The sequence below is a fragment of the Synechococcus sp. O70.1 genome (assembly GCF_047462215.1).
Classification (GTDB): Bacteria; Cyanobacteriota; Cyanobacteriia; order Thermostichales; family Thermostichaceae; genus Thermostichus.
The window spans coordinates 112510-168474 of record NZ_JANSIT010000001.1; the positions used below are offsets into that span (position 1 = coordinate 112510).

The 55965-nt window shown below is 59.9% G+C and carries 50 protein-coding genes, 1 tRNA gene, 1 other RNA gene and 1 pseudogene (2 of these 53 cut by a window edge); 24 read left to right on the top strand and 29 right to left on the bottom strand.

Annotated elements, in window-relative coordinates:
• From NW833_RS00535 to NW833_RS00545, 3 genes are all read left to right on the top strand, one after another.
• Nucleotides 1–901, top strand: the 3' portion of a protein-coding gene (locus NW833_RS00535) for an RluA family pseudouridine synthase (RefSeq protein WP_414411195.1). Its footprint begins 53 nt before the window's first position; the window shows 901 of its 954 coding nt (coding positions 54–954); the start codon falls outside the window, past its left edge; its stop codon occupies nucleotides 899–901.
• Between the two features lie 178 nt (nucleotides 902–1079).
• Nucleotides 1080–2807 (top strand): alkaline phosphatase D family protein, encoded by a 1728-nt coding sequence (locus NW833_RS00540; RefSeq protein ID WP_414411196.1) that lies wholly within the window; start codon nucleotides 1080–1082, stop codon nucleotides 2805–2807.
• 247 nt (nucleotides 2808–3054) lie between these two features.
• The gene (locus NW833_RS00545; RefSeq protein ID WP_414411197.1) at nucleotides 3055–3414 is read left to right on the top strand and encodes a hypothetical protein; all 360 of its coding nucleotides are present in this window, start codon (nucleotides 3055–3057) and stop codon (nucleotides 3412–3414) included.
• A gap of 57 nt (nucleotides 3415–3471) precedes the next feature.
• On the opposite strand, the gene NW833_RS00550 is transcribed toward NW833_RS00545, so the two are convergent.
• The 3 genes from NW833_RS00550 to NW833_RS00560 form a co-directional block, all read right to left on the bottom strand.
• Entirely contained in the window at nucleotides 3472–5766 is a 2295-nt protein-coding gene (locus NW833_RS00550) for a glycosyltransferase family 2 protein (RefSeq protein ID WP_414411198.1), read from the bottom strand.
• A 60-nt stretch (nucleotides 5767–5826) separates the two neighbouring features.
• On the bottom strand, nucleotides 5827–7761 hold the full coding sequence (locus tag NW833_RS00555; RefSeq protein WP_414411199.1) for a cellulose biosynthesis cyclic di-GMP-binding regulatory protein BcsB: 1935 nt from the start codon (nucleotides 7759–7761) through the stop codon (nucleotides 5827–5829).
• Between the two features lie 116 nt (nucleotides 7762–7877).
• Entirely contained in the window at nucleotides 7878–8279 is a 402-nt protein-coding gene (locus NW833_RS00560) for a cupin domain-containing protein (RefSeq protein ID WP_414411200.1), read from the bottom strand.
• Nucleotides 8280–8555: 276 nt separating this feature from the next.
• Here NW833_RS00560 and NW833_RS00565 point away from each other — a divergent pair, with 276 nt between their 5' ends.
• The 4 genes from NW833_RS00565 to NW833_RS00580 all read left to right on the top strand — a co-directional run bounded on the left by NW833_RS00565 (nucleotide 8556) and on the right by NW833_RS00580 (nucleotide 13147).
• Nucleotides 8556–10175 carry a hypothetical protein gene (locus NW833_RS00565; protein ID WP_414411201.1) on the top strand — a complete coding sequence of 540 codons (1620 nt, stop codon included), beginning with the start codon at nucleotides 8556–8558 and terminating at the stop codon, nucleotides 10173–10175.
• A complete protein-coding gene (locus NW833_RS00570; protein WP_414393605.1) occupies nucleotides 10172–11281 on the top strand; it encodes a hypothetical protein in 1110 nt (369 codons plus the stop codon). Before NW833_RS00565 ends, NW833_RS00570 begins: the two co-directional genes overlap by 4 nt.
• 28 nt (nucleotides 11282–11309) lie before the next feature.
• Nucleotides 11310–12209: a hypothetical protein gene (locus NW833_RS00575; RefSeq protein ID WP_414411202.1), complete on the top strand. Its 900-nt coding sequence runs from the start codon at nucleotides 11310–11312 to the stop codon at nucleotides 12207–12209.
• Between the two features lie 101 nt (nucleotides 12210–12310).
• On the top strand, nucleotides 12311–13147 hold the full coding sequence (locus NW833_RS00580; RefSeq protein WP_414393609.1) for a universal stress protein: 837 nt from the start codon (nucleotides 12311–12313) through the stop codon (nucleotides 13145–13147).
• A 1-nt stretch (nucleotide 13148) separates the two neighbouring features.
• Here NW833_RS00580 and NW833_RS00585 read toward each other — a convergent pair whose 3' ends face one another.
• The 4 genes from NW833_RS00585 to prmA form a co-directional block, all read right to left on the bottom strand.
• On the bottom strand, nucleotides 13149–14633 hold the full coding sequence (locus NW833_RS00585) for a hypothetical protein (RefSeq protein ID WP_414411203.1): 1485 nt from the start codon (nucleotides 14631–14633) through the stop codon (nucleotides 13149–13151).
• 7 nt (nucleotides 14634–14640) lie between these two features.
• Nucleotides 14641–15900 carry a histidine--tRNA ligase gene (gene hisS / locus NW833_RS00590; RefSeq protein WP_414411204.1) on the bottom strand — a complete coding sequence of 420 codons (1260 nt, stop codon included), beginning with the start codon at nucleotides 15898–15900 and terminating at the stop codon, nucleotides 14641–14643.
• Between the two features lie 97 nt (nucleotides 15901–15997).
• The gene (locus NW833_RS00595) at nucleotides 15998–16747 is read right to left on the bottom strand and encodes a 16S rRNA (uracil(1498)-N(3))-methyltransferase (protein ID WP_414393614.1); all 750 of its coding nucleotides are present in this window, start codon (nucleotides 16745–16747) and stop codon (nucleotides 15998–16000) included.
• Entirely contained in the window at nucleotides 16720–17607 is an 888-nt protein-coding gene (gene prmA, locus NW833_RS00600; protein WP_414410518.1) for a 50S ribosomal protein L11 methyltransferase, read from the bottom strand. Before prmA ends, NW833_RS00595 begins: the two co-directional genes overlap by 28 nt.
• Before the next feature lie 372 nt (nucleotides 17608–17979).
• On the opposite strand from prmA, the gene NW833_RS00605 reads away from it, so the two are divergent.
• Complete coding sequence (locus NW833_RS00605; protein WP_414411205.1) at nucleotides 17980–18726, top strand: hypothetical protein; 747 nt, start codon at nucleotides 17980–17982, stop codon at nucleotides 18724–18726.
• On the opposite strand, the gene NW833_RS00610 is transcribed toward NW833_RS00605, so the two are convergent.
• Entirely contained in the window at nucleotides 18723–19472 is a 750-nt protein-coding gene (locus NW833_RS00610; RefSeq protein ID WP_414411206.1) for a phycocyanobilin:ferredoxin oxidoreductase, read from the bottom strand. The genes NW833_RS00605 and NW833_RS00610 overlap by 4 nt on opposite strands.
• A tRNA-Ser gene (locus NW833_RS00615) sits at nucleotides 19472–19558 on the bottom strand. Before NW833_RS00615 ends, NW833_RS00610 begins: the two co-directional genes overlap by 1 nt.
• A gap of 102 nt (nucleotides 19559–19660) precedes the next feature.
• Between NW833_RS00615 and panB the strand changes: the two genes are divergently transcribed.
• Together panB and NW833_RS00625 are read left to right on the top strand one after the other, a co-directional pair.
• Nucleotides 19661–20479: a 3-methyl-2-oxobutanoate hydroxymethyltransferase gene (panB, locus tag NW833_RS00620; protein ID WP_414393617.1), complete on the top strand. Its 819-nt coding sequence runs from the start codon at nucleotides 19661–19663 to the stop codon at nucleotides 20477–20479.
• 38 nt (nucleotides 20480–20517) lie between these two features.
• A complete protein-coding gene (locus tag NW833_RS00625; RefSeq protein WP_414393619.1) occupies nucleotides 20518–20778 on the top strand; it encodes a hypothetical protein in 261 nt (86 codons plus the stop codon).
• A 91-nt stretch (nucleotides 20779–20869) separates the two neighbouring features.
• On the opposite strand, the gene NW833_RS00630 is transcribed toward NW833_RS00625, so the two are convergent.
• Nucleotides 20870–21736, bottom strand: a complete 867-nt coding sequence (locus NW833_RS00630; protein ID WP_414393620.1) for an acyl-CoA desaturase — start codon at nucleotides 21734–21736, stop codon at nucleotides 20870–20872.
• A 282-nt stretch (nucleotides 21737–22018) separates the two neighbouring features.
• Here NW833_RS00630 and NW833_RS00635 point away from each other — a divergent pair, with 282 nt between their 5' ends.
• Nucleotides 22019–22687: a TetR/AcrR family transcriptional regulator gene (locus tag NW833_RS00635; protein ID WP_414411207.1), complete on the top strand. Its 669-nt coding sequence runs from the start codon at nucleotides 22019–22021 to the stop codon at nucleotides 22685–22687.
• Between the two features lie 9 nt (nucleotides 22688–22696).
• Here the strand turns inward: NW833_RS00635 and rnpB are convergent.
• Nucleotides 22697–23145: RNase P RNA component class A (rnpB, locus tag NW833_RS00640), an RNA gene on the bottom strand.
• Between the two features lie 29 nt (nucleotides 23146–23174).
• On the bottom strand, nucleotides 23175–24092 hold the full coding sequence (gene lipA / locus NW833_RS00645) for a lipoyl synthase (protein ID WP_414393624.1): 918 nt from the start codon (nucleotides 24090–24092) through the stop codon (nucleotides 23175–23177).
• Nucleotides 24093–24391: 299 nt separating this feature from the next.
• Here lipA and tkt point away from each other — a divergent pair, with 299 nt between their 5' ends.
• The 3 genes from tkt (at nucleotide 24392) to NW833_RS00660 (ending at nucleotide 28130) form a co-directional block, all read left to right on the top strand.
• The gene (tkt, locus tag NW833_RS00650) at nucleotides 24392–26392 is read left to right on the top strand and encodes a transketolase (RefSeq protein ID WP_414393626.1); all 2001 of its coding nucleotides are present in this window, start codon (nucleotides 24392–24394) and stop codon (nucleotides 26390–26392) included.
• A gap of 39 nt (nucleotides 26393–26431) precedes the next feature.
• Nucleotides 26432–26917 carry a hypothetical protein gene (locus NW833_RS00655; protein ID WP_414411208.1) on the top strand — a complete coding sequence of 162 codons (486 nt, stop codon included), beginning with the start codon at nucleotides 26432–26434 and terminating at the stop codon, nucleotides 26915–26917.
• Between the two features lie 166 nt (nucleotides 26918–27083).
• Nucleotides 27084–28130, top strand: a complete 1047-nt coding sequence (locus NW833_RS00660; RefSeq protein ID WP_414411209.1) for a hypothetical protein — start codon at nucleotides 27084–27086, stop codon at nucleotides 28128–28130.
• Between the two features lie 37 nt (nucleotides 28131–28167).
• Here NW833_RS00660 and NW833_RS00665 read toward each other — a convergent pair whose 3' ends face one another.
• Nucleotides 28168–28422, bottom strand: a complete 255-nt coding sequence (locus NW833_RS00665) for a hypothetical protein (RefSeq protein WP_414405354.1) — start codon at nucleotides 28420–28422, stop codon at nucleotides 28168–28170.
• Between the two features lie 108 nt (nucleotides 28423–28530).
• Here NW833_RS00665 and NW833_RS00670 point away from each other — a divergent pair.
• Nucleotides 28531–30051: pseudogene (locus NW833_RS00670) on the top strand (DNA gyrase/topoisomerase IV subunit A); the annotation flags it as partial.
• Nucleotides 30052–30129: 78 nt separating this feature from the next.
• Here NW833_RS00670 and NW833_RS00675 read toward each other — a convergent pair.
• Together NW833_RS00675 and NW833_RS00680 are read right to left on the bottom strand one after the other, a co-directional pair.
• Entirely contained in the window at nucleotides 30130–30693 is a 564-nt protein-coding gene (locus NW833_RS00675) for a hypothetical protein (RefSeq protein WP_414393635.1), read from the bottom strand.
• 107 nt (nucleotides 30694–30800) lie between these two features.
• On the bottom strand, nucleotides 30801–31931 hold the full coding sequence (locus tag NW833_RS00680; RefSeq protein WP_414411210.1) for a peptidylprolyl isomerase: 1131 nt from the start codon (nucleotides 31929–31931) through the stop codon (nucleotides 30801–30803).
• Nucleotides 31932–32261: 330 nt separating this feature from the next.
• On the opposite strand from NW833_RS00680, the gene NW833_RS00685 reads away from it, so the two are divergent.
• A complete protein-coding gene (locus NW833_RS00685) occupies nucleotides 32262–32861 on the top strand; it encodes a hypothetical protein (protein ID WP_414405352.1) in 600 nt (199 codons plus the stop codon).
• A 70-nt stretch (nucleotides 32862–32931) separates the two neighbouring features.
• Here the strand turns inward: NW833_RS00685 and tyrS are convergent, their stop codons facing one another.
• Nucleotides 32932–34188 (bottom strand): tyrosine--tRNA ligase, encoded by a 1257-nt coding sequence (gene tyrS, locus NW833_RS00690; protein ID WP_414411250.1) that lies wholly within the window; start codon nucleotides 34186–34188, stop codon nucleotides 32932–32934.
• Between the two features lie 140 nt (nucleotides 34189–34328).
• Here tyrS and NW833_RS00695 point away from each other — a divergent pair, with 140 nt between their 5' ends.
• The 5 genes from NW833_RS00695 to glyS all read left to right on the top strand — a co-directional run bounded on the left by NW833_RS00695 (nucleotide 34329) and on the right by glyS (nucleotide 42015).
• Nucleotides 34329–36299, top strand: a complete 1971-nt coding sequence (locus NW833_RS00695) for a transglycosylase domain-containing protein (RefSeq protein WP_414411211.1) — start codon at nucleotides 34329–34331, stop codon at nucleotides 36297–36299.
• Entirely contained in the window at nucleotides 36296–36610 is a 315-nt protein-coding gene (locus NW833_RS00700; RefSeq protein WP_414411212.1) for a hypothetical protein, read from the top strand. The genes NW833_RS00695 and NW833_RS00700 overlap by 4 nt, the downstream gene beginning before the upstream one ends.
• Before the next feature lie 223 nt (nucleotides 36611–36833).
• On the top strand, nucleotides 36834–37433 hold the full coding sequence (locus NW833_RS00705; RefSeq protein WP_414411213.1) for a superoxide dismutase: 600 nt from the start codon (nucleotides 36834–36836) through the stop codon (nucleotides 37431–37433).
• A 200-nt stretch (nucleotides 37434–37633) separates the two neighbouring features.
• Nucleotides 37634–39712 carry a cation:proton antiporter gene (locus NW833_RS00710; protein WP_414411214.1) on the top strand — a complete coding sequence of 693 codons (2079 nt, stop codon included), beginning with the start codon at nucleotides 37634–37636 and terminating at the stop codon, nucleotides 39710–39712.
• Nucleotides 39713–39822: 110 nt separating this feature from the next.
• On the top strand, nucleotides 39823–42015 hold the full coding sequence (gene glyS, locus NW833_RS00715) for a glycine--tRNA ligase subunit beta (protein WP_414411215.1): 2193 nt from the start codon (nucleotides 39823–39825) through the stop codon (nucleotides 42013–42015).
• Between the two features lie 52 nt (nucleotides 42016–42067).
• Here glyS and NW833_RS00720 read toward each other — a convergent pair whose 3' ends face one another.
• The 11 genes from NW833_RS00720 to NW833_RS00770 form a co-directional block, all read right to left on the bottom strand.
• The gene (locus NW833_RS00720) at nucleotides 42068–42991 is read right to left on the bottom strand and encodes a fructosamine kinase family protein (RefSeq protein ID WP_414411216.1); all 924 of its coding nucleotides are present in this window, start codon (nucleotides 42989–42991) and stop codon (nucleotides 42068–42070) included.
• Nucleotides 42992–43152: 161 nt separating this feature from the next.
• Nucleotides 43153–43581: a hypothetical protein gene (locus NW833_RS00725; RefSeq protein ID WP_414411217.1), complete on the bottom strand. Its 429-nt coding sequence runs from the start codon at nucleotides 43579–43581 to the stop codon at nucleotides 43153–43155.
• A 29-nt stretch (nucleotides 43582–43610) separates the two neighbouring features.
• Nucleotides 43611–44180 (bottom strand): GTP-binding protein, encoded by a 570-nt coding sequence (locus NW833_RS00730; RefSeq protein ID WP_414411218.1) that lies wholly within the window; start codon nucleotides 44178–44180, stop codon nucleotides 43611–43613.
• A gap of 46 nt (nucleotides 44181–44226) precedes the next feature.
• Nucleotides 44227–44784, bottom strand: coding sequence for a protoglobin domain-containing protein (locus tag NW833_RS00735; RefSeq protein ID WP_414411219.1), 558 nt, complete (start codon nucleotides 44782–44784; stop codon nucleotides 44227–44229).
• A gap of 39 nt (nucleotides 44785–44823) precedes the next feature.
• Nucleotides 44824–45192, bottom strand: coding sequence for a roadblock/LC7 domain-containing protein (locus NW833_RS00740; protein WP_414405343.1), 369 nt, complete (start codon nucleotides 45190–45192; stop codon nucleotides 44824–44826).
• Between the two features lie 77 nt (nucleotides 45193–45269).
• Nucleotides 45270–46151, bottom strand: a complete 882-nt coding sequence (locus NW833_RS00745) for a DUF4388 domain-containing protein (protein WP_414411220.1) — start codon at nucleotides 46149–46151, stop codon at nucleotides 45270–45272.
• Between the two features lie 161 nt (nucleotides 46152–46312).
• Nucleotides 46313–47149 (bottom strand): DUF4388 domain-containing protein, encoded by an 837-nt coding sequence (locus tag NW833_RS00750; protein ID WP_414411221.1) that lies wholly within the window; start codon nucleotides 47147–47149, stop codon nucleotides 46313–46315.
• Between the two features lie 289 nt (nucleotides 47150–47438).
• Entirely contained in the window at nucleotides 47439–49907 is a 2469-nt protein-coding gene (locus NW833_RS00755) for a heavy metal translocating P-type ATPase (RefSeq protein WP_414411222.1), read from the bottom strand.
• 91 nt (nucleotides 49908–49998) lie between these two features.
• On the bottom strand, nucleotides 49999–50268 hold the full coding sequence (locus NW833_RS00760; protein ID WP_414411223.1) for a hypothetical protein: 270 nt from the start codon (nucleotides 50266–50268) through the stop codon (nucleotides 49999–50001).
• 12 nt (nucleotides 50269–50280) lie between these two features.
• The gene (gene fabF / locus NW833_RS00765; RefSeq protein ID WP_414411224.1) at nucleotides 50281–51546 is read right to left on the bottom strand and encodes a beta-ketoacyl-ACP synthase II; all 1266 of its coding nucleotides are present in this window, start codon (nucleotides 51544–51546) and stop codon (nucleotides 50281–50283) included.
• Nucleotides 51547–51609: 63 nt separating this feature from the next.
• Entirely contained in the window at nucleotides 51610–51858 is a 249-nt protein-coding gene (locus tag NW833_RS00770; protein ID WP_414393674.1) for an acyl carrier protein, read from the bottom strand.
• 193 nt (nucleotides 51859–52051) lie between these two features.
• Here NW833_RS00770 and rpsF point away from each other — a divergent pair, with 193 nt between their 5' ends.
• The 3 genes from rpsF (at nucleotide 52052) to NW833_RS00785 (ending at nucleotide 53453) form a co-directional block, all read left to right on the top strand.
• Nucleotides 52052–52342 (top strand): 30S ribosomal protein S6, encoded by a 291-nt coding sequence (gene rpsF / locus NW833_RS00775; protein WP_414393677.1) that lies wholly within the window; start codon nucleotides 52052–52054, stop codon nucleotides 52340–52342.
• 69 nt (nucleotides 52343–52411) lie between these two features.
• Nucleotides 52412–52807, top strand: a complete 396-nt coding sequence (locus NW833_RS00780; RefSeq protein WP_414411225.1) for a single-stranded DNA-binding protein — start codon at nucleotides 52412–52414, stop codon at nucleotides 52805–52807.
• A 112-nt stretch (nucleotides 52808–52919) separates the two neighbouring features.
• The gene (locus NW833_RS00785) at nucleotides 52920–53453 is read left to right on the top strand and encodes a universal stress protein (RefSeq protein ID WP_414411226.1); all 534 of its coding nucleotides are present in this window, start codon (nucleotides 52920–52922) and stop codon (nucleotides 53451–53453) included.
• Here NW833_RS00785 and NW833_RS00790 read toward each other — a convergent pair.
• Together NW833_RS00790 and NW833_RS00795 are read right to left on the bottom strand one after the other, a co-directional pair.
• Nucleotides 53450–54859 (bottom strand): DUF4340 domain-containing protein, encoded by a 1410-nt coding sequence (locus NW833_RS00790; RefSeq protein WP_414411227.1) that lies wholly within the window; start codon nucleotides 54857–54859, stop codon nucleotides 53450–53452. The two genes, NW833_RS00785 and NW833_RS00790, sit on opposite strands and share 4 nt — an antisense overlap.
• 18 nt (nucleotides 54860–54877) lie before the next feature.
• Nucleotides 54878–55965: the 3' portion of a GldG family protein gene (locus NW833_RS00795; protein ID WP_414411228.1), read on the bottom strand. It continues 481 nt past the right edge of the window; 1088 of the gene's 1569 nt are visible here — the last part of the coding sequence; the start codon falls outside the window, past its right edge; its stop codon occupies nucleotides 54878–54880.

Here is a 55965-nt window from a genome sequence, read left to right on the forward strand (position 1 = left end):
AAAACAGCAGGGCTTGCGGCTGGATCGAGGATTGGCAGAGCAACTGCCGGAGCTGTCGCGCTCGCGCCTGCAGCAGCTTATCCGCCAGGGCCAGGTTTGGCTCAATGGGCAGCCCTGCCGGGATAAGGATCGCCCCCTGCAAGCGGGGGATCAGATCGAGGTGCGGATCCCGCCAGCCACCCCAACCTCGTTGCAGCCGGAACCGATCCCCTTGGACATCCTCTACGAAGACGAGGATCTCCTCGTCCTCAACAAGCCGCGCGGCCTGGTGGTGCATCCCGCTCCCGGACACGCCAGCGGCACCCTGGTGCATGCGCTGCTGGCCCATTGTTCTCACCTTTCGGGGATCAACGGCGAACTGCGTCCGGGGATTGTCCATCGCCTGGACAAAGACACCACCGGCGCCCTGGTGATTGCCAAGCACGATCAGGCTCACCAGCACCTGCAGGCCCAAATTCAAGCCAAAACTGCCCGGCGCATCTACCTGGGAGTGGTGTTCGGGCGTCCTGCCCAGAGCCAAGGCACTATCTCTGCCCCCATTGGGAGGCACCCGGTGGATCGGCAGAAGATGGCCGTCCTGCCCCCCGGCCAAGGGCGAGCAGCGGTAACCCACTGGCAGGTGCTGGAGCGCCTGGGCAACTACACCCTAATGCAGTTTGAGCTGGAGACCGGTCGCACCCATCAGATTCGGGTGCATGCCGCCCACCTGCACCTGCCCATTGTTGGGGATCCCCTCTACACCCGGAGCAAAACCAGCCCCGTCAAGCTAAGCGGCCAAGCTCTCCACGCCTGGAAGCTCTCCTTTGTTCACCCACGCACTGGCCAGCCACTGCAGTTTACCGCTCCCTTGCCAGAGGAGTTTGAGCGGCTGCTGCGGCAGTTGCGCAGCCAGGTTAGCTAAGGGAGAGGCTAGCAGGATTGCAAAAAGCTAGGGCACGGAGCTCGGCGTTCTTAAACAGAAGCTAACCCAGCTTTCACCAATCCACAACCTCCGCTCGGGGGCAAAAGTGCTTGACTAAAGGCAACTAGCCATTGTTGCGGATCCCTTTACATTTGCCGGCGTCGCTGAGGTTAGCCTTATGAGTTCCCTGAGCTCCCGTCGCTTTTTCCTGCAGTTGTTGATGTTTGGGGGTGGGGCAGCTGCCCTGGCCGCCTGTGGGGGCACCTCCAGTTCTTCTATCCCGCCGCTGGGGGAGCCGGGATTTCCCCAGGGGGTGTTTGCCGGGGATCCCACCCCCGAAGGGGCAGTGCTCTCAACGCGGGTGGTGCCGGCTAGCAGCGTGGATACGGTGGCGGTGACGCTGCAGGTAGCGGAAAATGCTGGGTTCAGCCCTATTCTGCAGCAGGTTTCCCTCATTGCCCGCCGCGTGGCCGGTCGCAACTACCGCACCGAGCCAGGCGACTACATTGTCCGCACCGTCGTCACCGGCCTAAGACCGGCGCAGCGCTATTTCTACCGTTTTGTTAGCGAGGGGTTTACCAGCCCCGTGGGCCAGTTCCGCACCCTGCCAGCTCCAGGCGATGGGCGGCCCATTCGTTTCTTGCACATTAGCTGCGCCAACGAGCCTCCCTTTCCTATTGGGGCAGCCATGTTGGCAGAAGTTAGCCGCGGCGACATCGATTTCATCGCCTTCAACGGCGACACCGTTTACGCGGATCGCTTCTGGCTGGGTCTGGATCCGATACCAACGCTTGAGTTTTACCGCAGCCTCTATCGGGATCAGCGGGATCCCAAATATGCCGGGCCGGAGTTTGCCCAGTTGTTCAGCCGCACGGCTTTTGTTTACAACTGGGACGACCACGAGGTGATCGACAACTACAGCGGCCAGAAGGCCCGCGGCGGTCGCGCCGTCCAGCTCAACGACGCCACCGGGCAAACCCGCGATGTGGAAGACCTTAGAGTGTTAGGCTACCAAGCCTTTTTTGAATACAGCCCCATGAACCCGAATTTGACGGATGTGCCGGGGGTGGATAGCCGGGATCGGCTGTTTCGCAGCTTCCGCTACGGGGCCAATGCCGAAGTCTTCATCCTCGACCTGCGCCAGTACCGCGACTTGGCTGCCGTGACCCCTATCCTGCCCATCTTGCCCCCCGCCCTGACTCGTCAGCGCTTTTTGGAGCTGGCCGGCATCCGCCTCACGCCCGAGCAGGAGACCCTTTTCTTCGGCCCGCCGGGATCCGAGCAAGCCCTGTTTAACCTGCTGCGCCGCACGCCGCGCACCCTCTTGGGAGAGCCGCAGAAGCAGTGGCTGTTCAACGGCCTGCGCAACTCCACTGCTACCTACAAGTTCATCGTCAGCGAGTTCCCCATCACAGTGACCTATTTCCGCTCCAACGACGTGTGGGAGGGCTATTGGCTGGAGCGGCAGGAGGTGATCGACTTTATCGAGCAGAACAACATCCGCAACGTGGTGTTCCTAACCGGCAACAACCACGCCGGTTTCATCGGCCAGGTCAACCCCGGCAGCAGCAACCCTATTTGGGAAGTATGGACTGGCCCCACCGGACGGAGTGTTACCGCTTTAAGCATCGATGAAGAAGGGAATCGCCTAGGGATCCCCAACGCCAGCCGCCTCTACTACCGGATTGTGAATGGCTTTCTGGCCCCTGTGAACCCTGCCAATCCAGAGGTGAGCGGGATCCCTGGCGTAACAACGGGCAACCTGCGCTTCTTGGAGCTGGCAGTGCCTAACTACAACGTCATCGAAGTGTCCGGCAGCCGCTGCACCATTCAAATCAAAGGCCCCACCGGCAGTGTTCTGACCGATCCCCTGGGACGCCGCGGAGAACTGATTCTGCCCCAGTGAGGAGCTGGATAGCTCCGGCCTAGAAAAATAGAGGGCTTTAGGCAGATTTTATCCACCCTACTCTGATCGAAATCAAGGGATCCCCGCTCTGGTCGGGATCCCTTTTTTGCGATTTTCAACATGGGATCCTTAACGTGATCTGGATCATTCGGGAGAAACAGAGTTGGCTGCTAGAGTGTGGGTGTTGAGGTGGATCCCTGTAGCCAAATCCATTCTTTCTCCGTTCTTCAGTAAGGAGGGCATTCCTATGGCTTCGGTGCGGGGCTGGTTGATGGCAAGCCTGATAGGGGCAGCCGCGGTTGTCGGGGGTGCTGCCGCCTGGGCTCAGAGCCGTAGTTTGTGGCTTCTTAATGGACAATCGACCGTAGTTACAGGCTACTTCTACCAAGGTGAAAACATCTGGGCGCAGTGTGATCGGGATTGCTTCGATGTGGATCTGGTGCTTTACGATGCCAGTGGTCAAGTGTTGGCTACAGACGAACTCTTGGACGATTTCCCCATTGTGCAAGCACCCTACGAGGGAAACTTTGCCGTTAAGGTGATTATGGCTAGCTGTCTCCACCCGCGTGGTTGCGCTGTGATTGTAGATTCGGACTACAGCTTCTAAAGGGGCGCCGGCTGTCCTTAACTTCGCCCCCACGGCTTGGAAAGCCAAGTCAGCAGCCTAGCCTGCTTTCTGGGTGGCTTCTTGCACTTTGGCGTGGGTAAACTTGCTTATGCCATGGACGGTCTTCTCCCAGTAGAAGGGCTTGGTAAAAAGCTGCCACAGGGCCATATAGGCTGCGATGGAGTGGAGCTGCCAATAGATGGGGTTGAGCAGGGCATAGAAGGCCAGATCGTAGTAGCCGCGTCGGAAGACAGCCACCAAGTTCAAGTAGATCCCGATGGCATTTCCTACCAGGAGATTGAACAAGCCTAGGTAGATCAGCCAACTCGGGAAAATGTTTTGCAGCCAATGAGCACGGGTGAGCAGCCAGTAGAAAAAGAGCAGCCACATAATGGGGCTGGTGAGGAAGGTGAAGAAGCTGCCCCCGATGAAAAATTGGTAGGCCAGCCAGTTTTTGAGGCCCAGTTTGCGCAACGAGCGCAGGGGGTGGCGGTTGTGGACTAGCCAAGTCTGCATGTAGCCCTTGATCCAGCGAGAGCGCTGCCGGATCCAGTTTTTGAGGTCGCAATTGGCCTCTTCGTAGGTGGTGGAGTTGATCACCCCTACCGTGTAGCCGTGCTGGCTGGCGCGGATGCCTAGATCGGCGTCTTCGGTAACGTTAAAGGGATCCCATCCCTGCAATTCCCGCAGGCGGTCGGTGCGGAAATGGTTGCTCGTGCCTCCCAGGGGGATGGGCATTTTCAGAGTTTCCAAGCCTGGCAGGAGGTAGTCAAACCAATAGGAATACTCCAGGGTAAACATGCGGGTGAGGAAGTTCTCGTTGCGGTTGAAGTAATTGAGAGCAGCCTGGACGCAGACCAAGCTGGGATCCCCTTTTTTGAAGGCGATGATCGCTTTTTTGAGTTGGTCGGGGTCGGGGATATCCTCAGCGTCGTAGATGGTGAGGTATTCGCCGCGGGCAAAGGCTAGGCCATAGTTGCAGGCTTTGGGCTTGGTCTTGGGCTTGCTATCTGGCACGATGAGTAGGCGCACGTAGCGGGGGGGCTTGGCGGCCCGAGCGGCTTCGATGGTGGCCTGGTCGTTTTCCTCCAGTAAGATAATCACATCCAAGCGCTCGTGGGGGTAGTCCAGCTTGGAGAGGGAGTTGATGAGAATCGGGATGACTTCTGGCTCTTTGTAGACCGGCACCAGGATAGTGTAGATGGGCAAAGTGCGGTCATCGAGGGCAGCCACTTCCTCATCGGAGATCTGGTGGAAGCGATCGGCGGATCCCACCAGGCTGAGCACGAACTTAAAGAAGATCGAGGCTACATAGAAGAGATTGACCAACAACACCAAAATCGTCAGGGTTGTCCAAGGAGCACTGGCCAACCCCCACAGCAGCAGCACCAGCAGGCCGTAGCCTACCGCAATTTGGGAGGGGGTAAACACCCGCGAGGCCGATTCCTCCGGCAGACGGGTCAGCAGCTTGTAGACTGCCTCTTGGCTGAAGCGGGATCCCTGGTCTTGGCTGAGAAGCTGCGTGATATCCTGCTCGGTGCCCAGAACTTTTTCAATACGCAAGCCTGGCCGCCAACTGTAGAGCAGCTCATCCACCGCCCAGTCCAGTGGGTCATTGACCATCACGGTGAGGGTGTTCTCATCCGTCCAGTTCAAGGGGTAGAAGAGGTGGCGCATCATCAGCTCGGGCTCGAACTGGCGGCTCAAGCTCTCGTCGCGGTAAAGCAGCCCTGTCCCCATCAGCTCCGAGACGGAAGGATAGCCCAGCAAATGGGCTAGGATGCTGAGATACTCGGGGGTGGAGAGGTAGCTCAGCCGGGTCAGCACTTGCCCCAGGTTGGATCCAGTGCGGCGGCGGATGTCCAAAGCCTGCTGCCACTGCTCTAAGGTAAGACGGCTGCCCAGCAGATCGGCGGCCAGCTTGCGTTCGAGGATAACTGTCAGGATCTGCTTTTCAGTGGCCGGGATCTCCCAGAGTTTTTCTGCTTCCGGGCACAGGCGTTTCACAGCCTGCCAAACGCCGGGGTAGCCCGGCTCTTCAGTGGCCACGACAACGGTTTGCGGGTTGAGCCAGCCACAGGGCAAAAAGCGCACCGGCACCAGATCGATAGGCTCGATCAGCCAAGGCAGCTCTAGGTCGAGGGGATGCTCGAGCAACCAGCTCCTCAGCTTGGGCCGATCCAAGATCTGACAGCAGAGGCGAGCAAACTGACGGGGGTGCATGGCCCGCAAGCTCCAAAGAGCCCTGGGCAAGGAGCAGCCCACTGCTTCGCGGTACTCCTCGGCTTCCGCCAGTTGCTGCCGGGTGAGGTAGCCTGTCTGCACCAGCCAGGACTTAATCGACTGCAGCATGGCCTCGAAGTTTGGGTTTGGCTTCAGTCTGGCTCAAGCAGAAGTCGATGACTGGCCCCCCTAGGAGAGGGTCGGGGATTCGGGGCGGCGGGCCAAGCGTTGGTAGGTATTCCAGGCCCCTACTGCCAGCAGGAGAGCCAGCACTAGCACCAGCCAGTAGCGGTACTGCCACAACAGGAGCTGCCAACTGAAGCGACCGGGGTAGCGCACTCGATAGCCTTGAGGAGTGAGATCCCAGCTCTGTACCTGGGTGAGCTGGGGGGTGGCAGCGTAGGCGGTGAGCACGTTTCCCTGTAGCTGGTTGGCCAGGCGGGTGCGCGGATCGGCAAGGCCACGGCTGAGGCGCTCTGCCAAAGCTGGATCGGATCCCCACCAAGACAGCCACAGGGTGGGCTTGCCCTGAACCAAAAAGTACTGCAGCAGGCCAAGGTTTTCTTGTGGTTGAGCAGCCAGGGCCACCTGCTGGTTTAAGGGATTGAGGATCTCAAACTGGGATCCCAGCCGGATGGGGCTATTTAGATCCACCTGCTCTGGGGCGGCTACCAGGATTTGCCAAGCGAAGTTTCCGCTCTCCAGTTTGCCTCCCTCTTTGGGCAGAAACTTCACGGCGGGCAAAAGCGGTCGGGCGGCCAGCCGGCTCAGGGCCCCAACCAAATAGGCAGCAGCCGGCAGCAACTGCGGATCCCCCAGCCACACTTGGCCCGATCCCCGCAGCACTGCTGGAATCTCTTGCAGCTCCCCAGTGGGAGCTTGGTAGCCACTCCAGAGAAGGCCAGAGCTATCCGAGCGCACCTGGACTGTTAGCGGTGTCAGGGATCCTCGACAATTGCCTGGGCTGGCCCCATAGTCAAAGCGGAGCTCCAGTTGATTAAAGCGGCGCAACAGGCGGGTGGGTAGGGTAACGGTCTCGTTGAGCTGGGTGCGCCCGGTTAGGTTGTAGGTGCGCAGCAGAACGCCATTCAAGAACACGTAGCCCGTCAGGCGATCCCCCACTCGGCCATCCACCGGGTTCATAATGACGTCTAGTTGCGCCGCCAGATCCCGCGGGCGCCCCCCCAGTTGAGATAGGTTGAAGTTGAACACCAGCGACTGGCTGCCAAACCCCCGCAGCAGGGGATCCACAATCCCCAGCTCACGGAAGCTGAGGCGGTTGGCCCTGAGAGCCTTCTCCAAATCGGATACTGCTACCACCTGGATCCCTCGGCTCACCAGACCTGCCCGCTTCCATTCTTCATAGAGAGCAAGAATAGCTTCCCGGCGGGCGGCCACTCGCAGGCGGGATCCCTCGGGGGTAATTTCATGCTGCAGGTGGGGGGTGAAGTTGGCCGGTTCTAGGGTAACCTGAGCTCCTGCAACCGGGCGGTTGCTCCAGAGAATAGGGGTCTGGGGAAAGAGGTGGGAAAGCAAGCTATAGAGCCAAAGGGCCGCTTCTGCGGCTTCAGGAGTAAGGTTGGCTGGCACCACCAGAGTAAGCTGAGGGTATACCAGGCGCAGAAAGCCAGCCACCGTGGTATCCGGAACGCGGGGCACCAACTCAAAGAAACTATCCCGCCCCACCGTCAGCAACAGATTGCCGGTGTTGAGATCGGCGCAGATGTCATCGCTGATGCTCAAAAAAGGCTGGACGGAGACAGTAATAAAGCGCTCACCAGGGGGCAGATCTGGGATCGGCACCCGCACCACTGGCTCTTGCCGCAAATCTCGCACCAGGAAGGTACCCGCCAGCTCGTCATTGATCAGCACCCGCACCGTGGACGTAGGTTTCAACACCGGCGAGGGAGTCAGGCGCAACTGCACAAAGCTGGCCTCGGGGTCAAGGCCGTTGAGGGGGGCAGGGACAGTAACATCCAGGCGCGGGTTGGATCCCTGCAGCAGCACCGAGCGCTCGTAGCCTAGCCTTTGGAAAGAAAGGAGCTCTGCCTGTACTGCCTCTACCGGCACGCAGCACAGCAAACTGGCAACGAGCAGCGCCCATTGTTTTCTCTTCTGGCTCACCTTTTTGTTTGGATCCCTAGACCTGCACAGACAAAGCCTAGCGCTAAAAGGTGGGAGCAGCCGTCCAGGCTTCATATTAGCCGGTCACAAGAGAGCTTTCTTGTCTTGGGCCTACCCTATGAGCGAGCGTAGTCGTCCTCGAAGCGTACAATATCGTCCTCTCCCAAATATTCCCCGTTTTGCACCTCGATGACGACCAAAGGGGTAGTGCCAGGGTTTTCCAGGCGGTGCTTGGTGCAGGGGGGAATGTAGGTGGATTCGTTGGAGTTGAGTAGCATCACCTCTTCGCCCCGCGTGACCCGCGCCGTACCCCGCACCACAATCCAGTGCTCGCTGCGGTGGTAGTGCATCTGCAGGCTGAGTCGATGGCCAGGCTTGACTTCGATGCGCTTGATCTTATACATCGGCCCCTCATCCAAGACCCAGAAGGCTCCCCAGGGTCGGATTTCTGCCTGGGAGGGCAAAAGCTCCAGCGTTGGAATTGCCGCGTTGTCCCTGTCCCGCGCAGACTGTAGCATTGAGGTCACACCCTGTTCCCCTTCAAAGACCTTCCTATCTTCACCTGCAGCCCACCAACTTTTCATCGACCATTTTGCTGAACCCAATACGCCAAAATGCGTAGAAGAAACGCCTCGAAAATACGGCTCTGCAGGGATCCCCAAAAACACCCACCCATCACCCAATGGTTTTTCTGAAGCTTGTTGGTATCCAGTCGCTTTTGGGATTCCCTAGAGGATCCGAGTCTCCCAGCTCAATTGTTAAGTTTAGTAGTTGAATTTGTTTACGAAGCATCTATGTTTGCAACTCAGCTTAAAGCCTTCTGGAGGCTCTTTGCGCCCATCGGGATCCCGTTGCTGCTCCTAGCTGGCCTTTTGTGGGGGCTCAAGGAAGGCTGGGGCTGGGTAAGCCTGGAGATGCAGTTTCTTGGCTACAAGGGATCCGTAGCCGCCCTGGGGCCGGATCCGCGCCTGCCCATTGTCGGCACCACTTTCCCCCCCTCCCTGGTGCTGGCCACGGCCATTTTGGGGCGATCGCCGCTGTTGCTGCAGGCCATTTTGGGAGCCCTGTTGTTGGGCTGGATGGGGCAACAGTTGCGCCGTCTGCCCGCCGGCCTGGGGTGGCGCTGGCTGTGGGGCTTGTTGCTGCTGCTGCAGCCGGCTTTGATCCTGATGCTGCTGCGTAGCCCCGCCTGGACGGCCACCTCGCTTTTGCTGGGGGTGAACATGGCCTTGTTGTTTCCCCTGGCCGATGAGAAACAAGCAGTGGAGAAGGATGAGCTGCCCGTTACGCTGCGGCTGCTGCTCATTGGCCTGACCTTGGGGCCCCTGATGGTGCTGCGCTGGGAAAGTAGCTGGCTGCTGCCCTGGCTGGCGATAGCGCTGCTATTGGCTTTTCGCCGCGAATCCTGGGGGTTTCGCTGGACTTCGCTTTTGGTGGCAGGCTTTGTCAGTCTGGCCTTGATCCTGAGCTGGCTGTACGTCAACTGGCTGTCGGTGGGGGATCCCTGGGCCTTTACCTTTCAGGTGGGCAGTGGCCTGCGGCTGCCCCAGTTGCGGGAAGACTTACAGCAGGTAGGTGGCTGGCGGGGGGTGCTGGAGGCTGGGAAATGGCTGGCGGTGCTGGCCCCTGCCTATCTGCTGTTGGGGCTGGGATCCCTGTTGGGTCACGGTTCGGGCCGCTGCGTCTGGATCTTGATCTGGGGGATGCCGCTGGTGATCCTCTTAGCTTCTCTGGGGCAAGGGCTGTTTCTGCCAGAGCTATGCCGTTTTGCTGTTTTCTGGGCACTCTTGCCTCTTGGGATGAGCGCCTACCTCGCTCGTGGAGCTGGTCCCCGTTGGGCTAAGTGCTTGTTGATCACTGCTCTCTTGGGGCTGAACTGCTTGACTGCCGGCTATGGGCTAAGCCAAGAGCCGGGTTTCCTCATGCCCCTGGTGGCCGAGGAGCGGGATCTCTGGGAGCGACTGGTGGCAGAGGTAGCACCCATAAGCCCCCAGTTGGAAGCTGCCCAAGACCTGTACGAAGTAACTCCTAGCGGGCAAGCTCTAGAAACATGGCGAAGACAGCGCCAGGAAAAGCGCCAGGTTGGGCAGTATCTCTATCGCCACCTGTTGCCCGGGCGAAAAGTGCTGGTGGACGACGACATCCACTTTGAGGCTATCTTTTGGGCAAGAGACCCGCGCCTGTTTCTCACCCCTCACCAGTACGAGTTTGCCCTGGCTTTGCAGCACCCCCAGGAGCAGGTGGACTACCTCTTGGTAGCGGGGCCGGCGGATCCCTTGCGGAGCGCCGATCGCATCCTGCAATTTTGGCCTGAGCTCAATTTTGAGGGGCTGCCGGGCTTCAGGGAGGTCTACAGCTCCCCACAGGTGCGGCTGTGGGCTCGCCAGGTAAAGCTTGAGGAGGAGATGGAATGAGCTGGAGACGACGATGGCCGAGGCGACAGGTGCTGCAGATGGGCGGAGCGCTGCTGGCTGCCTATGGGGTTGCCGGCTGTGGTCAAGGCTCCGAAAACGTTGCCCTTGGGAACCTGAACTTGTCAAAGCTGCTGGCCCGCTGGGAAGTGGGCATCGGGGCAGATCCCGGTCGCTTTCTCTGGGAGATTGAGTCGGATCCTCAGGTGGCGGCGGTGGCGCAGGGGTGGGATCCCCATTTCTTGAGTGGCTGGCTCAACAGCTTTGATCACCGCCAGGGGGATCTCTCCTTTTGGCGCAACTGGCACCAGGCCGGGCTTTTGCGGCAGTGGTTTGAGCGGGGCTATACCCTCCACATCATCACCTGGGAAGACGACACCCACCGCCCCTGCGGCGACTACCACATCTCCCAGCAGTTTATCCAAGACATAGCCGAGCTGGCGGGGTATATTGCCCAAGCCAACCCCCAAGGCCGCCCCACTTACTGGAGCTTGGCCACCGAGTTCTCCTACTGGCGCATTCCTGCCGATACCTACAACGCCGACACTGCCCCCTACTACCAGGCTCTCATGCGCAACGTCCTAAGAGCTCGCCAGGCCATCAAGGAGCGTTTGCCAGAGGCCGAAGTGGCCCTCTGTTGGGGCGGGTGGATTGCCACCTTCGACGATCCCCAGCGCGGGTCGGGGCGCAGCATGGTGGAGCCTTTTGCCGAGACGATGATCCAGATGGACGGGATCGCCTTCCAGTCCATGCGCCAGCGGCGGCCAGGGGAGTTTAACCCAGAGCTGAACGGCCCGGATCCCGGTAACCCGGAGCAGATCCGCCTCTGTTGCCATCTCTTTGCCCCCATCCACCGCAACTTGATGCTGGCTCACTACGAGCCCTCGATTAAGGAGAAACACCCCAACGGCGGTCGGGCCGACACGGTCCAGGTGGACTTTGCCATCATGAGCCGGCGGGAGTGGCTGCAAGAGGTGTCGCAACTGGGGCTGCGGCGCATGTCTCTCATGCACTACGGCCTCTACAAGGGGGATCCCTATGGGGCGCTGACAGCAGCGCGGCAATTCCGGGCCCGGGTAGGTTTGCCGGCTGTTGCCAGGAGGGTGTAGCCGTGGAGACGAGGACCCAAAACGGCCTTTGGCAGATACAATCCCCCTTGGCGGCGCTGTTGTTGGGGATCCCCAGATGAAGCCTTTTGCCATAGCAAGAAGCTGGCTGCCGGGCCTAAGCCTTGTCTTGGGTCTGGAGCTGCCAGCCTGGGCAGGCTGTGGCTTTCCTCGCGGAGAAGGGAAGACGTTTTTCTCGCTGCAGCCCGAGGTCTACCAACCCCGCACCCGCTTTGACCAGGGAGGACGCCTGCAGCAGGCCCTTTCCGAGTACGGCGAGACCCGCCTTAACCTGTTTACTGAAACTGGCCTTAGCGATCAACTCACCCTCAATCTCAACACCAGCTATGTTTTTTTGGAAAATCGCTTTGCTAGCGGCGACCAGCTTGTAACCCAGCGCAACCAGGGCCTGCGGGATCTGGAACTGGGCCTGCGCCATACTTGGGGAGAGGGGGATCCCTTTTTCTCAGCTCAGTTGACAGCCCTCATCCCGCCTGGATACGCCACCGAAAATACCCCCCTGCCCTTGGGGTACGGAGTCTTTGGCTACGACTTCAGCTTAGGAGCGGCAGCCAATGTCGAGCTGGGATCCCTGCCCGCCTTTTTCGACTCTTGTCTTACGTTTCGGGATTACCTGGGCTATCCGGGCGACCGCCTCAAAGCCAACTTGACCTTTGGAGCGGATCTCAGCCCTGAGGTGCAGGCCATTGTGGCTCTGGATGGCGACTTTACCCTCGGCAACGGCGCCCCTTTGCTCTTTGGAGATGTGGCAGTGCAGGATCCCGACTACGATAGCCTCAAGCTTTCCGGCCAGCTCAACTGGCGGTTGGAGGGAGGGTTAACGCTGGGCCTAGGAGGGTTTCAATTCTTGACTGGTCGCAACACCAATGCCGGCGGCGGCTTCACTGGCTATGTGTGGCTGAGTTACTAAAACCCAACAAAATGTTGCGGGATATCCGCCTCGGTAACAGGGATCCGCAGCGCCAGATCTAGGATGAGTCTTGGCAGCTGTTGGCCAGGAGAACGGATCCCATGCCTCGCTTTGAAAACATCATTGCCGCCATCGACGGCACTGGCCCCACCGAGCAGATGGTGCATACTCTCCTGTCCTTGCCGGCCTTTGCCCAGTGCCACGTGACGCTGCTGCATGCGGTGCCTTCCCAGACTTCTGCCGAGGAGATGCGGGCTGCCTGGCAAAGGGGGCAGGAGCTATTGGCCCAGACGCTGCAGACCTTTCCCCCGCGACCTGGGCTGAAGATCAGCACCCAACTGGTGGAAGGGGATCCCAAGGTGGTGGTGCTGCAGGTGGCTGAATCTCTACCCAATCCCCTGATTGTCATGGGATCGCGGGGGCGCAACCGCATCATGGCCATTTTGCAGAACTCGGTGAGCCAATACGTGTTCCAGCTTGCCTCCTGCCCCATGCTGCTGGTCAAGGACGACGCCTACGTCAAATACCCCAGCCACGTCATGGTGGCCCTCAACAACTCCCCCGCCGCCCAGGCCGCCTTTGCCACGGCCCTGGATCTAGTGGCCGGCATCCCGGGAGCCCAGATTTTCCTAGCCTCTGTGCAACTGGATGCCGATGCCCAAGCGCGGGACGAGGTTCTGGATAAAGCCATTGCCACTCTCAAAAGCCGCCAAATCAGCCATCGGGTGTTCACGGCGGTCGGGGATCCCGGCACTGAGATTGTCCGGCTGGCAGAAGAAAGCAAGGCCGACCTGCTGGTGATGGGATCCCCAGATCGCCGGCCCAGCATTGCCCGCAGCATCCCCGACTTGGATCGGCTCTTGGGACGATCTGTCTCCGACTACGTGCGGGTGCATATCGGCTGCCCAGTGCTGATGGTGCGCTCTGTCCAAGACTGACCTAGGGCAAGATGGAGCGGTGCTCCGTCACGCGGTCGCTCTGCTGCTGGCGATCTGGGCTGACGGCCCAAGCCTCAAAGATTAGCTCAGGGACGCCGGGAGGGATGGTCATGCGGGTGAGGGCTTGCCACTGCCCCTGCTCGTTGCGGGAGAAGTCCAGCAACCAACGAGGGCCATCCACCAAAGAGCGGGTGCGGCCATGCTTGACCCAAAACTTAATCCACAAGGGAGGCTGCTCGCTCGAGCTACTGGCAGAATTGAGCGAGGCGGGAAAACGCAGCACTACGTCAAAATTGTCACCTGCCCGCAGGTGCTCGGGCACCAGCAGTTGGGGCGCTGGGCACACGCCTGGGGGCAAAGGTAGGGTTTCCGGGTTTTGGTCGGTAACAGCCGAAGGTGAGGTGGGCTGGATCTCGGTTTGGGCTGGCAGGACAGCCTCTTTGCCAGGCGGCTCAGTTGGAAGAGTCCCCACCCCAGGTTGGGCGTTGGCTTTGGCTGCAGCCTCTGCTGGGGAGGCAGGGGAGGCTGGGAGTTCTTCTGGCGGAAGCGGGTCGGGAGCTTCTTTTCCCCCAGAGGCGCTGCGCTGCCAGATGCGCAACAACTTCTGCAGGGTGCGCTCGGGGGAGAGCAAGGTTGTAGTCGAGGCAGGGCTGGCCTCAGGGGTGGGTGGCTCTGCTTCCTGGGGCAAAGAGGGTGGCCCTTCCCCCTGGCCGCGGCAACGAACAGAGAAGGGGACTCTCAGCAGCTCTGGATGCTGCCAGGAGGAGGGAGCGAGGCACACTTCTCCCTGCAGAGGGCGAGCCCACGGCTGACTGGGTAGGGTGAGGGGAATGCTAAACACTGCCGTTCGCGCCTGTCCTGGGAGTTGAATCTGCCGTCGCCCTTGGAAAAGGGGATCCGGGCTCCCCTCCTGCCAAAGCCGTACCTGCAGTTCGCCGCTGCAGCCAATTCGCCCCGTCAACACCAGTACTTCCTCAGGGGATCCCTCCAGTTCGCTGTGCATGAGGGAAAACAGCTCGGGTGGGGGGGCAGGCTCTTTGGGCTGAGGAGCGGATTCGGGCTCTGTTGGCTGGGCCACCAAGGCGGCTGCTGGTTCTGACTGAGCCGGGGCAGGCACGACCTGGAAACGCAGACAATTCTTCAGCTCCTTCTCGCCAAACAGCTCAGCTATCAAGTCGGCATCGCGGCAGTGCAGTTCCCAGGAACCAGGGGCAAGACGAGTGGCCGGCAAGATAATGGCGATCCCCTCCTCGTTGGTGCGCACCGAACGGGTTTGCAAGAGTTCTCCCTTCGAGGCCTTCGCCTCTGCTGGGGCTTGTTCATCCTCTGCTGCCAAAGGGCGGTGGCGAACTTCCACAGTAATGGTGAAGTAGGGCTGGGGACAATGGGCCAGGACGGTGTACGTGTCTTCCTCCAGAATGGCTCCTTCGGCTGGTACTGGCTGCCATTCTTCTTGTCCGTTGCGCCGTACCCAAAAACTCAGCATTCCGCGGTCACCTCTGGGAGAGCAAATACTTCACCAGCTCAGCTTGCAGGAGGGTTTGCTGCTGTCCTGTGGGCAAGTGCTTCAGCTGCACCTCGCCGGCCACCGCTTCCGCATCTCCCAGGACCACAGCCCAAGTGGCGCCGCTGCGGCTAGCCCGCTTGAACTGCTTGCTAAAGGGGCTGCCGCTGAGATCCAGCTCGGTGCAAAAACCAGCTTGGCGCAGGGCCTGGGCAACCTGAAGGGATTGGGTCTCTGCCTTGGCTCCGCGGGAGATCACGTAGACGTCCAGCGGCCTGGCCACCCCCTCTAGCTGCTTCTTTTGCAGCAGCAACACCAGCCGCTCCATGCCGATGGCCCAGCCTACGGCCGGGGTCGGCGGTCCGCCCAGCTCTTCCACTAGGCCGTCGTAGCGGCCGCCCCCGCAGACGGTGCTCTGGGAGCCCAATTCCGGCGAGACGATCTCGAAGGCGGTGTGGGTGTAGTAGTCCAAGCCGCGCACCAGGTAGGGATCCAGCTCATAGGGAATGTCTAGGGCTTTGAGATGAGCTTGCACTTGCTCGAAGAAGGCGCGTGAGTCAGCGCTAAGGTAATCGGGCAGCTTGGGCGCTTTCTCAACAATGGCGCGGGTGTGGGGATCCTTGCTGTCGAGGATGCGCAGGGGGTTGCGGCCAAGGCGCTCCTGGGAGTCCGGATCCAGCTCTTCCTTCAAGGGGGTGAGGTAGTCCACCAGGGCTTGGCGATAGGCCAGCCGGTCCTGCGGATCCCCAAGGGAGTTGAGCCGCAGAGTGAGATTTTCCGCCCCCACCGCCCGCAGCAGATCCCAGGCCAGAGCGATAACCTCGGCATCGGCGCGGGGATCGCGGCTGCCCAGGAGCTCCACCCCCAACTGATGGAACTGGCGTTGCCGCCCCGCTTGGGGACGCTCGTAGCGAAACATCGGCCCACAGTACCAGAGGCGCTGCACATCGCCCGCCATCTGCAGCCCGTGTTGGATGTAGGCCCGCACCACACCAGCAGTGTTCTCGGGACGCAAGCTCACCTCCTGCTCACCGCGGGTGCTAAAGGAGAACATCTCCTTGCCCACCACGTCGGTGGCACTGCCGATGCTGCGAGCAAAAAGCTCCGTCAGCTCCAAAATGGGGGTGCGGATCTCCTGGTAGTTAGCCCGCCCCAAGATCTCGCGGGCACTGGCCTCCACCTGCTGCCACAGCCTTACCTCCTGAGGCAGGATGTCGCGGGTACCCCGCACCGCCTGGATTTTTCCCATGTCTGTTCCTCTCACCCAGAGCCCCGCCCTGGGAAGCAAGGGTTCGTGTCAATGCCATAATATCGCCCTGCTGGCGGGGGGCAGAGCTAGCCTCGGCTCAAGGGCTCAAGCTAGCGTAGAAAGCGGCAACTTGGCTGGCAGCGGCCACCGCCGCGGTGGTGGATCGCAGGATCGTAGGGCCCAAAGAAACAGGCACTCCGCCGTGGGCTTCCGCTTGGCGGCGCTCCGTCTCTGTCCAGCCACCTTCTGGGCCAATAGCCAGCGCCACGACGGCACCCCTTAGAGGCGGCAGGACTTGCAGCAGCGGGGGGGCGTTTTGGCGGGCAACCGCTATGCCCCACCAGTTGGCCTTGAGCTCAGCCAGCCAGCGGCTCCAGGAAGTAGGCAGGTCAATTTGGGGCCAGTGCAGCCGCTCACACTGTTCTGTTGCCTCCCGCACAATTTTTTGCCAGCGTTCCTGCCGCCCCGATCCCGGCTCCACCACGGTGCGCTCCGTCAGCAGAGGGGTAATGCGCGCTACCCCCAGCTCGGTAACCTGGCGAAACACCTCGTCAAATCCCGGCCCCTTGACCACTGCTAAGCCCAGATGCAGGTAAACGGGCAATTCCCGCGGCGGGGCCTCTACCTCAGCCACAATTTGGCATTTCTGGGGCTGCCAATGGGCCAGCCACAGCTTGCCGGAGCCGTCCAAAACCAAAAAGGGATCCCCCCCCCGAAGGCGGTGCACCCGCTGCAGGTAGTGCCGCTGCGGGCTGGTTAAATAGATCCCACCGGTGGGGTCCCGCTGGGCCGGGTCGATAGCTAGGCGGGGCAGGGAACTTAGAGAGCGCGTGCGTTCAGACAGCACCACTCCCCCCGTCGCCAAAGGGCTGCAACCAACCACTCGTTGGCCTCCAACATCTCCGTAACCAACCTGGCCTGCTCGAGGAGAATGCCGCTGAGGATAAGCCAGCCCCCTTTCTTCACCACTAGGCCAAACCCCGGGATCATATCCAGGATCACGTCGGTCAGAATGTTGCACACCAGTCCATCCACCATCTCCGGAATGCGTTCCAGACTGCCCTGAGCCACCTCGATCCGGTCCGTAAGGCCATTGAGGTCGCGATTGTGGAGTGCTGCCTGCACCGCCAGCGGGTCAACATCCACAGCATAAACCCGCTTGGCCCCTAAGAGGGCTGCCGCCACCGACAGAATGCCCGAACCGCAGCCCACATCGGCTACCGTCACCCCCTCTGTACCCGCTCCTAGGCGCATCTCCAGGGCTTCCAGGCAAAGCTGGGTGGTCGGATGGGTGCCTGTGCCAAAGGCCATGCCCGGATCCAGCCGCAGCAGGAGACGGCCAGGGTGAGGGGGTGGATCCAGCCAGGCTGGACAGATGAGCAGCCTCTCTCCCACTGGCTCAGGCCGCCAGTGTTGCTTCCAACTGTTGCTCCAATCCTCTGCTTCCATTCGTTCCCAGTGCAGCTTGGGAAGGGGCTGGCCGGCCACGAGGGCATCTTGCCGCAGGCGCAGCGCCAGAGCCGCCAAGTCCAAAAGAGTGGCGCGGAAGCAGGGCAAATAGGCGTGAATGCTAATTTGGTCTTCGCCATAAGCCTGGCTGGCCATGCCCTGACAGCCAAAGCTCTCCAGCCGCCAGAAGATCTGGTCTTCCTGCACAGGGGAGGCGAGGATGTGGAGATCCCACCAGGCTCCACCCGGATCCGGCACCTGGGCAGAGGAACGCGAGGAGGGATCGGCAACAGTCCTGCTCACGGCGGGAGTTCTTGAACGGGAAAACAAAAAGGCTGCCAAAGGGATGCCGTTGGCTTGGCCAAACCAGTTCTTGTTCTAATTTAGGATCACCCGCTGCCCTGCAGCTCCCCCTGCTGGGGGGTTTTTGATGCCCTCCTTGATCCCGTGAGATAGAGTTTAATTGGACGCGCGCTTTGCCTCCCCTTAAAGCTCCGTGCGGGTGAGTGGAGTCGGGTTGTGCTTTGTCGAGCGGAAGGGGTGAGAGAGATGGCAGCTGAGCAGTCAGCAGAACAAGACACTCCACCCTCCCTCGAGATGGCTAGGGAAAGTGGGGCTGAGGCTCCCCCTTTGCCCAGGGTCGGCCCTGCCAAGAACTCGATCCCGCTGACCCGAACCGCTCTGATGCGGCGCTTCAACGAGAGTTTTCCACCTTTTTACAGCCAGTTTGTTAGCAGTGAGATCCAGGTGCAAAACTTGCGTCTGGCCTATGCCCTTTATCAAACCCGTAGGGCAGTGGTGCAGATGCAGGACGAGCGGGGCAAGACGGTGGTTTGTCTAGCCTATCGCAACCGGCCTTCTCTGCTCAGCGACCTATTTGGGGTGCTGACTGCCTTCAATCTTTCGCTGCACGGCATCCATCTCTACGGGCAGATCTACTCGCCCCACTTGGTATTTATCCGCCTCACGGTCTCCCGTGATGGCCACAGCCTTTCCTCTCAAGCCAAGCTCAACCTAGAGCGAGCCATTCACGAGTGTCTGGCCGGGGTGTTTCCTGTTCACGAAACCCTGGCGCTGGAGTTCGATCTCAAAGCCAGCCTGAAAGACGTACAGGTTTCTTTTTACTTTGACCCAGTGTTTCACCTGCCCACGCTGTTGGTGGATGTAGACAACCAACTGGGCGTGTTTTACCGGGTGATGAGGGCCCTGGCGCAGGAGGATTTAACCGTTGTTAACCTCAATTTGATGTTTCGCCGCAACCGAGCGCGCTTTATTTTCTACTTGCTAGGTCCCGACTCAACTCTAACCATGCCGGAATTCCTGAGGCAAAAATTGGCCCTGAACATCCAGAAGCGGCTGCAGGGGGATCCCGTCTAGATCTGCACAGGATTGGGAGGCGAATCGAAAAGGACGGTGCTCAGGTAACGCTCAGCCCAGGCGGCGCCAAAGGCTTTTTCCAAAACACGGCGGGTGCGGTCGTTCTGCTGTTGTTGGCTGCAGTAGCGCTGCTGCCCTTGGTAGTGGAGCAGGATCTGCTGGGGATCCGTCTGCGGGGAGATCTGTTGCGCCAGGTGGCAGTGAATCTCCAGGTAACGGCAAGCAAAGTGCAAAAAGCGCTCGGCCTCTGCTGCATCGCTAGGACGTATGAATAGGCAGTAGGGGGAAAAAATCGTGCCCCAAGGTGGCAACTGGCGCCGGTGTTGGAAAGGGGCTAAATGAGCTCCTACAGCTTCCAGCTCCCGGATGTAGGGATCCGGCAAAGTGGGAGTGACCGGTGAGAGATCGACGATGGCGGCGCTCACCTGGCCGCGACCAGCCACAATGTCACAGCCAAACAGGGGCAGCGGGTACTGCGGCTGTGGAAACATAACACAGTGGAGGATATCCAGGCTTTGGCCAGCCTGGGCCAGCTCCAGGTGCAGCTTGCGAAAGGGCCCCCCCTGGTAGCAGCGGTTTTCAATCTGCAGTTTCTCGCCCTCTAGGCGGCCCTCCACGTAGCCCAGATCCTCTGGCAGGTCGTAAGGGGCCAGGGCAAAGTGGGATCCCCATAGCTCTAAAATCGCCTCCGAGAGGCGCTGGATGAGGGGATGCAGTTGAGCCTGTAACGCAGGAGCCGTGAACACGGAAGGGGTGGGATTCGAACCCACGGTGACCTTGCGGCCACAACGCTTTTCGAGAGCGCCACAATCAACCACTCTGTCACCCTTCCAGTTTGCATAGCGCTTTACTATCTTAGCGGCAAACGGGCTATCCTGACCGGATCCTCGCCCCCAGAATGCGGAGGATGCGACTCGATGAGATCATAGGAAGTATGGCTGCCCTCTCCATTCACCACTTCCGCCAGGCTAAGCAGACCGGTCAACCGCTGGTGGCCCTCACAGCTGCCGACTACGTCACAGCCCAGATTTTGGATCAGGCTGGGATTGACCTAATCCTGGTGGGCGATAGCCTGGCTATGACCAGCCTGGGCCATAGCAGCACCCTGCCCTTGACCCTGGAGCAGATGATCCACCATGCCCAGGCGGTGCGCCGCGGCGTAGAACGGGCCTTTTTGGTAGCCGACTTGCCTTTCTTGAGCTACCAAGTCTGCAAAGAACAGGCCCTCTTCTCGGCAGGACGGCTGATGAAGGAGGCGGGGGTAAATGGAGTGAAGCTGGAAGGGGGCTACCCGGCCATGGTTGAGACGGTGGCCTTTCTGGTGCAGCGAGGGATCCCCGTTCTAGGCCACATCGGCCTCACGCCCCAGGCCAAACACCAGCTGGGGGGCTACCGCCAGCAAGGGAAAACGCCGGAAGAGGCGGAGCGGCTGCGCCAGGAAGCTTTAAACCTAGAGCAAGCCGGGGCTTTTGCTCTAGTTCTAGAACACATGCCGGCGGACTTAGCTGCCCAAATTACCCAGCAACTCCGGATTCCAACCTTGGGAATTGGGGCTGGCCCAGGCTGTGATGGCCAGATCCTCGTCACCCATGACCTCCTAGGCCTAAGCGAGCGGATCCCACCTTTCGCTAAGGCCTACGCCAACTTAAGACAGGTAATCCGGGAAGCAGTGGAAGCTTTTGCTGAGGATGTTCGCCAGAAAGTATTTCCCCCCTCTTATCCCTGTGGCCAGACTGTGTTATCCAACAAATAAGGAAGCAGAGCTAAGCAAAGACCCCGTAAGGTAACCCTGTGATTCCGGCTGGACTGAAACGCTACGCCGTTCGCTACCCTTCTATGCCCCTGATGGTTTATCGGGAGCTAGCTGCCCACTTGGCTTGTGTTCCCGGGGTAGAAACACAGCTGGAATGGAAAAAAGATCCCAGCTTTAACTACTCCGCTAGCCAAATTGAGGCGCTGCACATTTACCAAGCGCCAGAGGCTGACATAGAGCAAATTCAGCGTATCCTTGACCACTATGGGCCATGGCAGTATAGCCCTCTAGAGGGCTAGTTTCCTCTGCTTGCCGAACAGGGATCTCAGAAAAGGATCCCTGGCCTACTTTTAGCTGGAAAAGTTCTTGGGGCAGGAGTGCCTCGGAGGGTTACTGGCTTTGAGCTGGTAGGTGCAACTTACGGGCCAAGCCTAGCTGCGCCAGCACCCAAATGACCCAGTAGGTCATGTCAATTTCCCACCAACGCAAGCCTGCTTTTACACACTTTGGATCAGCGTGGTGGTTATTATGCCAGCCTTCGCCGTAGGTCAAAAGGGCAGCCCACCAAAGGTTGCGGGCATTGTCGTTGCTCTCGAAAGTTCGATAGCCCCAAAAGTGACTGGCCGAATTGATCAGCCAGGTGCAGTGCAGCAGCAGCACCGTCCGTACAAAAATGCCGTAGATAACGAACGACCAACCTCCCCACAGATAGAGCACGGCAGCTAGCGGCAGTTGCAGCAGCAACCCATATTTGTCCAGCCAGCGGTAAAAGGGATCCCGAGCCAAGTCAGGCGCAAAGGCAAAATACTTCTCAGGGTTGAAAAATTCTTCTCGCTGGTAGATTAGCCAAAGCATGTGGCTCCACCAAAAGCCTTTGCGGGCCGAGTAGGGATCCTTTTCCTCATCCTCAGTAAATGCGTGATGCTGGCGATGGCCACCTACCCAAAAGATTGGCCCTCCTTGAAGAGCCAGAGTACCGAGCGTAGCAAAGACGTATTCCAGCCACTTAGGCACTTGAAAGCTGCGATGGCTGAGAAGGCGGTGATACCCCAGGCAAATCCCCAAGCTGCCAAAACACCAGTGGAAAAATAGGGCCACTCCCAAGGCAGGCCAAGAGAAGAAAAGAATGCCGCCCACCAAAGCAATGGCGTGGAGAACTAGGAAAAAAAGAGCGAATTCCCAAGCAAAGCGGAAAGACTTTTGGGATGCGGAGCCGTCGGAGTTGCCCAAGGACTTGGGGGAAAGAGAGATTGCCATGAACTAGATAAGCCTCAAGGTAGAGAAGTAAAGTGGCGCAGAGTCCAATCGCTCCCTGCACGGTTGCCGCCCCCAGCACTAGGAAACGCAGTGTGCCTTCCCCACCCTTGCCAGGGCAAGTTTCAGCAAGGTAGGCGGACAGCAGCAAGAGGGCAACAGAGCAGACGATGTCATCTGGCCTGAGGTTAAGCTTAACGATATTTCACCCCAAGTGCAAGCGATACTTGCAGATTGCTTCTCGTCTTCAGGATCCTCTCTTGGCTCCTTACCCCATCCCCTACCATGGCACGTCCTTCTTCCCGGCAAAGGCTGCTAAAGGCAGCTCGAGAGCTATTCGTCCGACAGGGCATTGCCCAGACTACCACCCGCCAAATTGCAGACTTGGCGGGGGTTCACGAAGTAACCCTGTTTCGCCACTTTGGCAGCAAGCAGGGACTCCTCCTAGCCGTATTCGGTGAGCTGGGAGTTTTCTCCGGGATTGCCGACTTACCCCTGCCGGCGGCTCCTGCCACCTTCCAGAGCTCTGAGCTGCAAGCCATTCTCCTGCGCTATGTCCAAACCTGCTTCCAGGCTCTAGCCAATAACCCTGAGCTGGTGCGCTCATTGGTGGGAGAAGCAGGCTGCTACTCCGAGGAGCATCGCCGCGCCTTGAGAGCGGGCTTCCTGCAGGCCCAAGAGCAGCTAGCCGGCTACCTGCAGCAGATCCCCAGCCCCGAACTCCAGGCAATTGACCCGGAGCGCCTTCACGCAGCTGCTGGGGTTCTCCACCTGATGATTCTGGGGACAGCTGTGTTGGCCGTTACCGCTGGCTTGCCTGCCGACGACGGTAACCAGCCCTCCTCTAATCCAGGGGACAAAGGCACTTCTGAAAATGACATCAGCGCCGCCTCTCTTCTCGATATCTGTGTAAAGCTGTGGATGGCGGCCTTGAGGGGGATGAAGGAAACCTAAAAAAAGAGAAGAGATGAGGAGGTTGTAAGCCGGGTTCTGTAGTGGGGTACTCCGAAGAGCAGCCCCCACTGGCGGCCATCTCTCTGGGAGTGATGTTGCCATCACCCTCTAGCGGCTCACCACCACCGAGGCCACCCTTCCCCAACCACTTGGCTGAGTACCGTGACCTCGGTGCAGCCGACAGGGGCGAAGAACAGCCATAGTCCTGCGGCTGCGGCCTTGCTTTCCACCGGGGTTTACCGAGCCAGCGCCTCACGACGCTGCTGGTGGGCTCTTACCCCACCTTTGCACCCTTACCTGTGCTGGACTCCCAGCCATCGGCGGTATGTTTCTGTGGCACTATCCTCGCGGTTTCCCGCACTGGGCTTTCCCCAGCGGTGTGTTCTTCTGAAAGCCCGGACTTTCCTCATCCTGCTGTCTAGTGGCGACAGCGAGGACGCGGCCGCCTGCCCCTCCTATCTCTTCATTTCAATCCTACCGCATCCCCCTAGCGTAGAAAATCCCTCCCTGGGCCTACAGTTCCTTGTCGGGGAAAGCGCTGCATCAGCTCTTGGACAGCCTCGGCATGGTAGGAGCTGCGGGTAAGCGGGGAGGACACCACCTGCAAAAAGCCCAGCTCTTCCCCCACCCGTCGCCAGTGGTCAAACTCCTCTGGGGGCACGTAGCGCTCCACCGGCAGGTGCTTGGGGCTGGGCGCCAGGTATTGGCCAAGAGTGAGGATGTCGCAGCCTACCCGGCGGAGATCCTGCATCACCTGCAAAATCTCTGCCGCAGTTTCTCCTAGCCCCAGCATTACCCCCGACTTGGTGTAAAGGCCAGGATCCCACTGCCGCGCCAATTCCAGCAGCTTAAGGGAGCGCTCGTAGTTCCCCTGGGGACGAACCCGCCGGTAGAGGCGGGGCACGGTTTCGGTGTTGTGGTTAAGCACCGTGGGGCGGGCAGCGAGAATCTGCTCCAAGGCCTGCCAGTTGCCGCACAAGTCCGGGATCAAGACCTCGATGGTTGTCTGGGGCATGCGGCGGCGGATTTCGGTAATGCAGGCAACAAACTGGCTGGCTCCCCCATCGGGGAGATCGTCCCGGTTGACGGAGGTAATCACGGCATGACGCAACCCTAGCCGTTGCACAGCCTCTGCCACTCGCAGCGGCTCGGTGGGATCCAAAGGCAAAGGGCGCTTGGTGAAGTCGATATCGCAGTAGGGGCAGGCGCGGGTGCAGGCTGGGCCCATGATTAAGAAGGTGGCGGTGCCGTTGGCAAAGCACTCTCCTAGGTTGGGACAAGAGGCCTCTTCGCAGACGGTGTTCAGACCTAAGTCCCGCAGCAGCTGTTTGACGGAGCCTACCCGCTGAGGTGCCTTGGCCCGCAGCCAGGCTGGTTTGCCACTAGGGGAAGCAACGGCACTCAAAGAAAACCCTCCAACTAGCCACCAACGGCAACTCGTGTATCTCTTAGCTTATCCGCCTTGAGGGCAGGGCAAAAGCCCGCAAGCACTTTGATTACCAACTTGTACTAGACTAGGGTTGGCCGATACGAAGCCAAGGGCTTCGTCCTGCTACGCGGTTGCCAAGGCGGTGCAGCTTGCTGAGGGGGCCAAAGCGGGGGCAGGTAGCGCCTTTGCAAACCTTTTCATAGGTATTCCCTGCTTTGGTTGGCGGGAGTACCAAGGCATACTGGAAAGCGAGTGTCGAGCGATAGGGATCCCACATGGTTGTTGCTGCTCCTCCCTCTCTGGAACAACTTGCCATCAACACCATTCGTTTTTTGGCGGTGGATGCTGTTCAGAAGGCCAACTCCGGCCACCCTGGCCTGCCGATGGGGGCAGCACCCATGGCCTATGTGCTTTGGCAGCAGTTTCTGAAGTTCAACCCCCGCAACCCCAAGTGGGTGGATCGGGATCGCTTTGTCCTCTCGGCAGGCCACGGCTGCATGCTGCTGTATGCTCTGCTACATCTGACCGGCTTTGACGTCAGTCTTGAAGATCTCAAGCAGTTTCGCCAGTGGGGATCCAAAACCCCCGGCCACCCGGAAAACTTTGAAACCCCTGGCGTGGAGGTGACCACGGGCCCTCTGGGGCAGGGGGTGGCCAATGCAGTAGGGCTGGCCATTGCTGAAGCTCACCTTGCGGCCCGCTTTAACAAGCCTGGCCACACGATTGTTGACCACTACACCTACGTGATCCTGGGCGACGGCTGCAACATGGAGGGGGTGGCCTCGGAAGCGGCCTCTTTAGCTGGCCACCTCAAACTGGGCAAGCTGATCATGCTCTACGACAGCAACCACATCTCCATCGATGGCAGGACGGAAATTACCTTTACCGAAGATGTGGGCAAACGCTACGAGGCCTACGGCTGGCATGTGCAAAAAGTGGAGGACGGCAACCACGATCTGAAGGGGATTGCCGACGCTATCCAGAAAGCCAAAGAAGTTACCGACAAGCCTTCCCTGATCATTGTCGAGACCACCATTGGCTACGGCTCCCCCAACAAAGCTGGCACTGAGAGCGTCCACGGAGCACCGCTGGGGCCAGAGGAGGTGAAGCTCACCAAGCAAAACCTGGGCTGGCCGCTGGAGCCTGAGTTTTACATTCCCGACGAAGTGCTGGCCCACTTTCGCCAAGCCATTGAAAGAGGGGCCAGGGCCGAGGCCGAGTGGAACGAGCGCTTTGCCGCCTACGAGAAGGCCTACCCAGAAGAGGCTGCTGAGTTTAAACGGATCATGGCGGGCGAGCTGCCTGTGGGCTGGAAAGAAGCCCTAGCGCCAATTGCCGAAATCGGCAGGGAGTCCACCCGCAATCTCTCAGGTCTTTGCCTTAACGCCTTGGCCAAGGCGGTACCTGAGCTGCTGGGCGGATCTGCCGATCTGGCCCACTCCAACATGACTTACCTAAAGGGGATCCCAGAATTTCAGGCCGGCTCCTACCACGGGCGCAACTTCCGCTTTGGAGTCCGGGAACACGCTATGGGAGCTATCGCCAACGGCATGGCCCTGCACGGCGGCCTTATCCCCTACGACGCCACCTTCTTGGTTTTCAGCGACTACATGCGGCCGGCCATTCGCTTGTCGGCCCTCTCGCGGGCGCGGGTGCTCCATGTGATGACCCACGACTCCATTGCCCTGGGAGAGGACGGCCCCACCCACCAGCCTATTGAGACACTGGCCTCCCTGCGGGCTATCCCCAACCTCTACGTCATCCGCCCTGCTGATGCTCGCGAGACGGTAGGAGCCTACCAAGTAGCCCTCGAGTCCAAGTCCACCCCCTCGGTGCTGGTGTTTACCCGGCAGGCGGTCAATCCCGTGGAAGGTACCTCTGTGGAGGGAGTGGCCAAGGGAGCCTACGTGGTGGTGGATGCCCCCAACCCGGAGCTAATCTTGATTGCCACCGGCTCAGAGCTGGAGCTGGCGGTGAAGGCTGCTGCCCAACTGAAGCAGGAAGGCCGGGCGGTGCGCGTGGTCTCCATGCCCTGCATGGAGCTATTTGAGGCCCAGCCTCAGAGTTACCGGGACTCTGTCTTACCTCCCAACGTTACTAAGCGCATCTCCATCGAGGCGGGCTCCACCTTTGGCTGGCACAAGTACCTGGGTTTTGAGGGGGTAGCCATTGGCATTGACCGCTTCGGCGCTTCTGCCCCTGGCCCCGTGTGTATGGAGAAGTTTGGCTTCACGGTGGAGAATGTGCTCAATACTGCCCGTCGTCTCCTAGGCTAACCCTTGATACGCCCAGCAGGGATCCCTAGCCTGTAGCGTATGAGCGCCTCAAAGCTAGGCAAAAGCAAGGGTGGGAGGGTAGCAGCTCTATTGGCTGGCGGGATCAGTGGAATGCTGCTCCAGGGATCCCCCTGGGTTGCCGCTCAGCCTGCCCTCCAAACGGTGCCGCTGCCGCGCCTGCCAGTGGGTGTGGATCAAGCGGTCTTTGACCGGCCAGTGGCTCGCTTCAACCCCACCCCACCTGTTGAGGTGGTAGTCCGCAACCGCACTGGCCTGCCTTTGGAGTACGGCTTTACCGATCCGCGCCAGGGTATCTCGGAACTGCAGCCGGGAGAAACGCTACGCTTGAGCAACCTGACCCTCCCCAACTGCCTGGCCATCAACACACCCATGTTGGGGCCGGTGGGCTACCAGGTGAGTGTGGATGCCGCGAATGTAATCACCGTGGAGGTGCGCCTAGTCAACGACGTTTCGGGCGATCACTGCCTAGACCTGCAAGAGACAGGCGCCATCTTTGTCAATTGATGTCAGTGCGAATCCCTTCACCTCCTCTCCGCAACTGGGTTGCAAAGACACCGCATCTTGACAGAGGTTGCCAGCTGGAACAGGATGCAGAGAGGAGGCTGGGATCCAGCTTCTGGCTAGGCAGGGGTAAAGCTGCCCCAACTCAACTTTTCCTTTGGACGGTCTCATGAGCAATCAGTGGTGTCCCCGGTTTCGCAGGGTTCTGGTGGCTGGCGCGGCGATTGTGGGGTTGGCGGGCTTGCCAGCAAAGGCCCAGCAAGTTACGAATCCCAGCCCAGCTCAGGCGGCCACCGATGTTGAGCCTACCTCTCCAATCTCGGCTTCTTTTCGCAGCCAAAATGGGGTCAGCGTACGCCCGGAAACGGTGAGGGTTTTCCTGAATGGCAGAGAGGTTACCTCGGAAGCAGTGATCACGCGCGATTTCTTTACCTACCGTCCCCCTCAGCCCCTGCCGTCAGGGCGTCACGAAGTCTTGCTGGAGTTCACCAACACCCAGGGAGTGACCCGCCGCGTCACCTGGAGCTTTACGGTGGGCAGCCCTGTCCGTGCCTCCATTGATCTAGTAGATCACAACGCCGGCCATCGCCCCCTGTCAGCAGGCGAGATCTTGCTGGTAACCGTTAAAGGCACTCCCTCTAGCCGAGTAACCGTTTACCTCATTCAGGATGGACGGCAGGTGCAAACTCTACAGGCCCGGGAAGTTTCCAGCGGCACTTACGTGGTCAACGTCCTCGTCGAACCGAAAGATGCTACTCGCGAAGGGATCGTCATTGCGCGTTTGGAAAACAACGGCCAGGTGCGCTTTATGACTGCAGAACAGCCAGCTCGCTTGATCGAGGGGGCTGGCGGCGGTATCCAGCGTCTTGCCGCCCAAGAAGTTTCCGCAACTACCACTGTCCCCAGCCTGGTGCCCCAGATTACTAACTTGCGGGACGGGGATCGGGTTGCCGGCCCTTCCTTTACGCTGCAAGGCACCACGGCTCCCAATGCTTCGGTGCGGGTAACAGTAACGGCCTCAACTTCAGTGGGGGGCATTCTCAGCGCTCAGCAGACGGTGATGAACCAAACTGTCCAGGCCGATGGGCAGGGCCGTTTTACCATCACCGTCCGACCCCCCATTCCGGCCGCCGGCACGGTGTATCAGGTCAACCTCACGGCTACTTCTGGTAGCCAAACTAGCCCGACAGTAACCCTGCGCCTTACCCAGCAGTAGCGATCCGGCCTATCGTTTGTCTCCGCTAGGGGGAAGGTCAGTCCAGGTCTTTAAGCCCTGCCGTTGGTGGCGAGCCCTGAAGGTCTTGGGTAAGGGTTGGGGAGAGGGAAGAGCGCTGTTGCCAGCGCCACAGAAGGGCGGCCATAACCACAGCAGGGGAAGCAATCATGGTGACCATTACCGGCAGAGTCTTCGGCAAGGCCAGGTAGGGGCCACCGTATTTGATGGCGGCGCTAATAGCAGCAGCAGCTACCATCAATTTTAGGGCCGACCCAAGGGTCTTGGGCTGCATAGCTCTGCCACTCCCTTGCCATCTGGACGCCAGCTCTCACAGGCTAGGCTAGCATTCCCTGCAGGGCACTTTCTGGAGACGAAACAGCGCTAGAGGCTCCGCTGGGTCATGACTCGGCAACTACCGGGATCCCGTCCAGGGCGGGTGATTGCAACCGATTTGCGGGAGGAGATGCAGCGCTCCTACCTAGAATACGCCATGAGCGTGATCGTGGGGCGGGCCTTGCCAGATGTGCGGGATGGCCTCAAGCCAGTCCATCGCCGTATCCTCTACGCCATGCACGAGCTGGGCCTAATGCCGGATCGCCCCTACCGCAAATGCGCTCGGGTGGTGGGGGAGGTGCTGGGGAAATACCACCCGCACGGGGATCAGGCAGTTTATGACGCGCTGGTGCGCATGGCCCAAGACTTTTCCAGCCGCTATCCCCTGGTGGCGGGACACGGCAACTTCGGTTCGGTGGACAACGACCCGCCGGCAGCCATGCGCTACACAGAGTGCCGACTGTCGACCCTGAGCCACAGAGTGCTTCTGGAGCAGCTCTCGGAAGAGGTCGTCGATTTTGCCCCCAATTTCGACGGATCCCACATCGAGCCGACTGTTTTGCCAGCCCGCCTGCCCATCTTGCTCCTCAACGGCGCTTCCGGGATTGCCGTAGGCATGGCCACCAGTATTCCGCCCCACAACTTGGGAGAAGTGGTGGACGGCCTGCTGGCTCTGATTGACCGTCCCAACCTCAGCGCCGAGGAGCTGTTGCGCTGGATCCCGGGGCCGGACTTTCCCACCGGCGGCCAGATTGTCGACAGCCAAGGGATCCGCGAAGCCTATCTCAGCGGGCGTGGCTCCATCACCCTGCGGGGAGTGGCCCACTTTGAGGAGGCTCAGCCGGGCAAAGGACGCCACCGGCGGCCCGCCCTAGTCATCACCGAGTTTCCCTACCAGGTGAACAAAGCCGCCTGGATTGAGAAAGTGGCAGAGCTGGTTGCCCAGGGTCGTCTCAGCGGCATTGCCGACTTGCGGGATGAGTCGGATCGCAAAGGCATTCGCGTGGTGGTGGAGCTTAAGCGGGAGGCCAACCCCCAGGAGGTTTTGCAGCAGCTCTATGAGCTGACCCCTTTGCAGAGCAACTTTGGGGTAATCCTGCTGGCCTTGGTGGATGGCAAGCCGCAGCAGCTTAACCTGAAGCAAATCTTGCAGCATTTTTTACAGTTTCGCGAAGCCACCCTCAACCGCCTGTTCCGCGCCGAACTGCAGCAGCTACAGCGCAAGGTAGAAGAAGTGGCGGGGATGGTGCTGGCCCTGGCCAATCTGCAGGGGGTGATCGACCTGCTGCAGCAAGCATCCGATGGCGCCACCGCCAAAGCCCAACTGCAGGCCCGCTTGGGTTGTACCCCTCAGCAGGCGGAGACCATCTTAGCCATGCCTCTGCGCCGCCTGACGGCCTTGGAACGGGAACGCTTGCAGCAAGAGCAGTCCCAGCTACAGGCCCGCATCGAAGAATTGCAGGGGCTACTCAGCGACCGCCGCAAGCTTTTGAGCTATTTGAAGAAAGAGCTGCGCCACCTGAAGAAAACCTTCGGCGATCCCCGGCGAACCCAGATTCTTTCCAAGGCTGAGCTGGAGGCAGAACAAGCGTAGCACTGGTAGTCAGGGGGGAACGGCTTAGGGAGTTGCACCTGCTCTGTCCGCTCTAGCCGTTGCAGAAGGGCGCTAGGCCAAAGAGGTTTTGTCGGCGGCGGGATCGACCTCTGGCGCTTCAGGATGGCGGGCAGATTTGGGAAGGGAGCCACCTGACTGGAGAACTAAGCAGCGCACGGTCTGGTGCAGTTCCTCCAGCAAGATGTTGAGGGCAGAGCGAAAGTCGCGATGGTCGTCCCGCATGTGTTCCAGAATGGCGCGGATGACTTCCTTACAATCCTTGAGAATGTGCTGCTGCTGGGCAATGATCTGCACCAGCTCACTGTGTTCTTTGAGCAGATCCCGCAGGCAGGTGCGCAGATCGTCTACCTGGCTTTGCCAGAAGGCCTGTCCCTCCCGCAGCTCCATGACGCTAGCGCGCAGGTCAACGATGGCGTCGCGCAGAGCTTGGCTTTGGCGGCACTCGGCCTCCAGTTGGCGCTGCAGCTTCTCTTGCTGTTGGCGCAACTCGGCATTGGCCTGCAAGTTGGCTTCAGCGGCTCTAAGCAGTTGCTCAAGGCGGGCCTCGACAAGAGCCCAGCGCTCCTGCCCTAGCGAGGATTGACCCCGACGGACTTGCCTGCTGAAGTACCTCACAGTCGCTTCCCCCTGTCTCCTAGGCAAGGGCATCCTGCAAGCTGTGGCTTGCCAGCCCTACCGATCATACTGCCTCTTGGGGATTCCCCTCGCTTGCGGAAACGGCTTTAGGCATTTTTGAGGTTTTCTTTGCCCGAGATGATGCGGGCGCTTAGAATGCGATCCCCCAGCTTAATTTTGCGCAGCACCTCGGTGCCTTCAGTAACATACCCAAACACAGCGTAGCGGCCATCCATGAGGTTGAGGCCGGCGGGGGTGAGATCCGGCTCGGCCATGAAGATGAAGAACTGAGAAGAGGCGCTGTTGGGATCCTCTAGATAGCGAGCCATAGCCACTGTTCCCTCGGCAGAAAAAGGCAAAGCCGGCTCCACATCCCAGAGGCCCAGTTGCTCAAAAGTCTGGCCGTAGCGGGGCATTAATTCACCTTTGGCGCGAATCTCCAGAGGAATGGTGCGAACTTTGCCCGTGGCCGGATCCACATAGCCGTCGGCAGGGCCAGGAGGATCCCCGGCTTGCACAAGGAAGAATTTCTCCACTCGATCAAAGGTCAGGCCATCGTAGAAGCCCCGCTGCACCAAGTCAGCGAAGTTGCCGGCAGTGATTGGAGCACTATAGCCATCGAGGGTGATCACCATACGCCCAGCGGTGGTGTTCAGCTCCACTTCTGCTCGGCCCAGGAGCTGGGGCCTGTCGGCATACTCCTGCGGGATCTCGTAGGGGAAAGCCCCCACCCACTTGCTCTCCAGGGATCCCAGTTTGTCCACCAGACGGTCGTAGGCGGCGCGAGCCTCTTCTTTGCCCTTGGGTTTGCGCTCCGTGGCCTGGCTGATGGTTTGCAACTCCTGCCGCAGAGCGGCAATTTCTTCAGAGGCGGCAGCAGCTTGCTCAGGGGGCAACTCCGCCAGCAGGGGATCCGTGTAGCGGTCCAGAAGCCGCTCCACCTGGCGCACATCTCCCCGCACGGCCGACCAGCGGTTGTACTTCAGGTCCGCCTCGATTTTGGTGATGGCTTCATCGATTTCCCAAATCCGACTGTCCTGGATGGGCAGGGCCCGCCGCAAGAGAGTACGCGGATCGGTAATGGCATCCCCTTGGGGCAGCGCCAGCGCCGGGATCCCACCCAGCCAAACCGCCCAAAGCAATACAGCGGCCAAAACCAGCCGGAGCGATTTCCTCCCCCCCTCCCACCGCTCGGCCCTGCCGCCAACTGGGGATCCCTGCTGAGCACGCTGTGTCATGTCTTCACCCATTGCCAATGCTGCTTTTGCTCTCAGCCTGGCATTCTACCCTCGCCGGCGGCAAGCGCTGCGTGGTCAGAGCCCTTGCCTCGTAGCGGCAGCGGCGGAAGTAGGCTCAGCTGACTCTAGCTCGACCAGCCGCTTGGATCCTGATAGGGGGGCTGAAGTCTGTCTTGTGCGAAGGCGGCTCCGACTTTGCCAATGATGGAGAGCTTGATCTCCGGCTGATTGTCAAATGAGGCCAGCGCTTTCTTCCATGGCCTATAGTGCATAACAGCTTGTCAATTCAGGTGAAGGGATCCCGTCATTGGACAAGAGGACGGCTAGAGCATGGCGGCAAAGCAACTGAAGTTCTACTGGAGCCCTCAATTCCAGCTCTTTAGCTGCGACGGCGCCAAACTAGAGGGACATGGCTTTATTCAAACCAACCCTTCCCACGACCTGGTGCACCTATTTATTGCCGCCAACGGCAACATGCCCTGGCAGCCGGTGGAAAGCCGCGAGCAAACCTGCTTTGCCGAGTACAACGCCGTGCTGCTGGAGCACCTGTTGGTCAACTGCTTCAACGCAGCAGTGCTGGAATCCATGGCCCCTGAGCAAATTGTTCCAGAGGCCCGCAAGTTTTTGAAGTGGTTTGTCTCCGAGCACTATGCGCCTTTTCCGGTCTCAGAAGAAGAGGCTTTTCGCCGCTTTGCCGAGGCTTTGGATATCGATTGCATCGTGCGGCTATTTCCCTACTTCTACAGTTTGCGGGCTTGGGAATGCTTCAGCCCCATCTACCGCAGCGAGGTTTATGATTTGGAGTTTACTTCCGAAGATGACCCGGTCAGGGAAGCGCCAGAATGGGCAGCAGATCCCAATATTTTGCAAGCCCAAGAGCTGGTAAGACAAAAGCTCACTGAGGCATTGGCCGAGGCCAGATCAAGCTGATCCAGGCCAGAGTCGGTTTTCTCAACAACTCTCCCGACTTCACCACCCTTCAAAAAACCTGGCCTTGGCTTCAAGACTGCCCGTGCTCGGTGAGGGAATTACCCACCACCAGCCGCCGGAAAGCCTTTTTGCCCACCTGCAAAACCCGCCCCGCTAGCTCCGAAGCGTTGGCAAACTCCAGGTTGGGATCCTCCACCTTTTGACCATCTAGCCGCACGGCGCCCCCTTGAATCTGCCGACGGGCCTCGGCGGCACTCTTGCACAGGCCGGACTCGCGCAGGATGTAGCTGAGCTTAACCGGATAGGACAAGCCCTCGACAGCAAAGGTGGGGATGGAGGCGGTCTCGACAAGTTCACCTTGCAACACCAGGGCTTGGGCGGTGCGCTGGGCCTCTTCTGCCACCTCAGGGGAGTGAAACTGAGCCACTAGGGTTTTGGCTAGGAGAATCTGGCGCTGACGGGGATCCGCCGGCAGCTCCGAAAGAGGCACTGAGGTGAGCAACTCGAAGTAGCGCTGCACCAGGTGATCCGGCACCTTCTCCAGCTTGGAGTACATGGTGAGGGGATCCTCGGTCAAGCCCACGTAGTTGTTCTTGGACTTGGACATCTTCTGGTAGCCATCCAAGCCCTCCAAAAGAGGCACCGTTAGGCAAAACTGCGGGGTTTGCCCTTTCCAAAGCTGTAGCTCCCGGCCAACTAGGAGGTTAAAGCGCTGGTCGGTTCCCCCCAACTCCACGTCCGCCTCCAGTGCCACCGAGTCGTAGCCTTGCAGGAGAGGGTAGAGAAATTCGTGTAGGTAGATGGGCGTTCCTGAGCGGTAGCGCTGGGCAAAGTCTTCTTTGGCCAACATCTGCCCCACTGTCATTTGGGCTTGGAGCTCAATGAGCTCGCTAAGGGTGAGGCGGGCTAGCCACTCGCTGTTGCGGCGCACCTCCAGCCGGCCAGGGGTCTCAAAGTCCAGGATCTTGGCAGCCTGCTCCAGATAGGTGCGGGCGTTTTCTTCCACTTCTTCTGGGGTCAGGCGGGGACGGGCCTCCGATTGGCCGGTGGGATCCCCGACCAGGGCCGTAAAGTCACCGATGAGCAAAATAGCCACATGGCCGGCATCCTGGAACTGGCGCAACTTGCGCAAGACCACCGCATGGCCCAGGTGCAGATCCGGCCGCGTGGGATCGATGCCCAGCTTGACCCGCAAGGGGCGATCGGTTTTGGCTAGGCGCTCTGCCAGAGCTGCCGCTCCCCCTGGAAAGATCTCGGCTACCCCCCGCTGGGTGATCTCGGCAATGCGGGGATCCTCTAGAGCGGAAGAGATAGGAGTTGGCTCCATCTCTGCACTGAGAGGCAACATGAGCCATTTTATTCCCTTGCCTAGAGGCGGCGAGGATCCCCTGCCGGCCCAGGAAGCGCCGCCCTATAATGGGGCAAACTTGGGGTTCTCCGCAACGCTGAAGTGACGGAGTTCTTGACGTGACCTACAGTCCCAGACCCTCGAGAGCTCCGCGGCACTCTTCCAGCCGCCCCTTTCCCCACCTGGACTACGACGAGTATACCGCTGACATCCCGCCCACCCGCTTCTCCTGGCTTGCTCAGGTTGCTGGCACGGTGGGCAACCTGTTGCTGGGATCCCTGCTTTTGGGCTCTACGGCAACGGCTGCTGGCTTGTTGGGGTTGGCCATTAGCTTCCGCAACCTGCCCGATGTGCGTCAATTGCGGAACTACGTGCCGGTGGCCACCACCCACATTGTCGATATCCACGGCGAGCCCATTGCTAGCCTCCACGGGGAAGCCAACCGGGAGGTAATCTCCCTCGAAGAAGTCTCCCCGGAGATGAAGAAAGCGCTGCTGGCTATTGAAGACAGCCATTTCTACACCCACCCCGGCATCAACCCGGTCAGCTTGGGCCGGGCACTCTTGGGCAGCGTCGAGGGGGGATGGGGCTCGGCGGGGGGTGGATCCACCCTGACGATGCAGTTGGTGAAAAACCTTTTTCTAAAGCCGGAGCGCACCCTCAGCCGCAAGGTGGCCGAGATCGTGCTAGCGGTGCGGCTGGAGCAGGTCTTCACCAAAGACGAGATCCTAGAGATGTACCTCAACCAGGTGTACTGGGGGCACAATCTCTACGGCATTCAGGCGGCAGCCCGCAGCTACTTCAACAAAGATGCGGCGGAGCTCAACTTGGCGGAAGCAGCAATGCTGGCCGGGATCCTGCCGGCGCCAGAAATCTTCAGCCCCTTTCGCAACCTGGAGGCAGCCAAGCGGCGCCAACGGCTGGTGCTGGATCGCCTGGTGCAGCTCAAGTGGATTACCCCAGAAGAGGCCCAGGCAGCGCGAGAGCAGAAGCTGACTTTTGGCCGCATCACCTCTTTCCAAAGCAACGCGCCGGCGGTTACCGACGCCATTGAGGCAGAGCTGCGGCGCCGCTTTGGCGAGCAGGCCATCCTCCAGGGAGGGCTGCGGGTTCAGGCCACTATCGACCTGCGGCTGCAGCGCATTGCCCAGCGCATCGTCAACGAAGACGGGCCTCGCCTTACCGCCACTCGCCGGGCTGATCAGATGGCTCTGGCGGCGGTGGATCCCCGCACAGGCTACGTCAAGGCCCTTGTGGGCGGCATCAACGCTCGGCGGGGCCAATTTAACCGCGCCACTCAAGCCTTTCGCCAGACTGGCTCCACCTTCAAGCCCTACGTGTACTATGCGGCCCTGGCTAGCGGCCGCTACACACCCTACAGCATCCTCTACGACACCCCCGTCACCTATCCCGGCTCTCCTCCCTACAGGCCGAAAAACTATGACAACACCTTTTACGGCCCCCTCACCTTTGCCCGCGCCTTGGAGCTCTCCCGCAACGTGCCCACCGTCAAGCTGGCAGAGGAAGTCGGGATCCACAACGTCATTGCTGCAGCCAAGGCCACCGGCCTCAGCGCCGAGATGCCCCCCAACTTAACCACTGCCCTGGGGTCGGCCAGCGCCAGCCCCCTAGAGATGGCAGCCAGCTATGCTGTGTTTGCCAACGGCGGCTACTGGGTGGAGCCGACGCTCCTAGCCCAGGTGGTGGGTCGCGACGGCCAAGTTCTCTTCGAGGCCAAACCCCAGCCGCGGCAGGTTTTGGATCCCTGGGCGGTGGCCACCCTCAACCAGATCCTCAAAGGGGTGGTAACCCAGGGCACCGGGACGGCAGCCCGTCTGGACGATGGGCGACCGGTGGCTGGCAAAACGGGCACCACCTCGGATTTCCGCGACGCTTGGTTCATCGGCTATGTGCCGCAACTGTCCACTGCCATCTGGATTGGCAACGACGACAACTCTCCCATGCTCCCGGGTACGGCAGGAGGCGCTTTTGTCGCTCCCACCTGGAAGCGCTTTATGACAGAGGCCCTGCAAGGGATCCCGCCCCAGGATTTCCCCAGCCCCGATTACTTTCCCCCTCCCCAACCATGAGCGATAGCGAGGAGCGGTTGGCGCGCATTGAGCGCACTGTCGAGGCCAACGCCCAGGCCATCGCCCAACTGGCCCGGCAAAACCAAGAGCTGCTACAAACCATTGCCGGCACCGAGGAGCGCATTGCCAAGGCTGAGGAACGGATTGCCAAAGCAGAGGAGCGCATTGCCTGTGCCGAAGAACGCCTGGAGGCGGAAGTCAAACGCTGGGACGAGCGCTTTTTCCAGCTCAGCCGCGACACCCTCAACTTCACCCGCAATGGGGTTACCATTGCCGCCATCACCGCGGCTTTGATGTTGTCCCCCTGCTGATCGAGCTGCTGGGGCAGGGATCCCGCTGGTTTGGGCTTTCAGGCCAAGGCAAACAGGGCGCTGGGGCACCAGATCCCCACCGCCATGACTGGGGGATCCAGAGCGTAGTGGTTCTGAGTTACACTAAGACTGCAAAGAAAGGTAACGCCTTTGTCTGGTTTAGGCTTGCCTTCCCGGCGTCCTTTCTTGCATCTTTCGCACAAGACCCAGAGGACAGACGACTATGGCCTTTGAACTCCCACCTCTGCCCTACCCTGCCGACGCGCTTCAGCCCTACATGTCGGCAGAAACCTTCTCCTACCACCACGGCAAGCACCATGCGGCCTATGTGGCCAACCTAAACAAGCTGATCGAAGGCACCGAGCTGGCCAACAAGTCCCTGGAAGAAATCATCAAGGCCACGTTTGGGGATCCTGACAAAGTGAGCATCTTCAACAATGCTGCCCAGGTTTGGAACCACACCTTTTTCTGGGAATCCATGAAGCCAGGCGGGGGCGGCGCGCCGACAGGGCCCATTGCCGACAAGATCAACGCTGATCTAGGCGGCTACGACAAGTTTGTGGAGGCTTTCAAAACGGCGGCGGCCACCCAGTTTGGCAGCGGCTGGGCCTGGCTGGTGCTGGACAACGGCACCCTGAAAGTGACCAAAACCCCCAACGCGGAAAACCCGCTGGTCCACGGCCAAGTTCCCCTGCTAACACTGGATGTGTGGGAGCATGCCTACTACCTGGACTACCAGAACCGGCGGCCTGACTACATCACCGCCTACCTGGAGCACCTGGTGAACTGGGATGCTGCCAACGCTCGGCTGGCGGCAGCCTGAGTGTATCTGTTCTGGGATCCCTGGACAGGGGATCCCCTTGAAGACTAGCTCCGCCTCTGCCAGCTAGGCAGACCTCTTTTGATGGGATTCGAGGGATCCTCGGCAACTGGGGATCCCTTTGCCCTTTTTGCAAGGCACCTCGAACCTGGAAGAATCTGATAGACTCAGGCGGGCATCTGGTTGCTGTCCTTTGGGTATCTATGCTGGCTAGCTGGCTGCAAATTTCAGGGATCCCTCTAGCCGTAGTCGGCCCGGTGAAAAACCCGGTGCTGGTATTCCTCATCATCCTGACGATCATGCTGGTGGCCCCGCTGCTATTTGAGCGACTGCGCCTGCCGGGGATCATCGGCCTGATCTTGTCCGGGTTGGTGGTGGGGCCCTACGGCTTGGGGATCCTGCAGCGGGACGAGACCATCGTCTTGTTGGGCACGGTGGGGCTGTTGTTTCTCATGTTCATGGCCGGGCTGGAGACCAGCCTGGAGGATTTAAAGCTCAACGCCGGCAAGGCCAGCATCTTCGGGGCGTTTACCTTCCTGTTGCCCATGCTCATCGGCACAGCAGCCATGCTGGCCATTGGGTATGACTTCCTGGCGGCGGTGCTGGTGGCCTCCTGCTTTGCCTCTCATACCCTGATTGGGCTGCCCATTGTCTCCAAGCTGGGGTTGATGCGCCTGCAAACGGTAACGGCTACCTTGGGGGCCACCCTCATCTCCAATGTCCTGGCTTTGTTGGTGCTGGCGGTGGTGGTGCGCGCCTACCAAGGGGAGCTGACGCCGCAATTTTGGCTGACGTTGATCCCTTCAATCGTCCTTTATACCTTCGCCACCCTGTGGGGGGTGCCCCGGCTGGGCCGTTGGTTCTTTCAACGCTTTGGTCACGACGAGGGAGCAGAGTTTACTTTCGTGATCGCCACTTTGTTTGTGGTGGCCTACGGAGCGGGGTTGATCGGCATTGAGCCGGTGGTGGGAGCCTTTCTGGCCGGGACGGCCATTACCCCCATCATCCCGCCTCTCAGCCCCCTGATGAACCGGATCCAGTTTATCGGCAACACCCTGTTTGTGCCTTTTTTCTTGATCTCGGTGGGGATGCTGATCAATCCCGGCATTCTCTTGGGAGAGCCGCGCTCGCTGCTGGTAGGAGGGGTGATGATCGCAGCGGAGGTGGTGAGCAAGTTTCTGGCCGCTTGGATCCCGGCCCAACTGTTTGGCTGGCGCTTTGCCAGCACGATGATCATGTTCGGTTTGTCGATGGCTCAGGCGGCGACTACTCTGGCGGCCATCACGGTGGCTTTTCAGGTGGAGTTGGTGGATGAGCTGACGGTGAACGGCACCATTGCCATGATCCTGGTGACCTGTGTTGCCTCGCCTTGGATTGTGGCCCGCTGGGGGCAGCAGCTCCAGCCTAGGGAGGTGGCATCAGAAGCCAGCGACTTGCCTAGGCCAGCCTGGGGATCCCGCGTCCTGGTGCCGGTAGTCAACCCCGAGACTGAGAGCAACCTGCTGCGGTTGGCTCTGATTCTGGCCAAAAAAGATGGGGGAACACTGCTGCCGCTGCATGTTTTGTCTGACCGTGCTGGGATCTCGCCAGCAGCCCTGGCCCGGCAAGAGCAGTTGTTGTCCTTTGCCGAGTCCCTAGCCCACAGCGCTGCAGCGCGGGTGGAAGCCATTCGCCGGGTGGATGACTCGGTGGAAAAGGGAATCGTCCGCTCGGCCCTGGAGCGGCAGGCGACCTTGGTGATCCTGGGCTGGAAGGGCTACTCCACCTACGCGGAAAACTTCTTCGGCAGCACCATTGACGCCGTGGTGCGGCAGGTGGAGATCCCGGTGCTAATCGCGCGCTTCCCTGTTCCGCTCGAGACGACGCGGCGCATCCTTTTGGCAGCCCCAGAGTTGGAAGTGTCTCCTGGATCCCTGCAGCAGACGATTGGGCTGGCGCAGACGCTGGCTGGGGAGTTGAAAGCGGCGCTGCAGCTTCTCTTAGTGCAAACCCGACCGCTGCGGGAGCGCTCTCCGGGCCCGGGGGCGGCAAGCTATGCCCATCTGCCGGTACAGCGGGTGCAGGGGGGGTTGGTGGCCGAGGTGCTCAAAGCCCTGCAGCCGGGGGATATGTTGGTGGGAGTGCTCAGCGAAGCCCGCAGCCGCTTTCGCCTAAGCCGCGAGCCGGAGATCATCGCCCGCCATCGTCCCGACCTCCCCATGATCGTGGTGCATCTGCCTGCTGCCCACCCGCCGCGTTTGCAGGAGAGTGTTCTGGCGGCAGGAGACTCCACTTGGTACTAGGGCTAGTGAGACTGGCTCAAACGGCAGCCCGCTTCCCCTGCTAGACTGAGAAATCGCGATCAACACCCACCCTCGCCGAGGAAAGACGTCGCTAGCGCCGGGCGGAGCCTATGGTTGCCTATTTGCTGGAAGTTGGCTGTGAGGAGCTGCCAGCTAGCTTTGTGGATTCGGCCCTAGAGCAGTGGAGGACGGGGATCCCGGCCTCTTTGGCAGAAGCCCATCTGCAGGCCGAGCAGATGCAGCTTTTCGGCACGCCGCGGCGCCTGGCAGTTCTGCTGCAGGGGCTGCCCACCCAACAGCCGGATCGCCTTCTGGAGGTGAAGGGGCCGCCAGTTCAGGTGGCCTACCAAGACGGCCGGCTTACCCCTGCCGGGGAAAAGTTTGCCCAGAAACAGGGGGTGGATCCCACTAGCCTGGAGATCCGGCAGGTGGGGAAGGGCTCCTTTGTCTTTGCCGTGCAGCGGGTGCAGGGACGTCCAACAGCAGCGGTGCTCCAGGAATTGGCGCCCATCTGGATCACCTCCTTGAGCGGCAAGCGGCTGATGCGCTGGGGCTACGGGGAGTTCAAGTTTCCCCGCCCCATCCGCTGGCTGGTCTCCCTCTGGGACGATCAGGTGCTGCCTCTGCTCTGGCCTACCCCTGACGGCAATCCTCCGTCGGGCTTAGTGGCTGGTCGGGTAAGCCGTGGCCACCGCGTCTTGGGATCCCCGCAGGTCGTCTTGGAGCGGGCCGAGAGCTACGTTCAGCAGATGCAAGCAGCAGGGGTAAACCCCGACCCGGCAGCGCGGGCAGCGCACATCCAGGCGGAGGTGACCCGGCTAGCCAAGCAGGTGAACGGGCAGGCCCAGATCCCCTCTGCTCTGCTGCAGGAGGTGGTGCAGTTGGTGGAGTGGCCAACGGCAGTTCTGGGGCGCTTTGAGCCGGAGTTTTTGCGCTTGCCCCCTGCGGTCATTGAAACGGTGATGATTGCCCACCAGCGCTACTTTCCCGTGCGGGATGGGCGGGATCCCGGAAAACTGCTGCCCTACTTCATCACCATCTCCAACGGCGACCCCCGGCAAGCGGAGCGGATTGCGGCAGGCAACAGCCGTGTGGTGCGGGCCCGCTTGGCCGATGCCCGCTTTTTCTACGAGGAGGATCGCCGCCTCCCCTTGGCCCAGCGGGTGGAACGTCTCCAGGCGGTTACCTTTGCCGAGGGGCTGGGATCGATGCGCGACAAAGTAGAGCGCATCCGCCACATCAGCCGCCTCATTGCCACTGCCTTGAACTTGGATCCCCAAGAGCAGGCCTTGGTGGATCGCACGGCTTACCTGTGCAAGGCAGATTTGGTTACCCAAATGGTGTACGAGTTCCCAGAGCTGCAGGGGACCATGGGCGCCGAGTACGCCCGCCAGGACGGCGAGCCTGAAGCCGTGGCCGAGGGGATCGAGCAGCACTACTGGCCTTTGGGGGCAGGGGAGGCTCTGCCCACCTCTTTGACCGGGCGGGTCGTGGGCTGGGCAGATCGCCTAGACACCCTGGTGGGCATGTTCCACCTGGGGCAGATCCCTACGGGCTCTTCGGATCGCTTTGCCCTGCGGCGGGCTGCCAACAGCCTGGTATTGATTGCCTGGGAGGCTGACTGGGGGTTGGATGTCAATGAGCTCCTGCGCCAGGTGGTGCAGGACTACGCGGCGGGAGACGAAAGGACCTTAAAGGCCTTGCAGGAGTTTCTTGCCCAGCGGCTGCAAATCCTTCTGCAGGAGGAAAAGCGAATTGACTACGACTTGGTCAGAGCCGTGGTCGGGGATCCCGAGTCTGTCCACGGCAAGGAGCCCCAGAAAGCGGAACTGACCTTGCGGGCTTTGAGCAACCTGCCTCTCACCCTGCTGCGGGCCGAGTACCTGCAGCATCTGCGAGCGACTGGAGAGTTGGCAGATCTCTACCCCACCCTCAACCGCTGCGCCCGCCTGGCCACCCAAGGGAATTTGGACTACGCCGTGCTGGATCCGGCGGCTGCAGTGAATCCTAGGCTGTTTCAGGAGACGGCAGAGCAGGAGCTGTACGAAGCCTGTCAAAGAGTTTACCGGCTGGGCGTGGGGCCAGCCTGCCAAGGAGACTTTACCCCACTGGTGGAGAGCCTACAGGCAGCAGCCCCTGCAGTGGATCGTTTCTTCGAGGCGGTTTTGGTCATGGATCCGGATCCCAGCCTGCGAGCCAACCGGCTGAACCTGTTGGGGATATTGCGCAACCAGTCTCGCCTGCTGGGAGATATGGGGGCTGTGGTCATGGCCGGGGAAGCGACGCCAGAGAAGAGCCGCTAGCTGCCGGCTGGCTATCCCCGTAACTAAGCGTAGGCGAGGGAGCAGAACAAGACTATGCAAGAAAGCGTAAGCATTGCTGCAAGGCCCGCTGCACTGAGCCCAGGTAGCCCTCTCCAAACAAGTTGAGATGGTTGAGCCAGTGGTAGAGCTGGTAGAGGGGCTTGCGGTGAGGATACCCCTCGTCCAGGGGATAGGCCTCTTGATAGGCCCGGTAGAACTCCGCCGGGAAGCCGCCAAAAAGCTCAGTCATCGCCAGATCCGTCTCCCGATCCCCGTAGTAGGTGGCTGGGTCAAAAATGACCGGCGAGCCATCGGGCAAGGCGCCGTAGTTGCCGCCCCAGAGATCCCCGTGTAGCAGAGACGGGACGGGCCGGTAGTTGCGAAAGAAAGTCTCTAGCTCCGCCATTACCCGCTCGGCTTGCGTCACCCAGGCGCCGCGGTAACCCCGCTGACAAGCCAGCTTGACCTGGTAGAGAAGTCGCTGTTCTCGGTAGAAGTCCACCCAGTTCTGCCGCCAACTGTTGATCTGCGGCGTCGAACCAATGGTGTTGTTGCGATCCCAGCCGTAGTTGCCGTTGGGGGAGAGCGTGCAGTGCAACTGGGCCAACTGGGATCCCAGCAAACTTCCCGTTTGGGGGCGGGGCGAACTCAGCTCCAGGTATTCCAGCACCAGGTAAGCCTGCCCATCAAAGGATCCCCAGGCAATCGGCTGTGGCACCCGCACGGCATTGGCCGCCGCCAAGGTTTGCAGGCCCGCCGCCTCTGCTGCAAACATCTCCAGCGCTCTTTCTCCTCCCCCCGCCACCTTGACAAAGTAGTCCCGTCTTTCCTGGCCAGAAGAAGCCTGAGGCACACAGGAAAGCTGGTAGGCGGCGTTGATGCTGCCCCCGCCCAGGGGACGGTAGTGTAGAGGATGCAAGGGATCCCCTGTGGCTTCAGAGAGGTGCTGGGCAACGGCCTGCCAAAAGTTCTGCATCAATACTGGGCTAGCTGGGCTAGTTGTTTAGATGAACTATCGGTGTCAGTCCGGCAACCGACCCAGCTACCAGCGTAGCAAAGCTGCCTGCCGCGTCCATTTCTCGCTTGGGCGATAACCTCCGCCGCCTTTCTGGCCGCCTGGCGAGAGCCCAGAAGCTGCTATTCTCCTTCTACCGCTGCCTCAGCATCCAAAAAGTCGAGTTCAATGGCTTGGGATCCCCCCACTGCCAACAGCTCCAGCAGGGATCCCAGCCGCCACCAGATCAGTCCTGCTGTGCTGAAGACAAGGATCCCGCCGACCAAGGCCGCCAAAGCCAGAGATAGGCCAAAAACGTGTAAACAGGCAGCTACAAAGCCAAAGGCAAACAGATTGCAGAGGGTGTAGCTGAGGATGATCCCCGGCGTGCGGTAGCGGATCTGCCCCTGGCCCTCTCGGTTCTGCTGCCAAAGGGCTACCTGGTATTCCAACTTGTCTTTAAAGATGATGCCGAAAATAATAGCCAAGAAGCTGAGCAGGGCAATGGCCGAGTAGATAGGGGGGTTGACAAGGCTACGGGAAAACTCGCCGCTGAGGTAGAGGGACTCCATAAGACTTAGCTGACCCAACTCCCCTTAGCTTAACATTTCTTAGCATCTTCTGCTGGGACAACCACCTGGGGCATCAGTTGCTCAACCAATAGGAGCAGCGTGTTGGCCACAGAAGCCGGATCTTGAGCATTTAAGGTCGTGTGGGGAATTGAGCCGTCTTGGTTGTTCAGGATCAGCAAAATGTCTTCCGGATCCCAGGCATTGGGGTGATCGACGTGGGTGATCCCAATAACTGAGGGAGCACGGGTTCTGGACCTCATAAAGGCTTGAATGGCCTGGGCATTGCAAAACTGGCCAGGCAGGTGGGCAGGCACCAGAAGAACGTAGCCATGAGCGCGCTGGATTAAAATATCCCACATAAAGCTAAAGCGGGCCTGGCCGGGCGTGCCGTAGAGATGCAGCCACATCTCTTCTTCCTCTTCGCCAATTCTTAGGCGGCCAAAGTCCATGCTGACCGTTGTGCTTTGCTTTAGCTCTGCCACCTCATCGGTGGCCTTGCAATCGGTATCGACCACCTCTATCTCGCTGATGGTGCGAATAAAGGTGGACTTTCCAGCGCCCACGGGCCCGGTGACAACAATGCGGAGAATATTGTCCATAGTTAGCTTCCCCCCACGAAAGACCAGCCCGCTCAAACCCAATTGGTTAGGAAGAAGCTAAACTGCTAGCTCCGGTAGCGATCAAGCGTTTAAACAAGGCCTCGCTCATACCCGTTTCCTGTTGCACAGCGTTGTAGGCCACCTCAAGGTAGGCTTGCTCAATAAAAGAAAGGTCGATCATACAAACTTTGCCTAGGCTCACCCGCAGTTCCTCGGGCTTACCTTCCTTGACTAGCCGACGACTCACCTCCCGAACCACTGTGGCCATGGCGGGCACCACATGCTGAGGGCCAATGCCAACGCGCACGTGAACTAGGCCAATTTTCCAGCGGCGCTCAGCGTACTGGGGGCCCCAGTTGTCCATGCCTGTAAACATTTCCCTAAACCACTCGGCAAAGGTCTGGCCCAGACGCTGCCGGTTGTGCTTGGCTATGACTGCCGCCATCTCAGGGTCGCGATCCAGGTAGTTGTAAAAGGTATCCGACATCTCTGCGGCAATGCTGCTGCCCCAGTCGGCATTTTGCTGCAAAATCTTCTTATCTTCATCCGTAAATTCGGTACGCGAGATCAAGACTTGCAACAGCTCCAGGGGTTTGATGGCCATAGTTCCCTCAAAATCAGGTCAAAGTCAAACTCAGCCTATCTACTTCATGGCTTCCGCAATGCTTGCCGCAGCTCGCTTCATCTCCAAAAACAGCAAGCCCTGCTTTACCTCATCGCTAGCAATCGTCAGCAAGACAGCATCGGGGCCGCAGCGGGTTAAAACTCCATATCCCTTTTCTCCCTGCACAAAGACCCTCTCTATAGTTCCACGACCCAGCTCTTTCCCGATCCTCTCCCCCAAAGCAAGCATGGCAGCAGACATGGCAGAGGTTCTTTCCTCGTCCATGCCTACGGGCAGTGCGGATGCCAATGGCAACCCATCGGGAGTGACCACAGCCGCTCCTTGAATTCCTGGCGTGCTGGAAATGTAGTTCTGGAGAACTGCCTGCAAAGAGGATAAGTTAGCCATGCTTTCTCTCCTTGCTTTGTTATCTTCCCGCCTATTTGCTGATGCTCCTGTCTGATGCAGAAGATACTGCCACAAAACTACTTATCACGGACTGCCTTCAGCAAAGTAGCCAGTCGCGCAACCAACGAGGGCTTGACCTGGCCGCTTCCCTCCGAGAAAGAGGGTAGCTTGGCGCTCAGCTTTTCCTTCGCCGTTTCCAAGTTGCCTGCTACCCCTGTCAACTGATCTGAAGCAGGCAAAGAGGGAGCAATAGCCGCTGAGCCCTCACAAGGGCTGATGAGTCCCAGCTTGGCCAAGCGAGCACAGGCATAGCGAACTTCCAGAAGATCTGCACCCAACGCCCGGGCCACGTCAGTTAGCCTGCGCGAAGGCGAAACCTGCTCTAGGATCCCCCACTCCAAGGCAGAGAGCTTGTACAAGGGCAGCTCGGTGCTGGTGCGCCAGAAGTAGCTATCTGGTTGGGGCAAGTCTTCTTCCGGACGCTGATCCCACTTGATCTGCTGCAGCGCTTCTAGAACTGCAGCGGTGGCACTTTTGCTCAAGCCCGTCATCTCTCGATAAGGCATGGGTACGCCGGTCAGGAAACTGAACTGCCCCGCGTCTAGCGAAAAGAGGCAGTAGAGACCCACCTGGAGCTGATGGCGAAAGATCTTGGCCAAATCTGCAGGTGAGATCAACCCCTGCCGCTGTAAATAGCGCCCCAGAGGCTCTTGCGCACCACAGAAGGAAGCCAACTTTTCCACGACCCGATCGCTAACAAGAGCGGAACGGGCTAACAACCTCTCTAAGCGGTGCTCCTCTTCGGGGGGCAGAGTAGCAATGACCCGACCTTGATAAAACCAGATTTTGTAGATGCCGTTTGGGGCCCAGATGGAAAGTTGCCCTGTTTTGCTGCCCCTTTCAACTAGCTGCAACAAGTCAGGCAGAGAAAATTCCCGGAGGTCTCCGACTAGGGCCATGGCCAGCCTCTCTCGCGTAGTGTTTTAGGGATCCCCGCAACACATCCTATTCTCGACCAAATATTTTTCCCGGACAACTATGCAGTCGCGGAAAAGGCTGACTTTCCCGCTACCCGACCTGGCAGCAGTTACCCTGAATCCCGAGTCGTTGACTCGACCAGCTATTTCTCGCGAATGCTCCTAAGAAGCATGGAGAGGCGGCTGACCAAGGAGGGCTTAACCGGCTCCCTTGTCTCTCCAAGGTTATTTGCTCCCGAAGCCTTAGAAGTGCCCACCAGAGAAGGCTGAGGCATAGCTATTGGGCCTTCACAGGGAGCGATGAGTCCAAGCTTAGCTAAGCGCGCGCAGGCATAGCGCACCTCCAACAAATCAGCCCCCAATGCCCGCGCTAGATCAGCTAGCTTGCGGGAAGGAGAGACCTGCTCCAAGATTGACCACTCCAGCGGCGAAAGCTGGTATAGAGGAAGCTCAAGGCTGGTGCGCCAGAAGTAGCTGTCCGGCTGAGGCAAGTTTTCTTCCCGACGTTGATCCTGCTTCAGCTGCTGCAGCCCTTCCAAAACTACGGCCGAAGCCTCCTTGCTTAAGCCAGTCATCTCTTGATAGGGCAACGGTACGTTGGGTAAGAAGCTGAACTGGCCCGCTTCCAAGGCAAAGAGGCAGTAGAGCCCCACTTGCAGTTGATGGCGAAAGAGCTTGACCAAATCTACAGGGGAGATCAACCCTTGCTGCTGCAGGCAACGCCCCAGAGGTTCCTCCAGACCCCTGGCAACCAACTGGCTAATCACCTGGCTGTCCACTAGCCTAGAGCCAGTTAGCAGGTTTTCCAAGCGATGCTTTTCTTCAGGGGGCAAAGCGGCAATCACCCGGCCTTGATAAAGCCAGATGCGGTAGATACCATTGGGCGCCCAGACAGACAATTGCCCCGATTTCTTACCCTTCTCCATCAAATGCAATAGGTCGCTCAGGGAGAATTCCTGAAGATCCCCTAGCATTGCCATACTTTTACTCCCCTTGCCCCTCTAGGATCAGTTTCTCCAGTATTTTCACGGATCTTGCTCCGTTAGGCAAAAAAACCAAAGAGTGCCCTCATGGGCTAGTCTGAACTTAATCATAAGCCCAGGTTGCAAAAGGTTAAAGATGATGCATTTTTTAGTCAGAGTTAGTCAAACTTGCTAAATTTTCCTAACTTGTATGCAGCAGTTGCTATGTCAGCAGCTCAGTAAAAACTCGGAAGATTAACAAATATTTAACAACCAATGTTCGGTTGTTCGCAGCCTCTAACACTTTTTAGCTGTAGCTACTCGAAAATTCACGGGGCACAAATGTTCTCCTCAAGAGAATCGAATTGAGGGTTACACTGAGGGAGCTCAAGGCCATGAGACCCCCAGCCATTGCCGGGCTCAGGCCAATGCCAAAGGCGGGCAGGAGCACCCCTGCTGCCAGCGGGATCCCCAGCAGGTTGTAGCCAATAGCCCAGAGGAGGTTTTGCTGGATCTTGTGAAAGGTGGCGCGGCTGAGACGGATGGCTTCCACGACGTCCCAGAGGCGGTTGCGCATGAGGATGATATCGGCAGTCTCCAGTGCGGCAGCAGTAGCAGAGTGCGGGGCAATGCCCACATCGGCCTGGGCTAAAGCCGGTGCATCGTTGATGCCATCGCCCACCATGGCAACTCTCTGGCCCTGAGCCTGCAGATCTCGGATGACTTGAGCCTTGTCGGCTGGCTGCACCTCGGCGATGACGCGGATCCCTGGCACCTGCAAAGCTTGGGCCACCTGGTGAGCCACCTCGGCTCGATCCCCAGTCAGTAAGACCACCTGTAGGCCCATTTTCTGGAGCTGTTGCAGCGTTGCCTGGGCATCAGGCCGCAAGGGATCCTGGGCCGCCAGCAGCCCTGCCAGGGATCCCTCTACAGCCACGCCCACCACCGTTTTGCCAGCTTGCAGCAACACCTCGGCTTGGGCCTGCGCTGGAGGGGAAATCGGGATCCCCAGGGTAGCCAGCCCCTCGAGGGAGGCCAAGATAACCTGCTTTCCTTCCACCCGCGCCGAGGCTCCCACTCCCGCCTGGGTGTAAAACTCGTCGGCAGAAAGCAGGGGCAGTCCTTGCTCGCGGGCGGCTCCCAGGATGGCTTGGGCTAGAGGATGGCAAGTGCCGCTTTCCACGGTGGCCGCCAGCTGCAGCAGCCGAGCCGGATCTAGGGAGGTGTCGAGGGCAAGGCAATCCGTCAGGTGCGGATCCCCCTGGGTGAGGGTGCCGGTTTTGTCGAAGACGACTGTTTGCAAGCGGTGAGTCTTCTCCAGGACGTCGCCGCCGCGGATGAGCAGTCCCCGCTCCGCTCCCAGGCCGGTGCCTACCAGAATGGCTGTCGGCGTGGCCAATCCCAACGCACAGGGGCAGGCCACCACCAGCACCGAGATGGCCAGCTTAAGGCTGAGGAGCAGGGGAGTTGAAGGAGGGGGGTGATCCCCCAGGTGCAGGTAGGAGTGGAGGCCAACTCCCATCAGGATCTCGCTTCCCCAAAGAGGGATCCCGATCCAGTACCAAAAGGCGAAGGTGAGAAGGGCCAGCGCCACTACGCCGTAGGTGAAGTAGCCGGCCACCCGGTCGGCCAGGCCCTGGATGGGGGCCTTGCGGGCTTGGGCTTCCTCCACTAGCCGGATAATCTGAGCCAGGATGGTGTCTTTCCCAGTGCGCGTAGCCCGACACAGCAGCACTCCCGATTGGTTGACCGTCCCGGCCACAACCGGATCCCCTGGCTGTTTGAGCACGGGTAGGGATTCCCCGGTGAGCATGCCCTCGTTGACCATGGCCTGGCCGGCAATAACCTCCCCATCCACCGGGATCTGTTCGCCAGCGCGCACCTGCAGCCAATCCCCTACCTGGACTTGTTCAATGGGGCACCATTCTCCCTCCTGGGATACCCAGTCGGATTCCAGCCCTTCTTGGGCTCGCAGCCGGCGAGCTGAGGTGGGGTACAGGCTCACCAAAGCCTGCAAACTGCTAGCAGCCCGCAGACGGCTCTGCTGTTCCAGCGCCCGTCCCAGCAAGATGAAGCTGAGCATCATCACCGGCTCGTCGAAGAAGCACTCCCAACCCACCTGCGGGGCCAACAGCCCCACCAAACTGGCCAGGTAGGCGGATCCGGATCCCAGGGTAACTAGCGTGTTCATGTTGGGAGCTAGCCGCCGCGCCGCCCGCCAGCCGTCCAGGACAATGCCCCGAGCTGGGCCAAGAAAAGTCAACGTCGCCAACCCCCAGTGCAGCCAGACGTCGTTGAGAACGGGCAAGCCCAAACGGGTGAACAGATCCAGGTGGCCAGCGGCAGAGACCAGCAGCAAAAAAGCGGCGGCGAGGGCCTGGCGAATTTGGTCTTGGGTTTGCCGCCGCTGCCGGGCCAGGGGATCCGCGGGCGCGTCCAGGGCCTTTTCGCCCGCTACCAAGGGGGCCTGATTTTGGGGAAAAGTGCTGGGAAACCCCGCCTCTGTCAAGATCCGGGCCAGCTGTTCTGGGTCAGGCTGGATCCCGGGGGCAAATTCCACAAGGGCCGACTCGGTAACCAAGTTAACCCTGGCCTTGACCACTCCAGGCTGGCTTAGGAGCAGCTGCTCAACGGTCCGGACGCAGCCAGCACAACTCATCCCCCCTACTTGGAGCAGCAGGGATCCGTTCCCAGCCAATTCTGAGGGCCTATCCTCCACAACGGGCTTGGCTGGCTGGGTTTCTTCCCCAGGGTGCGGCGCCTCTGCAGGGGCCATTACAGGGACTCCCTCGACCTCGCTTTTTGGCGCCATCGGCAAAATCAGAATGAGGGGTACTCTCCCCATCCTAACGCTGGGATCCCCGCCACTACCCCCTTTGAACTCGCCGCTCAAACTCCTCGCGGGTGGCATCCACCAGTTGCACTGCCTCTGGATAGAGATTGGGGTGGTTTTGCTTGAGCCAACTCAGGAGGCGCGCCAACTGGGCTGTGCAGAGATCCAGATCGGCCTGAAAAATCACCGCCGCCGCCATGTGCTGGGCATACTCAGGTGGGTGGCCTCTTTGGGTTAGCTCTGCAGTCAGGGCAGCCAGAGCCTGCTGACGAATCGAGGGCGAGGGGCCTTCGGGGGTGGACATGGGCAAGATCCCCTAGTCGGCGGAATAGCGGCGCAGGGCCAGGGTCACGTTGTGCCCCCCAAATCCGAAGGCGTTGACCAAGGCCACGTCAACAGCCATCTGCCGCGCCTTATGGGGGACAAAGTCCAGCCCTTCGCACTCGGGGTCGGGGTTATCCAAGTTGAGGGTGGGGGGAACCCAGCCGTGGTAGATGGCTAGGGCCGTCGCTACGGTGGCAATGCCGCCTGCTCCCCCCAACAGGTGGCCGGTCATGGACTTGGTGGCGCTGATGGCTAGGCGAGGGGCATGCTCACCAAAAACTGCCCTAATGGCCTGCACCTCGGCAACATCCCCCACCGGCGTGCCGGTGGCATGGGCGTTGATGTGCTGCACCTGGTCAGGCTGGATCCCGGCATCTTTAAGGGCTAGCCGCATCGCACGGGCGGCACCTTCGCCAGCGGGGGCAGGGTTGGTGATGTGGTGGGCGTCGCAGGTGAGGCCGTAGCCGACGATCTCGGCATAGATCTTGGCGCCGCGGGCGCGAGCATGCTCCAGCTCCTCCAGCAGCAGGATCCCTGCCCCTTCCCCCATGACAAAGCCATCCCGATCCCGGTCAAAGGGCCGGCAGGCCTGCTCCGGGGCGTGGTTGCGGGTGGAAAGAGCTTTCATGGCGCTAAACCCGGCCACCGACAGAGGGGTTACGGCTGCCTCCGTACCCCCCGCAATCACAGCCTGTACCTCTCCCCGCTGCAGGAGCCGGAAGGCATCCCCAATGGCGTTGGAGCCGGAAGCACAGGCTGTTACCGTACAGAAATTGGGCCCCTTGGCGCCAAAGTGAATGGCCACGTGGCCTGCTGCCATATTGGCAATCATCATCGGCACCATAAAGGGGCTGCAGCGATCTGGCCCTTTCTGGAGATAAATGGTCTGCTGCTCTTCCAAGACCCGGATGCCGCCGATGCCGCTGCCCAGCACCACCCCCACCTGCTCAGCATTGAGATGGGTAATCCGAAATTGGGCATCCTCTAGGGCCTGCTGAGTGGCAGCCAACGCCAGGTGGACAAAGCGGTCAGTGCGCTTGACATCCTTGCGATCTAGGTAGTCGAGGGGATCAAACCCCTTCACCTCCCCAGCAATGCGGCACTCGTGGCGGGAGGCGTCGAAGTGGGTAATTGGCCCAATGCCAGAGCGCCCTGCCAGCAAGCCCTGCCAAAACTCAGCAGGAGAATTGCCAAGCGGGGTTATTGCCCCCAGCCCCGTGATGACGACGCGACGCTTGGAGGGGAGTGGAACGGACATAGGAGCAAGGGCAGGATCTGTAGACAACGCTAAATCAGGGGAAGGCCCCCATCCTCCCGCAGGTTATGCAGCTTTCTTCTTGGAGAGGATGTAGTTGACGGCATCCTGCACAGTGGCAATGCCCTGAGCGTCCTCATCGGGGATCTCTAGATCGAACTCCTCCTCGAAGGCCATGACCAGCTCGACCGTGTCGAGGCTGTCAGCCCCTAGGTCGTTCTGGAAATTGGCTTCCAGGGTTACTTTGTCGTCTTCCACTCCCAGCTGCTCGGACACAATCTTGCGAACACGCTGGTAAACTTCCTCGGCGCTCATGCTTGGAACCCTAGAGTCTCTTAGCTATGGCTATCGAAGCACCCCCTATTGTATCGGAGAAAGGTTCTCCTCTTACGGAGCTCTACCCGCTTTTTTGGCCGCAGAGGGGGGAGGTGGCTTTTCCGGTTCCAGAAAGAGCAGCTAGGATAGTCAACTGCACCTCAAGTTGGATTCTCAAGGAGAACCTGCTTCCATGCCGCGCGCTTACGAAACGATGCTGATTGTGCGCCCCGACCTCTCGGAGGAACCCCTCGCCCAACTCCTTAGCGAACAGGAGTCTCTCTTGCGAGAAAACGGGGCAACTGAGCTAGAAATTACCAACCGTGGCAAGCGCCGCTTCGCTGGGTTTGAGATGAAGAAGTTTAAGGAAGGACTGTACATCCAGGTCAACTACAAGGCCGAGCCGAAGACAGTGGCCACCTGGGAGAAGAATCTGCGCATCAACGAGAACGTCCTGCGCTACATGACCCTGCGCCTGGATTGAGTCGACAGAATCTCGGCCAGAGCACAGACTAGAAATATAAGGCCCTAGCAAACTTCCCGTGGCTTTGTTATGAACTCGATTGTTTTGATGGGGGAGGTAGCGAGCGAGCCAGAGCTGCGCTACACACCTGACAACTTGGCAGTTGCCTCTTTGCTCTTGCGCTTCCCCAGCTTGCGCCCAGAGGAGCCGCCCTACCAGGTGCGGGTTTCCTCTTTTGGGGAGCTGGCCCAGCGGGTGGTGGATACCTGTCGGGTGGGGGATCAGATCACGGTAGAGGGTCAGCTGCACATGAATGTGGTGGAGCGAGATGGACGAAAGGAAAAGCTGGCGGAGATTACTGCCCGCCGCATTCATCAACTCAGCTCTGCTCGCGTTCTCTCCCTCACCGAGATGGGCGAGTCAAGCGGGGAGCCTGGGGAAGAAGATGCCGCCCCTCCGCTCAACCCAGACGAGGTTCCGTTCTAGCCCTAGGGATCTCCTACTTGGCTAGGTAAGGGGGTTTAGGTTTCGCCCGCCCCCCGAGAGGATAGGTTGCTCCTTATTGCCAAGAGAGACTCATGCGGTCGAGGAAATCGGTATGTTCAAAAGGATTCTGGTGGCAGTGGATCGGTCGGAGCTGAGCGAAGGGGTATTTCAAGGGGCTCTGCAGGTGGCAAAAGCCATGCAGGCCGAGATGATAATCCTCCATGTTCTGTCTCAGGAAGAGCCCGGTGCCCCAGAGCCCCCTATGATTCTGGGCATGGATTACAGCTCTGCTCTCAGTGCTGAGCTGTGGCAGTCCTACCGGGAGCAGTGCGCCATTTTCGAGCAAAACCAGATGAACTATCTGCGCTCGCTGGCGGAAAAAGCGACTGAGGAGGGAGTTCGGGCTGAATGCAACCTCAGCTACGGCAGCCCTGGCCGGGTTATCTGCGACTTGGCCCGCTCCTGGAAAGCCGACCTCATCGTGGTGGGTCGCCGTGGCTACTCTGGGCTAAGCGAGCTATTTTTGGGCAGCGTCAGCAACTACGTGCTCCACCGCGCCCCCTGCTCAGTTCTCACCATCCAGGGGGAGACCCTGAAGAAGGGACCCCAGCCCCAGGCAAACCAGGTGGCTGCCCCGCCCTCCTAGGGCGAAGCGGTGGGAGCAGGCGTTCCTTCCTCTGCCCCTTTCTCCTCCAGAAGACGCTTGACCTCTGTTTCAATGCTGTTGAAGGTGCTAAGGTCAAGCACGGCGATATCGGGCTGGCGGCTGCTGCGAGCGTAGGCCCGCAGGCCAGCAGAGCTTAGGCTCAGGGTCAAAGGCTCCTGCTCCGTCTCAGGCTTGGGTGCAATGTCAAGGGTAAGGTCGGGAGCAGCTAGGGCCTTTTGAGCGTCGGGATCGGTTGCGGGCACGAACTCCTTGGCGCGGGCAGCGTTGAGGCTGGCAAAGAGGGAGCTGAGGTTGACTACCTGGCCGGGCCGTTCTGGGTTTTCCCAGCGCACCTCCAGGGATCCCTTCTCCTGGGGCAGAGGGTTGAGGGTAACTCGCTCCTCCAGCAACTCCAGGGTAACTTGACCTACCTGGTTGGGGTTGAGGCGGGCGAGGCGGTGATCCCGCAGCTCCTCTAGGTCAGCGCGGAGGATGTCGGCAGTGCTGGTGAGGATGGTAGCCACCGCCGGGTGCTCAGAGGTGATGACGTACACTTGGCCCTCTTTTTCCGAGCCCAAGGCTACGCTCAGGGTTTTGCCGTCCTTAAGCTCAACGGTTAGCTGGGCAGAAGGCTGCTCCAGACCGTAGGGAGCTAGCTCCGCCTTGGTTTCAGCCGGAAACTCCACCGCTTGCAGGCGAGACAGCGTACTGAGCAGACGGTCGACATTGAGGTCATCAGCAGGCAGCACCCGGGGCTCGACGATCTGCCAAGTCTCTTCCTGCCGCTGCAAACGGACAACCTCTGCCTCGGCTAGTTGCACTTGGAGAGACTTCACCGCTGCCCTATCAAAGCTCAGCAGGGTTTTGTCCCGCAAAGCCAAGAGGGAAGGCAGCAGGGATCCCTTTTGGCTGCTGGCAAGAAGCACTACTTTTCCCCCTTCGGGCTGGGCGTAGAAGCCGGAGCCGTCGAAGTTGTCATTGCCGATGGCCAGCCGGTAGGGCTCCCCTTCTTTGGGGAAGAGGGCAATCTGCTGGCGCGGCTGATCCAGGCCAAAGGCAGCTAGATCGTTAGCTTCCTCCAAGGTTAGCTGAGGGGTGAGGCGGGAGAAGGTGTTGAGCAACTGCTCCACCGGGAAGTCCAGCGCCGCTGACTGGATAGGCTGGCGGATGCGCCAACGGGATCCCTTTTCTCCTTCCGGAGTCCGCTCCAGGAGGATAACTTCTGGCTGGCTGTCTTTCTGCTGGCGGATCTCGATGCGGGCAATGGTGTCGGGGGCAAAGTGGAAGAGCCGCGCCCGCTCCGCCTGCTGCTGCTGGCGCAGTTGCTGAAAGCTGTCAAGGAGGAAATACCCCAGAAGAGCAGCCACTGCCAAGCCCAAGAGAATCCAGGTGCTGCGCTTGAACATGCCTGTCCTCCTCCAGCTCTACCGCCTTTGCCACCAGAGCACGGCTCCCGAGCCCAACGCCACCAGCGGCAGCAGCACTGTTGATCCCAGGATCAACCAGCGGAAGTTTTGTTCCGTCAACGTGAGACGGCGGTCGGTAATGGACTTGGGGCGGATGGAGATTTGTTCCGTTCGCTCAGCAAGCCAGTTGAGGGTGTTGAGGAAAAGATCGCGGTTGCCCTGCTGCCGCAAGTTGCCGTTGAGGGCAAAGTTGACGTTGCCAATCACCACCAAGCGGGCCTCTGGCGGCGCCCCCTGGGATTCTGACTCCTTCTTCTCGCTATCTAGGCGGCGGGTCAAGGCTACGCCCAAGGTAAGGGGGCCGGGCTGGTCTTGATCTGGATCAAACTGCAGTGGGCCGCTTTCCAGATTGGGGCTGGTTTCCCCCCAGCTCCGGGGGCTGCTGCGCAGCAGAGGGGTAGCTTGGATCCCTTGCCGCTCTTGGGTTTCCACCGAGCGAGCTAGAGGGAAAAGGGTCATCAGCCGCTGGGCAGCTAGCGGGGCAGTGATGGGGTGATCCCCGTAGTCCGTAACCAAGGCTACGGCTGGCCCTGTCCCCAGAAGCTGGCTGATGCTGCTGACCTCCAGGATGAGGTCATCCTTTAGAACCACGCCCCACTCTTGCAGCAAGGGATCCAGGCCGGCATCCACCCGCGGCCCAATCAAGACCAGCAGCCGCCCTCCCTTGGCCAGGTAGTTTTGCAGCTTCTCCACCTCGCCAGGAAACAGAGCCCGCTGCGGCCCCGCCAACACCACTACATCCGCCTCCTCGGGGATCTCGGCCTGGACAAGGTTCAAGGGCTCCACTCGATAGCCCTCCTGCTTGAGAGCGGCCACCGCCTGGGCCAGGGTTGGGGTGCCCTCTCGAGCTTCTAGGCTTACTTCCCCATGTCCCTGGACAAAATAGGCCACCACCTCGCCGCGGTTGACCACCTTGGCCAGCACCGGGGTGAGCTTACTCTCCAACTCAGGGGCGGGTGGCTGGGGCAGTTGCTGGCGGCTGTTTCCAGCTTCCACCACCAGCGTGTTGTTCTGGGTTACCTGCAGCCGCTGGACGGTGAGAGGAT

Excerpts from the sequence above, each read along its gene's own strand:
- NW833_RS00680 (WP_414411210.1), bottom strand. The coding sequence starts at position 31,931 with ATGACACAGCGTGCTCAGCAGGGATCCCCAGTTGGCGGCAGGGCCGAG.
- NW833_RS00730 (WP_414411218.1), bottom strand. The coding sequence starts at position 44,180 with ATGGACAATATTCTCCGCATTGTTGTCACCGGGCCCGTGGGCGCTGGA.
- NW833_RS00665 (WP_414405354.1), bottom strand. The coding sequence starts at position 28,422 with ATGCAGCCCAAGACCCTTGGGTCGGCCCTAAAATTGATGGTAGCTGCT.
- NW833_RS00700 (WP_414411212.1), top strand. The coding sequence starts at position 36,296 with ATGAGCGATAGCGAGGAGCGGTTGGCGCGCATTGAGCGCACTGTCGAG.
- NW833_RS00755 (WP_414411222.1), bottom strand. The coding sequence starts at position 49,907 with ATGGCCCCTGCAGAGGCGCCGCACCCTGGGGAAGAAACCCAGCCAGCC.
- fabF (WP_414411224.1), bottom strand. The coding sequence starts at position 51,546 with ATGTCCGTTCCACTCCCCTCCAAGCGTCGCGTCGTCATCACGGGGCTG.
- NW833_RS00545 (WP_414411197.1), top strand. The coding sequence starts at position 3,055 with ATGGCTTCGGTGCGGGGCTGGTTGATGGCAAGCCTGATAGGGGCAGCC.
- NW833_RS00630 (WP_414393620.1), bottom strand. The coding sequence starts at position 21,736 with ATGGCAATCTCTCTTTCCCCCAAGTCCTTGGGCAACTCCGACGGCTCC.
- NW833_RS00540 (WP_414411196.1), top strand. The coding sequence starts at position 1,080 with ATGAGTTCCCTGAGCTCCCGTCGCTTTTTCCTGCAGTTGTTGATGTTT.
- NW833_RS00585 (WP_414411203.1), bottom strand. The coding sequence starts at position 14,633 with ATGCTGAGTTTTTGGGTACGGCGCAACGGACAAGAAGAATGGCAGCCA.
- NW833_RS00780 (WP_414411225.1), top strand. The coding sequence starts at position 52,412 with ATGAACTCGATTGTTTTGATGGGGGAGGTAGCGAGCGAGCCAGAGCTG.
- NW833_RS00790 (WP_414411227.1), bottom strand. The coding sequence starts at position 54,859 with ATGTTCAAGCGCAGCACCTGGATTCTCTTGGGCTTGGCAGTGGCTGCT.
- NW833_RS00735 (WP_414411219.1), bottom strand. The coding sequence starts at position 44,784 with ATGGCCATCAAACCCCTGGAGCTGTTGCAAGTCTTGATCTCGCGTACC.
- NW833_RS00740 (WP_414405343.1), bottom strand. The coding sequence starts at position 45,192 with ATGGCTAACTTATCCTCTTTGCAGGCAGTTCTCCAGAACTACATTTCC.
- tkt (WP_414393626.1), top strand. The coding sequence starts at position 24,392 with ATGGTTGTTGCTGCTCCTCCCTCTCTGGAACAACTTGCCATCAACACC.
- NW833_RS00750 (WP_414411221.1), bottom strand. The coding sequence starts at position 47,149 with ATGGCAATGCTAGGGGATCTTCAGGAATTCTCCCTGAGCGACCTATTG.
- NW833_RS00550 (WP_414411198.1), bottom strand. The coding sequence starts at position 5,766 with ATGCTGCAGTCGATTAAGTCCTGGCTGGTGCAGACAGGCTACCTCACC.
- NW833_RS00685 (WP_414405352.1), top strand. The coding sequence starts at position 32,262 with ATGGCGGCAAAGCAACTGAAGTTCTACTGGAGCCCTCAATTCCAGCTC.
- NW833_RS00660 (WP_414411209.1), top strand. The coding sequence starts at position 27,084 with ATGAGCAATCAGTGGTGTCCCCGGTTTCGCAGGGTTCTGGTGGCTGGC.
- NW833_RS00720 (WP_414411216.1), bottom strand. The coding sequence starts at position 42,991 with ATGCAGAACTTTTGGCAGGCCGTTGCCCAGCACCTCTCTGAAGCCACA.
- tyrS (WP_414411250.1), bottom strand. The coding sequence starts at position 34,188 with ATGGAGCCAACTCCTATCTCTTCCGCTCTAGAGGATCCCCGCATTGCC.
- NW833_RS00725 (WP_414411217.1), bottom strand. The coding sequence starts at position 43,581 with ATGGAGTCCCTCTACCTCAGCGGCGAGTTTTCCCGTAGCCTTGTCAAC.
- NW833_RS00635 (WP_414411207.1), top strand. The coding sequence starts at position 22,019 with ATGGCACGTCCTTCTTCCCGGCAAAGGCTGCTAAAGGCAGCTCGAGAG.
- NW833_RS00785 (WP_414411226.1), top strand. The coding sequence starts at position 52,920 with ATGTTCAAAAGGATTCTGGTGGCAGTGGATCGGTCGGAGCTGAGCGAA.
- glyS (WP_414411215.1), top strand. The coding sequence starts at position 39,823 with ATGGTTGCCTATTTGCTGGAAGTTGGCTGTGAGGAGCTGCCAGCTAGC.
- NW833_RS00710 (WP_414411214.1), top strand. The coding sequence starts at position 37,634 with ATGCTGGCTAGCTGGCTGCAAATTTCAGGGATCCCTCTAGCCGTAGTC.
- NW833_RS00570 (WP_414393605.1), top strand. The coding sequence starts at position 10,172 with ATGAGCTGGAGACGACGATGGCCGAGGCGACAGGTGCTGCAGATGGGC.
- NW833_RS00745 (WP_414411220.1), bottom strand. The coding sequence starts at position 46,151 with ATGGCCCTAGTCGGAGACCTCCGGGAATTTTCTCTGCCTGACTTGTTG.
- NW833_RS00580 (WP_414393609.1), top strand. The coding sequence starts at position 12,311 with ATGCCTCGCTTTGAAAACATCATTGCCGCCATCGACGGCACTGGCCCC.
- hisS (WP_414411204.1), bottom strand. The coding sequence starts at position 15,900 with ATGGGAAAAATCCAGGCGGTGCGGGGTACCCGCGACATCCTGCCTCAG.
- NW833_RS00770 (WP_414393674.1), bottom strand. The coding sequence starts at position 51,858 with ATGAGCGCCGAGGAAGTTTACCAGCGTGTTCGCAAGATTGTGTCCGAG.
- NW833_RS00655 (WP_414411208.1), top strand. The coding sequence starts at position 26,432 with ATGAGCGCCTCAAAGCTAGGCAAAAGCAAGGGTGGGAGGGTAGCAGCT.
- rpsF (WP_414393677.1), top strand. The coding sequence starts at position 52,052 with ATGCCGCGCGCTTACGAAACGATGCTGATTGTGCGCCCCGACCTCTCG.
- NW833_RS00560 (WP_414411200.1), bottom strand. The coding sequence starts at position 8,279 with ATGCTACAGTCTGCGCGGGACAGGGACAACGCGGCAATTCCAACGCTG.
- NW833_RS00760 (WP_414411223.1), bottom strand. The coding sequence starts at position 50,268 with ATGTCCACCCCCGAAGGCCCCTCGCCCTCGATTCGTCAGCAGGCTCTG.
- NW833_RS00565 (WP_414411201.1), top strand. The coding sequence starts at position 8,556 with ATGTTTGCAACTCAGCTTAAAGCCTTCTGGAGGCTCTTTGCGCCCATC.
- NW833_RS00705 (WP_414411213.1), top strand. The coding sequence starts at position 36,834 with ATGGCCTTTGAACTCCCACCTCTGCCCTACCCTGCCGACGCGCTTCAG.
- panB (WP_414393617.1), top strand. The coding sequence starts at position 19,661 with ATGGCTGCCCTCTCCATTCACCACTTCCGCCAGGCTAAGCAGACCGGT.